At 64.8% G+C, this 55,184-nt stretch carries 47 protein-coding genes and 1 tRNA gene (1 of these 48 cut by a window edge); 20 read left to right on the top strand and 28 right to left on the bottom strand.

The window, feature by feature from the left end; translation table 11 throughout:
- Nucleotides 1-575 precede the first annotated feature (575 nt).
- Nucleotides 576-1,562 carry a D-glycerate dehydrogenase gene (locus B6V73_RS13920; protein WP_088725530.1) on the bottom strand — a complete coding sequence of 329 codons (987 nt, stop codon included), beginning with the start codon at nucleotides 1,560-1,562 and terminating at the stop codon, nucleotides 576-578.
- Between the two features lie 184 nt (nucleotides 1,563-1,746).
- Between B6V73_RS13920 and B6V73_RS13915 the strand changes: the two genes are divergently transcribed.
- The gene (locus B6V73_RS13915; RefSeq protein WP_088725544.1) at nucleotides 1,747-2,388 is read left to right on the top strand and encodes an SH3 domain-containing protein; all 642 of its coding nucleotides are present in this window, start codon (nucleotides 1,747-1,749) and stop codon (nucleotides 2,386-2,388) included.
- Nucleotides 2,389-2,436: 48 nt separating this feature from the next.
- Nucleotides 2,437-3,321 carry a cation diffusion facilitator family transporter gene (locus B6V73_RS13910; RefSeq protein WP_088725529.1) on the top strand — a complete coding sequence of 295 codons (885 nt, stop codon included), beginning with the start codon at nucleotides 2,437-2,439 and terminating at the stop codon, nucleotides 3,319-3,321.
- Between the two features lie 128 nt (nucleotides 3,322-3,449).
- On the opposite strand, the gene B6V73_RS13905 is transcribed toward B6V73_RS13910, so the two are convergent.
- From B6V73_RS13905 to B6V73_RS13880, 6 genes are all read right to left on the bottom strand, one after another.
- On the bottom strand, nucleotides 3,450-5,471 hold the full coding sequence (locus B6V73_RS13905) for a M3 family metallopeptidase (protein WP_088725528.1): 2,022 nt from the start codon (nucleotides 5,469-5,471) through the stop codon (nucleotides 3,450-3,452).
- Nucleotides 5,472-5,508: 37 nt separating this feature from the next.
- Nucleotides 5,509-6,573, bottom strand: coding sequence for a HesA/MoeB/ThiF family protein (locus B6V73_RS13900; RefSeq protein ID WP_088725527.1), 1,065 nt, complete (start codon nucleotides 6,571-6,573; stop codon nucleotides 5,509-5,511).
- A gap of 3 nt (nucleotides 6,574-6,576) precedes the next feature.
- Nucleotides 6,577-7,047 carry a dUTP diphosphatase gene (dut, locus tag B6V73_RS13895; protein ID WP_088725526.1) on the bottom strand — a complete coding sequence of 157 codons (471 nt, stop codon included), beginning with the start codon at nucleotides 7,045-7,047 and terminating at the stop codon, nucleotides 6,577-6,579.
- Nucleotides 7,048-7,174: 127 nt separating this feature from the next.
- On the bottom strand, nucleotides 7,175-8,383 hold the full coding sequence (gene coaBC / locus B6V73_RS13890) for a bifunctional phosphopantothenoylcysteine decarboxylase/phosphopantothenate--cysteine ligase CoaBC (protein WP_088725525.1): 1,209 nt from the start codon (nucleotides 8,381-8,383) through the stop codon (nucleotides 7,175-7,177).
- Between the two features lie 59 nt (nucleotides 8,384-8,442).
- Nucleotides 8,443-9,255, bottom strand: a complete 813-nt coding sequence (locus B6V73_RS13885; RefSeq protein ID WP_088725524.1) for a ChaN family lipoprotein — start codon at nucleotides 9,253-9,255, stop codon at nucleotides 8,443-8,445.
- On the bottom strand, nucleotides 9,252-10,130 hold the full coding sequence (locus B6V73_RS13880; protein WP_075774107.1) for an RNA polymerase factor sigma-32: 879 nt from the start codon (nucleotides 10,128-10,130) through the stop codon (nucleotides 9,252-9,254). The genes B6V73_RS13885 and B6V73_RS13880 overlap by 4 nt, the downstream gene beginning before the upstream one ends.
- A 467-nt stretch (nucleotides 10,131-10,597) precedes the next feature.
- Between B6V73_RS13880 and B6V73_RS13875 the strand changes: the two genes are divergently transcribed.
- A complete protein-coding gene (locus B6V73_RS13875) occupies nucleotides 10,598-12,109 on the top strand; it encodes a YifB family Mg chelatase-like AAA ATPase (RefSeq protein WP_088725523.1) in 1,512 nt (503 codons plus the stop codon).
- Here the strand turns inward: B6V73_RS13875 and B6V73_RS13870 are convergent.
- The 4 genes from B6V73_RS13870 to rsmI form a co-directional block, all read right to left on the bottom strand.
- Nucleotides 12,090-12,998 carry an alpha/beta fold hydrolase gene (locus B6V73_RS13870; protein ID WP_088725522.1) on the bottom strand — a complete coding sequence of 303 codons (909 nt, stop codon included), beginning with the start codon at nucleotides 12,996-12,998 and terminating at the stop codon, nucleotides 12,090-12,092. The genes B6V73_RS13875 and B6V73_RS13870 overlap by 20 nt on opposite strands.
- A gap of 1 nt (nucleotide 12,999) precedes the next feature.
- On the bottom strand, nucleotides 13,000-13,941 hold the full coding sequence (gshB, locus tag B6V73_RS13865) for a glutathione synthase (protein WP_075774104.1): 942 nt from the start codon (nucleotides 13,939-13,941) through the stop codon (nucleotides 13,000-13,002).
- A gap of 72 nt (nucleotides 13,942-14,013) precedes the next feature.
- The gene (locus B6V73_RS13860; protein ID WP_075774103.1) at nucleotides 14,014-14,379 is read right to left on the bottom strand and encodes a YraN family protein; all 366 of its coding nucleotides are present in this window, start codon (nucleotides 14,377-14,379) and stop codon (nucleotides 14,014-14,016) included.
- Complete coding sequence (rsmI, locus tag B6V73_RS13855) at nucleotides 14,376-15,227, bottom strand: 16S rRNA (cytidine(1402)-2'-O)-methyltransferase (protein ID WP_075774331.1); 852 nt, start codon at nucleotides 15,225-15,227, stop codon at nucleotides 14,376-14,378. The genes B6V73_RS13860 and rsmI overlap by 4 nt, the downstream gene beginning before the upstream one ends.
- Nucleotides 15,228-15,415: 188 nt before the next feature.
- Between rsmI and B6V73_RS13850 the strand changes: the two genes are divergently transcribed.
- Genes B6V73_RS13850 through murJ form a run of 3 tightly spaced genes read left to right on the top strand, consistent with a single transcriptional unit; the run spans nucleotide 15,416 to nucleotide 20,967 of the window.
- Complete coding sequence (locus B6V73_RS13850) at nucleotides 15,416-16,591, top strand: penicillin-binding protein activator (protein ID WP_075774102.1); 1,176 nt, start codon at nucleotides 15,416-15,418, stop codon at nucleotides 16,589-16,591.
- A gap of 58 nt (nucleotides 16,592-16,649) precedes the next feature.
- Complete coding sequence (locus tag B6V73_RS13845) at nucleotides 16,650-19,412, top strand: [protein-PII] uridylyltransferase (protein WP_088719629.1); 2,763 nt, start codon at nucleotides 16,650-16,652, stop codon at nucleotides 19,410-19,412.
- A 1-nt stretch (nucleotide 19,413) separates the two neighbouring features.
- Nucleotides 19,414-20,967 carry a murein biosynthesis integral membrane protein MurJ gene (gene murJ / locus B6V73_RS13840; protein WP_088725521.1) on the top strand — a complete coding sequence of 518 codons (1,554 nt, stop codon included), beginning with the start codon at nucleotides 19,414-19,416 and terminating at the stop codon, nucleotides 20,965-20,967.
- A gap of 162 nt (nucleotides 20,968-21,129) precedes the next feature.
- On the opposite strand, the gene B6V73_RS13835 is transcribed toward murJ, so the two are convergent.
- Nucleotides 21,130-21,816, bottom strand: a complete 687-nt coding sequence (locus B6V73_RS13835) for a rhomboid family intramembrane serine protease (RefSeq protein ID WP_088725520.1) — start codon at nucleotides 21,814-21,816, stop codon at nucleotides 21,130-21,132.
- 128 nt (nucleotides 21,817-21,944) lie between these two features.
- Between B6V73_RS13835 and trpS the strand changes: the two genes are divergently transcribed.
- From trpS to B6V73_RS13810, 5 genes are all read left to right on the top strand, one after another.
- Nucleotides 21,945-22,985, top strand: coding sequence for a tryptophan--tRNA ligase (trpS, locus tag B6V73_RS13830; protein WP_088719627.1), 1,041 nt, complete (start codon nucleotides 21,945-21,947; stop codon nucleotides 22,983-22,985).
- Nucleotides 22,986-23,269: 284 nt separating this feature from the next.
- Nucleotides 23,270-23,968 (top strand): type 1 glutamine amidotransferase, encoded by a 699-nt coding sequence (locus tag B6V73_RS13825; protein WP_075774097.1) that lies wholly within the window; start codon nucleotides 23,270-23,272, stop codon nucleotides 23,966-23,968.
- A gap of 12 nt (nucleotides 23,969-23,980) precedes the next feature.
- On the top strand, nucleotides 23,981-25,336 hold the full coding sequence (locus tag B6V73_RS13820; RefSeq protein WP_088719768.1) for a glutamine synthetase family protein: 1,356 nt from the start codon (nucleotides 23,981-23,983) through the stop codon (nucleotides 25,334-25,336).
- A gap of 4 nt (nucleotides 25,337-25,340) precedes the next feature.
- On the top strand, nucleotides 25,341-26,642 hold the full coding sequence (locus B6V73_RS13815; protein WP_088725519.1) for an FAD-binding oxidoreductase: 1,302 nt from the start codon (nucleotides 25,341-25,343) through the stop codon (nucleotides 26,640-26,642).
- A 91-nt stretch (nucleotides 26,643-26,733) separates the two neighbouring features.
- Nucleotides 26,734-27,918, top strand: coding sequence for an aminotransferase class I/II-fold pyridoxal phosphate-dependent enzyme (locus tag B6V73_RS13810; RefSeq protein ID WP_088725518.1), 1,185 nt, complete (start codon nucleotides 26,734-26,736; stop codon nucleotides 27,916-27,918).
- A gap of 72 nt (nucleotides 27,919-27,990) precedes the next feature.
- On the opposite strand, the gene B6V73_RS13805 is transcribed toward B6V73_RS13810, so the two are convergent.
- Nucleotides 27,991-28,410 (bottom strand): CoA-binding protein, encoded by a 420-nt coding sequence (locus B6V73_RS13805; RefSeq protein ID WP_088725517.1) that lies wholly within the window; start codon nucleotides 28,408-28,410, stop codon nucleotides 27,991-27,993.
- 193 nt (nucleotides 28,411-28,603) lie between these two features.
- Nucleotides 28,604-29,377 (bottom strand): 23S rRNA (guanosine(2251)-2'-O)-methyltransferase RlmB, encoded by a 774-nt coding sequence (rlmB, locus tag B6V73_RS13800; RefSeq protein WP_088725516.1) that lies wholly within the window; start codon nucleotides 29,375-29,377, stop codon nucleotides 28,604-28,606.
- Between the two features lie 128 nt (nucleotides 29,378-29,505).
- Here rlmB and B6V73_RS13795 point away from each other — a divergent pair.
- Nucleotides 29,506-29,589: transfer RNA gene (locus B6V73_RS13795), tRNA-Tyr, on the top strand.
- A 78-nt stretch (nucleotides 29,590-29,667) separates the two neighbouring features.
- Here B6V73_RS13795 and B6V73_RS13790 read toward each other — a convergent pair.
- The gene (locus tag B6V73_RS13790; RefSeq protein ID WP_233242987.1) at nucleotides 29,668-29,973 is read right to left on the bottom strand and encodes a hypothetical protein; all 306 of its coding nucleotides are present in this window, start codon (nucleotides 29,971-29,973) and stop codon (nucleotides 29,668-29,670) included.
- Between the two features lie 168 nt (nucleotides 29,974-30,141).
- On the opposite strand from B6V73_RS13790, the gene B6V73_RS13785 reads away from it, so the two are divergent.
- The 4 genes from B6V73_RS13785 (at nucleotide 30,142) to B6V73_RS13770 (ending at nucleotide 38,075) form a co-directional block, all read left to right on the top strand.
- A complete protein-coding gene (locus B6V73_RS13785) occupies nucleotides 30,142-31,146 on the top strand; it encodes a hypothetical protein (protein WP_088725515.1) in 1,005 nt (334 codons plus the stop codon).
- Between the two features lie 101 nt (nucleotides 31,147-31,247).
- Nucleotides 31,248-32,531 (top strand): O-acetylhomoserine aminocarboxypropyltransferase/cysteine synthase family protein, encoded by a 1,284-nt coding sequence (locus tag B6V73_RS13780; RefSeq protein WP_075774091.1) that lies wholly within the window; start codon nucleotides 31,248-31,250, stop codon nucleotides 32,529-32,531.
- 218 nt (nucleotides 32,532-32,749) lie between these two features.
- On the top strand, nucleotides 32,750-36,058 hold the full coding sequence (locus tag B6V73_RS13775) for a hypothetical protein (RefSeq protein WP_088725514.1): 3,309 nt from the start codon (nucleotides 32,750-32,752) through the stop codon (nucleotides 36,056-36,058).
- A 124-nt stretch (nucleotides 36,059-36,182) separates the two neighbouring features.
- Nucleotides 36,183-38,075, top strand: a complete 1,893-nt coding sequence (locus B6V73_RS13770; RefSeq protein WP_088719619.1) for a monovalent cation:proton antiporter-2 (CPA2) family protein — start codon at nucleotides 36,183-36,185, stop codon at nucleotides 38,073-38,075.
- Nucleotides 38,076-38,163: 88 nt separating this feature from the next.
- Here the strand turns inward: B6V73_RS13770 and B6V73_RS13765 are convergent, their stop codons facing one another.
- From B6V73_RS13765 to B6V73_RS13745, 5 genes are all read right to left on the bottom strand, one after another.
- The gene (locus B6V73_RS13765) at nucleotides 38,164-38,673 is read right to left on the bottom strand and encodes a CarD family transcriptional regulator (protein WP_075774088.1); all 510 of its coding nucleotides are present in this window, start codon (nucleotides 38,671-38,673) and stop codon (nucleotides 38,164-38,166) included.
- A 320-nt stretch (nucleotides 38,674-38,993) separates the two neighbouring features.
- Complete coding sequence (gene fdxA, locus B6V73_RS13760) at nucleotides 38,994-39,332, bottom strand: ferredoxin FdxA (protein ID WP_075774087.1); 339 nt, start codon at nucleotides 39,330-39,332, stop codon at nucleotides 38,994-38,996.
- A gap of 101 nt (nucleotides 39,333-39,433) precedes the next feature.
- Entirely contained in the window at nucleotides 39,434-39,724 is a 291-nt protein-coding gene (locus B6V73_RS13755; RefSeq protein WP_075774086.1) for an RNA-binding S4 domain-containing protein, read from the bottom strand.
- 9 nt (nucleotides 39,725-39,733) lie between these two features.
- Nucleotides 39,734-42,574, bottom strand: a complete 2,841-nt coding sequence (locus B6V73_RS13750; RefSeq protein ID WP_088725513.1) for a helicase-related protein — start codon at nucleotides 42,572-42,574, stop codon at nucleotides 39,734-39,736.
- Nucleotides 42,575-42,593: 19 nt separating this feature from the next.
- Nucleotides 42,594-43,097, bottom strand: coding sequence for a tetratricopeptide repeat protein (locus B6V73_RS13745; RefSeq protein ID WP_233242988.1), 504 nt, complete (start codon nucleotides 43,095-43,097; stop codon nucleotides 42,594-42,596).
- A gap of 134 nt (nucleotides 43,098-43,231) precedes the next feature.
- Between B6V73_RS13745 and B6V73_RS13740 the strand changes: the two genes are divergently transcribed.
- On the top strand, nucleotides 43,232-43,519 hold the full coding sequence (locus B6V73_RS13740; RefSeq protein WP_075774083.1) for an SCP2 sterol-binding domain-containing protein: 288 nt from the start codon (nucleotides 43,232-43,234) through the stop codon (nucleotides 43,517-43,519).
- Nucleotides 43,519-44,502, top strand: coding sequence for an alpha/beta hydrolase (locus B6V73_RS13735; protein WP_088719617.1), 984 nt, complete (start codon nucleotides 43,519-43,521; stop codon nucleotides 44,500-44,502). Before B6V73_RS13740 ends, B6V73_RS13735 begins: the two co-directional genes overlap by 1 nt.
- On the opposite strand, the gene B6V73_RS13730 is transcribed toward B6V73_RS13735, so the two are convergent.
- The 4 genes from B6V73_RS13730 to B6V73_RS13715 are packed head-to-tail and all read right to left on the bottom strand — an operon-like array spanning nucleotide 44,483 to nucleotide 48,429.
- The gene (locus tag B6V73_RS13730; RefSeq protein ID WP_075774081.1) at nucleotides 44,483-45,208 is read right to left on the bottom strand and encodes a peptidase; all 726 of its coding nucleotides are present in this window, start codon (nucleotides 45,206-45,208) and stop codon (nucleotides 44,483-44,485) included. The genes B6V73_RS13735 and B6V73_RS13730 overlap by 20 nt on opposite strands.
- A 32-nt stretch (nucleotides 45,209-45,240) precedes the next feature.
- Nucleotides 45,241-46,053, bottom strand: a complete 813-nt coding sequence (locus B6V73_RS13725; protein WP_075774080.1) for a transglutaminase family protein — start codon at nucleotides 46,051-46,053, stop codon at nucleotides 45,241-45,243.
- Nucleotides 46,050-47,012, bottom strand: coding sequence for an alpha-E domain-containing protein (locus B6V73_RS13720; RefSeq protein WP_088725512.1), 963 nt, complete (start codon nucleotides 47,010-47,012; stop codon nucleotides 46,050-46,052). The genes B6V73_RS13725 and B6V73_RS13720 overlap by 4 nt, the downstream gene beginning before the upstream one ends.
- A 4-nt stretch (nucleotides 47,013-47,016) precedes the next feature.
- Nucleotides 47,017-48,429, bottom strand: a complete 1,413-nt coding sequence (locus tag B6V73_RS13715) for a circularly permuted type 2 ATP-grasp protein (protein WP_088725511.1) — start codon at nucleotides 48,427-48,429, stop codon at nucleotides 47,017-47,019.
- Nucleotides 48,430-48,662: 233 nt separating this feature from the next.
- Here B6V73_RS13715 and B6V73_RS13710 point away from each other — a divergent pair, with 233 nt between their 5' ends.
- Nucleotides 48,663-50,483 carry a M3 family oligoendopeptidase gene (locus B6V73_RS13710; RefSeq protein WP_088725510.1) on the top strand — a complete coding sequence of 607 codons (1,821 nt, stop codon included), beginning with the start codon at nucleotides 48,663-48,665 and terminating at the stop codon, nucleotides 50,481-50,483.
- A 175-nt stretch (nucleotides 50,484-50,658) separates the two neighbouring features.
- Here B6V73_RS13710 and B6V73_RS13705 read toward each other — a convergent pair whose 3' ends face one another.
- The 4 genes from B6V73_RS13705 to lgt all read right to left on the bottom strand — a co-directional run bounded on the left by B6V73_RS13705 (nucleotide 50,659) and on the right by lgt (nucleotide 54,867).
- Nucleotides 50,659-51,453, bottom strand: coding sequence for a Hint domain-containing protein (locus B6V73_RS13705; protein WP_088725509.1), 795 nt, complete (start codon nucleotides 51,451-51,453; stop codon nucleotides 50,659-50,661).
- Nucleotides 51,454-52,113: 660 nt separating this feature from the next.
- The gene (gene pgeF, locus B6V73_RS13700) at nucleotides 52,114-52,866 is read right to left on the bottom strand and encodes a peptidoglycan editing factor PgeF (protein ID WP_088725543.1); all 753 of its coding nucleotides are present in this window, start codon (nucleotides 52,864-52,866) and stop codon (nucleotides 52,114-52,116) included.
- Nucleotides 52,867-52,891: 25 nt separating this feature from the next.
- Nucleotides 52,892-53,974 carry an SAM-dependent methyltransferase gene (locus B6V73_RS13695; protein ID WP_088725508.1) on the bottom strand — a complete coding sequence of 361 codons (1,083 nt, stop codon included), beginning with the start codon at nucleotides 53,972-53,974 and terminating at the stop codon, nucleotides 52,892-52,894.
- Nucleotides 53,971-54,867: a prolipoprotein diacylglyceryl transferase gene (lgt, locus tag B6V73_RS13690; protein ID WP_077701393.1), complete on the bottom strand. Its 897-nt coding sequence runs from the start codon at nucleotides 54,865-54,867 to the stop codon at nucleotides 53,971-53,973. Before lgt ends, B6V73_RS13695 begins: the two co-directional genes overlap by 4 nt.
- Before the next feature lie 132 nt (nucleotides 54,868-54,999).
- Here lgt and B6V73_RS13685 point away from each other — a divergent pair, with 132 nt between their 5' ends.
- Nucleotides 55,000-55,184: the 5' portion of an accessory factor UbiK family protein gene (locus tag B6V73_RS13685; protein ID WP_088719767.1), read on the top strand. It continues 64 nt past the right edge of the window; 185 of the gene's 249 nt are visible here — the first part of the coding sequence; it begins with the start codon at nucleotides 55,000-55,002; its stop codon lies beyond the right edge, outside the window.

Here is a 55,184-nt window from a genome sequence, read left to right as displayed (position 1 = left end):
TTCTGTCGACCGTCATGTCTCCACGCCCTCCCAACTCATTGCGGCGAAAGCACCCTTCGAAAGACTGCTCCGCCGTCTATCTTCGACCGGAGTAGAAACCAACGCAGGTAACGCCCCAGACACTTCGACGCCGGACCTTAGAAGGGCCCCATGAAGGCGTTGTAGCGGGAGTGTAATGCGTTCACATTCTGGGTGTGAAATGCTTTCTGCGTGGCCTGTTTGCCTGGCTTGTTCTTCTTGGTGAGGAGAACGGCGCGCGGCTTGAAGTCGATACGGATGCTCGTCCGCGAATTTTGCCGCATTCGAAGGTCAAGCTTGTGGCCGAGGGATATTGGCTGCATTCATGAAATCGGAAGCAGAAAGGTCTGAAATCACTGATTTTTCTTTATTCACGCAGGCGCCGCCGAGAAAAAAGTCTCGGATTTACGACATCTTTTTTAGGAACCTGACGCGGCATTTTCCTTAGAAATAATAAAGACCTGCCGTGAGTATCACGACAGGCCCGATCTTTTGGGCCTCCCACCACGCGGAATGCGTCAGGATCGCACCGGGGCCTTTTCTCTGCCACCTGGGGATCAGATCATCGACGGCACGACGAGATCCGGCGGCCGGTGACCGTCGGCGAAGGTCTTGATATTGACCAGTACCTTCTCGCCCATCTCAACACGTCCTTCGACCGTGGCCGAGCCCATATGGGGCAGCAGCACCACGTTCGGCAGCTCGCGCAGACGCGGATTGACGTCCGCGCCATGCTCGAACACGTCGAGCCCGGCCCCGGCCAGCTCGCCCGCCCGCAACGCCCGTGTCAGCGCGTTTTCGTCGATCACCTCGCCCCGCGACGTATTCACGATCACCGCCTCGCGCTTGAGCATCTTCAGCCGCCGCGCATTGAGCAGGTGGAAGGTAGACGGCGTGTGCGGACAGTTCACCGAGATCACATCCATCCGGCTCACCATCTGGTCGAGGCTGTCCCAATAGGTCGCTTCCAGCTCGTCCTCGATATCCGGGTGAACCTTGGTGCGGTTGTGGTAGTGAATCTGCATCCCGAACGCCTTGGCGCGCCGCGCCACCGCCTGACCGATCCGGCCCATGCCGAGAATGCCCAGCCGCTTTCCACCAATCCGATGGCCCATGAAGGCGGTGGGGGCCCAGCCCTTCCAGTCGCCCGCCTGCATATGCGCGAGCCCCTCGGGAATGCGTCGTGTCACCGCCAGCATCAGCGCGATCGTCATATCCGCCGTATCATCGGTGACGACACCGGGCGTGTTCGACACCAGCACCCCGCGCTGACGCGCCGAGGACACGTCGATATGATCGACCCCGGCGCCGTAATTTGCGATCAGTTTCAGGCGCTCGCCAGCCTGCGAGATCATCGACGCATCGATCCGATCGGTCACGCAAGGCACGAGAACATCGGCGCGCTTCATCGCCTCGACAAGGTCCTCCCGGCTCATCTTGCGATCGTCGTGATTGAGCTCGACCTCGAACAATTCCTTCATCCGGGTCTCGACGACCTCGGGCAGGCGTCGCGTCACGACAACACTCAGGCGCGGTGCAGGCATCTCGGTCCTCTCCTCTCTTCCATCGCGGGGCGGTTGGATGCAAACTGCCCCTCAACGCGGGCAGGCACAAGGCCCGGCAAGAGCAGTAATGGCCGAAATCGACACGCGAGCGCAATTTTATTGCGCACCGGATGTCGCAGACCCGCGGATCAGCCGACGGGCGGGCCGGGATATGAGGCGGATGATGACGGGCAGCAAAATCCTCGCGGCGGTATCCTCAATTGCGATTCTGGTGGGTGCGGTCTGGAGCGTGTCGGGCAATGCCTCCGGCGCGCAATCGAAACCCGACGCGGCACGCTCTCGGACGGCTGCAAGCGGCCAGACCAACAAGCCCCAAGCGAAGCCCGCGGCCGAACCCGATGGCAATGGCCCCGACGTGCAACTGTCGAAACCGCAACATCGCGGCCCCGTCACCCACCTGCCGATCCCGCGCTACGTCTCGCTCAAGGGCTCGAAGGGAAATGTGCGCCGCGGCCCGTCCCTGTCGCACCGGATCGACTGGGTCTTCACCCACCCGGGCATGCCGCTGAAAGTCACCGCAGAATTCGGCCACTGGCGGCGCGTCGAGGATAACGAAGGGCAAGGCGGCTGGATTCACTACACGCTGATCTCGGGCGTCCGGAACGTGATCGTCATGCAGGACATGGTCTCGCTCCATGCCCGTCCCGATCCGAAATCCGCGGTCACTGCCAAGGCGCAGGCCGGAGCGATCGCGCAGCTGGGGGCCTGCACCCACGATTGGTGCGAAATCTCGGGTTCGGGCGCGGATGGCTGGTTACCCAAGACGGAAATCTGGGGCGTCGACCCCGACGAGACCCGTGACTGAGACGCTCTCCTGCGCTAGAGCAACGGCGCAAAGGTAGAGGCGGCGGCGATGGCCTATAGTGAAAACGAACACCGGATGAACACCTCGGCGGGTCTGGCCTCGGTCGGCACCGCCGCGCTGCTCGTCGCGATAAAGGCCTGGGCGCTGTGGCAGACCGGGGCGCTCTCCGTGGGCGCCTCGCTGGCCGATAGCGCGGTGGACCTGCTGATCTCGGGCGCGGGGCTGCTGGCGATCCTCTATGCCGCGAAACCCGCCGATGACGATCACGCTTTCGGGCATAGCTCGGCCGAAGACCTCGCGGCCCTCGGTCAGGCGCTGATCGTGCTGGGCGCAGGCGCCACGATCGGCATCACCGGGATACGGCGGCTGATGGCGCCTTCGCCCCCGCCGCTCGCCGCAGAGGGGCTTGGGATCGCGGTGATGGTCGCCTCTGCGGTGGTCACCTTCGGATTGATCTGGTGGCAGGGCCGCGTGGCAAAGGCGACCGGCAACAAGGTCGTCGCCGCCGACCGGCTGCACTATGTGGGCGACCTGCTGCCGACACTGGGCGCGATCCTCGCGCTCTGGCTCTCGCATGCCTTTGGCTGGGGCGACGTGGACAGCATCGTCGCCCTGATCGCCGCCGCGATCATGCTAGCCGGCGCGGCGAAGATCTTCATTGGCGCATGGCACGCCCTGATGGACCGCGCAGCCCCTGACGACGTGATCGAAGGCATCGTCAAGATCGCCCGCGACTGGCCCGATGTGCGCGGCTTTCACGATCTTAAAACCCGCACCGCCGGCGCGCAGATCTTCGTAAACCTGCATATCGAACTCGACGGGGATCAGACGCTGGAGGAAGCGCACGACATCGGCGCCGCGCTCAAACGCGCCATTGTCGCGGCCTATCCGCAGGCCGACGTCATCATCCACAAGGATGTCTATCGGGGCTGAGCGCGGAGGGGGCGCTGCCCCCACGGCTTGCGCCGCCCCCCGGGATATTTTGGCCAAGAGGAAGGCAGATCGTCTTGCTTCCAACTGCCTCAAATATCCCCGCCGGAGGCTCCGACATCACCACCCGCTCAGGCGGCCGGATCAAGCAGCCCGCGACCCTTCAGCAGAGGCTCGACCCCCGGCATCTTGCCCCGGAACTCGGTATAAAGTTCTTCCGGCGGCCGCGAATTGCCCGCAGACAGAACGAAGCGTTCGAGTTTCGCCGCCGTTTCCGGGTCGAACACGTCGCCCGCTTCCTCGAAGGCCTCGAACGCATCGGCATCCATCACCTCGGACCACATGTAGCTGTAATAGCCCGCCGAATAGCCGTCCCCCGAGAAGACATGCGAGAAATGCGGCGTCGCGTGGCGCATCCGGATCGCGTGGGGCATGCCGATCTCGCGAAGCACCTCGGCTTGTTTCGCCATCGGATCTTCCGGGGCCGCACCCTCGTGGAAAGCCAGATCGACCAGCGCCGAACCGAGATATTCCACCGTCGAGAAGCCCTGGTCGAAAGTGGCAGCACCCTTCAGCTTCTCGCGCAGCTCCGTCGGCATCGGCTCGCCCGTCTTGTAGTGGCGCGCGTGTTTTTCGAGCGTCTCGGGCACGTCGAGCCAATGCTCGTACAGCTGGCTCGGCAGCTCCACGAAATCGCGTGCGACCGAGGTGCCTGATAGGAACTGATAGGTCACGTTGGACAGCATCTGGTGCAGCGCATGGCCGAATTCGTGGAACAGCGTGCGTGCGTCGTCATGCGACAGAAGCGCCGGATCGCCCTTGGCGAAGTTGCACACGTTTACCACGATCGGCACCGGCGCGCCGCCCAGCTTGCGCTGCGAGCGCATCGCCGAGCACCACGCGCCAGACCGCTTCGAACCGCGCGCGAAATAGTCGCCGAGGAACACGGCCAGAACCTTGCCCCCGCGCGACACTTCCCAGCCACGCACGTCCGCATGATAGAACGGCCCGTCGATCTCCTTGAACTTCAGCCCGAAGAGCCGGTTCGCCGTATCGAAGGCCGCACCGATCATCGCGTCGAGCGAGAGATAGGGCTTGATCTGCCCCTCGTCGAAATCATGCTCTGCCACGCGGCGCTTCTCGGCATAGTAGCGCCAGTCCCACGGCTCCAGATCGCCATTGATCCCGTCGGCGTGCATCATCTCGGCCAGCTTCGCGGCATCGGCCTCGGCGGCGGCCTTCGCAGGTGCCCAGACCCGCATCAAAAGATCGCGCACCGCTTCGGGCGTCTTGGCCATCTCGGGCTCCAGCTTGTAGGCGGCGAAGCTCTCGTAACCCAGCAGCTTCGCGCGTTCCTCGCGCAGCTTGAGCACCTCGGCGGCGATCTCGCGATTGTCGGTCTCGCCGCCATTCGCGCCGCGCGCGGCCCAGGCCTCGTAGGCGATCCGGCGAAGCTCGCGATTGGGCGAGAATTGCAGGAAGGGCACGATCAGAGAGCGCGAGAGCGTCAGCACCGGCCCGTCCTGCCCACGCTCCTTGCCCGCCGCGCGGGCGGTATCCACGACGAAATCGGGCAGCCCTTCGAGGTCTTCCTCGGCCAGCGGGCGGAACCAGCCGCTTTCATCGGCCAGCAGGTTCTGACTGAACTGCGTGGTGATCGAGGCGAAGCGCTGCTTGATCTCGCGCATCCGCTCGGCCTCGGCCCCTTCCAGCGCCGCGCCGGAACGGGTGAACATCTGATAATATTGCTCCAGAAGCCGGTCCTGCTCCGGGCCAAGTCCGAGGCTCTCGCGGTCCTGCCAAAGCTGGTCGATCCGCGCAAACAGCGCCTTGTTCATCGTGATCTCGGAGGAAAACGCCGCGAGCTTCGGCGCCAGATCGCGCATCAACTCCTGCCGCGCGGGCGTCGCATCGGCGCCGGCGAGGTTGTAGAACACGCCCGCGACCTTTTCGAGCGCCTCTTCAGCCAGTTCCATCGCCTCGATCGTATTGACGAATGTCGGGGCGTCGGGCGAGTCCGCGATTGCCGCGATATTGGCGCGCGCCTCGGCCAGCGCAGCATCGAAAGCAGGCGCGAAATCGGCATCTGAAATCTCGGTGAAGGGCGGCAGTTCGTAGGGGCCGGTCCAGTCGGCGAGAAGCGGGTTGGTCATGGCGTGTCTCCTTTGCATCGCAAGCTAGGACGCACGCTCAGGATTGACCATCCCCCGCGCCGCGCCCTTCGCCGCAAACCGCGCAATCGGCGCGCCGCTTCACGCCGAACTGACGGCTCTCGCCCCAGAGGGCGTCGTAGATCATCAACCGTCCGCGCGCGGATTGCCCCGCGCCGGTGATCTCCTTGATCGCCTCGGTCGCCATCATCGAGCCCACAACGCCCGGCAACGCGCCGACCACCCCCGCTTCGGCGCAGGTGGGCGCAAGACCCGCCGCCGGTGCCTCGGGGAAAACACAGGCGTAACAGGGCGCACCCTTCGCTGGATCATAGAGCGAGAGCTGCCCTTCCCATTGCGTGATCGCGCCGGAAATCAACGGCGTGCCCGTCGCCACGCAGGCCGCGTTCACCAGATAGCGGGTGTCAAAATTGTCGGTCCCGTCGAGGACGAGGTCATATTCTGCAACCAGCCCTTCGGCATTCGCGGCGCTCAGGCGGCGGTTATAGGGCAGCACCTCGATATGCGGGTTGAGCGCCAGCATCGCTTTCTGTGCGGAGAAGACCTTGGGCATCCCGAGATCGGCGTCGCGGTGGATCACCTGCCGCTGCAGGTTGGAATTCGAGACGACATCGTCATCCACGACACCTATCCGCCCCGCCCCGGCAGCGGCGAGATAGAGCAGCGCGGGCGAGCCCAGCCCCCCGGCGCCGACCACCAGAACCTTAGCCTGTTTGAGCCGCTTCTGCCCCGGCCCGCCGATCTCGCGCAGCATGATGTGGCGCGCGTAGCGGTCCAGTTCCGCCTCGGAAAAGCTGCCCGGTTTGGCGGCTGGCGACTGCGGCTCCTTCGCCTCGGCTCTCGTCCGGATCGCCCCGAGCATCCGGCGATAGATCAGCACCAGCGCGACCACGACACCGAGGCCAATCCACCCCGCAAGCGAACCGCCCAGAACACGCCCGATGGGAGAAAATCCCGGGATCGGCAGATGCGCGACCACCAGCGCCGCCCAGACCAGCACCAGCATCCCGAAGATCGCACGGGCAGACGCTTTCATCACCAGTCCGAGCCCGAGGATCGCCGCCATGAGAGTGAGTCCGAGCATGCCTCAGCCCTTGCCGGTCGAGCCGAAACCGCCTGCGCCGCGTGCGGTGTCACCCAAAGTGTCGGCGACCTCGAAGCGCGCCTGCACCACCGGCGCGACGATCGCCTGCGCGATGCGCGCCCCATGCTCGATCAGATAGGGCTCTTGGCCGAGGTTGATCAGCAGCACCCCCAGCGGCCCGCGATAATCGGCGTCGATCGTCCCGGGCGTGTTGGCCAGGCTGATCCCGTGTTTGTACGCAAGCCCCGAACGCGGACGGATCTGCATCTCGAACCCTTCGGGGATCTCGACTCGCAGCCCTGTCGGAATGATCGCGCGCTGCATCGGGCCGAGCATGACGCCGCGCGCGCGATCCTCGGGCGGGAGATTGGCGCGCAGGTCGGCCCCGGCGGCGCCGTGGGTCTCGTAGCGCGGCAGGGCAATCTCGTGATCGGCCCAGTCTTCGTGCAGAACCTTGATGATCGGTGTGCTCACGTGTCCCTCTCCTGCCCGATGTCGCGCGGGCGTCAATTGCAGATGCCTCCGGCGGGGATATTTGGACCAAGCCGAAAGAGGGGCGCTTCGCTTCGGCTTGGCATAAATATCCCCCGCGGAGCGTCCCCTAACCCGTCGCCGCGCCCAAGGCTGCCGCGATGCGCGCAGCCAACCGCCGCGCAACCTCGTCCTTGCCCGTCCGGTCCCAGCTTTCCGCGCCGGTCTCGTCGATGATCGTCACCGCATTCTCGGTGCCGCCCATAATCCCGGTCGCGGGACTCACGTCATTGGCGACGATCCAGTCACAGCCCTTGCGGGCGCGTTTGTCCGCCGCAAAGCGCGCGACATCGTGGGTCTCGGCGGCGAAGCCAACCACGAGACCCGGGCGGCCCTCGCCCATCTTCGAAACTGTGGCGAGAATGTCCGGGTTCTCGGCAAATTCCAGCGCGGGCGGCGCGCCGGTGCCGTCCTTCTTCATCTTCCGCTCGGCCGCGTTCGCGACGCGCCAATCCGCCACGGCGGCAGCAAAGATCGCGGCCTCGGCAGGCAGCGCGGTCTGCACCGCGTCGAGCATTTCGCGAGCGGTCTCGACCTTGATCACCTTCACGCCCGCAGGGGGCGCAACCGTCGCGGGACCGGTGACGAAGGTGACAGTCGCGCCGAGGTCGCGCAGGGCTGCGGCAATCGCCGTGCCCTGCGCGCCCGAGGAGCGGTTCGCTATATAGCGCACCGGGTCGATCGGCTCATGGGTGGGCCCCGAGGTCACGAGGATATGGCGGCCTTTCAGCGGACCGTCGGACAGCGCCGCACCGATCGCCGCGAGGATCGCCTCGGGCTCGATCATCCGGCCCTCGCCGAATTCGCCACAGGCCATGTTGCCCTCGGTCGGGCCTGCGAAGATCACGCCGTCGGATTTGAGCGTCGCGATATTGCGCTGCGTTGCGGGATGCTCCCACATCCGCACGTTCATCGCGGGCGCGATCAGCACACGCTTGTCCGTCGCGAGCAGCAGGGTCGAGGCGAGGTCATTGGCCAGACCGTGCGCCATCTTCGCCATCAGGTCGGCGGTGGCCGCCACAACGACGACCAGATCGGCGGCGCGCGACAGTTGGATATGACCGATCTCGGCCTCATGCGTCAGATCGAAAAGGTCGGAATGCACGGCCTCGCCCGCAAGCGAGGACAGGGTCAGCGGGGTCACGAACTCGGCGCCGGCCTTGGTCAGGACCGGGCTCACCGAGGCTCCCGCACCCCGCAGCAGTCGGATCACCTCGGGCGCCTTGAAGGCGGCGATGCCGCCGCCGACGATCAACAGGATGCGTTTGCCGGCAAGCATTTGCCTCTCCGTGAAACTCTCTCAGATGGTCTAAGCGCCGGGGCGCATTGGTGCAAGGATCACTTGAACGCCGCGCAGGGATCGGCGCGCTCGGTCGGGGGCGTCACGATCCAGTCGTCATAGGGCTGTGGGCCGGGATCGGCACCCGGTTCGGCCTCGATCTGGCCGATCGCCACGACCTTCGCCTCCGGGTCTGCCTTGCGCAGAAGCGCGGGGACCGCGAGGTCGGTTCTGGCATGGCCCGAGCCGGTGACCACCGCGACCGGGCCGCCGGTTTCCTTCAGCGCCTTCAGAGCGACCCGGGCGAAGGCGGCGTCGCGGAAACGTTGCGCGGCGACCATGCCGGGGAGCAGATCGACCGGAAGCGCGTTACAATGATCTTCCTGCGACTGAGCTTCCAGCTTGGCCTGCAACGCGTCGGGATAGGGTTGATCGAGCCCGTAACGCGCAGCGCCCTCGCCGAACACCTCCGGTAGCGGCTTGGTCATCGCGGCGCGCACTGTCTCGCGCGGCTGCGCGGCGCCATAGACTTTCGCATCGCCCAAAGCCTCGAAAATCGGATAGTAGATCGCGAAATCGGGCCAGCCCGAGTTATTCCAATCCAGCGCCTTTTCCAGCGCCCCCTCTTCCTTCAAAAGCGCCGGCGTGATCTTCGCGGCCTGCTCGGGCGTCAATTGCTCGAACACCACAGCGGCGGGCTTCAGCGCCTTGATCGCCCGCGCCTGATTGAGGTGATGGGTGGGGTTGTCGTGAATCTCGCCCAGAACGACAATATCGCCCGACAGCGTATCGAGCTGGTCGGGCGATATTTCCGCAGCTTGAGCGGAACCTGTCAGCGACAGCAGGCAGATAGCGGCGAGAAACTTCCTCATATGAAGAAGCTTTGCACCTCGCCCTGATGTGTTTCAAGCGATTTGCGCATCTTGCCGAAGGCCTGCGCTTCGAGCTGACGAATGCGCTCTTTCGAAAGACCCAATTCTTCACCGAGGCTTTCCAAAGTGCGCGGCTCGTCGATCAGGCGACGCTCGCGGACGATGTAGGCTTCGCGGTCGGTAAGACGCTCCATCGCCTCGCCCAACCAGACTTTCATCGTCTGGCCGTCATGGGTGTCGGCCACGGTTTCCTCCGGGCTCGCGCCATCGTCTTCCAGTGTGTCGACCCATTCGCGGCCTTCGTCTTCGCTGGACTGCGTCGCGTTGAGCGAGAAGTCGGAGCCGGACAGGCGGCCCTCCATCATCTCGACGTCGGCAAGCGGCACGCCGATCACCTCGGCCACGCGCTGCCGCAGCTGCATCGCGTCGAGCTGCTCGCCCTCTTGCTGCGCCTCGCGGGTCAACTGAGCCTGAACGCGGCGCATGTTGAAGAACAGCGCTTTTTGCGACGAGGTGGACCCGGTGCGCACCATCGACCAGTTCCGCATTACGAATTCCTGGATCGAGGCCTTGATCCACCACACGGCATAGGTCGAGAAGCGAACGCCGCGTTCCGGATCGAACTTGTCGGCGGCCTTCATCAGACCAAGTGACGCTTCCTGAATGAGATCGTTCATCGGGGCGCCGTAGCGGCGAAACTTCGACGCCATCGAAATCGCCAGGCGCATGTAAGCGGTCACAAGTCGATGGAGAGCCTGCTCATCCCGATGATCGCGCCACGCGCGCGCCAGTTCTGCTTCGGTGTCAGCGTCCAGGAACTCTGCCCGCATCGCTTGGCGTGGCAGGGTTTCATCGGTCATACCATCAAGTGCCATTTACAATCTCCCTGGGGTGTCCAGCCCAAACCGGCGCAACCTTGAATTGGGTGGCTGCTTTGCCCACCCAATGCGAATGACATGAATTAGTTCCTCACGGAAATGTTGAATTTTGCTTGAAACTTTGTGCGCGTGGCGCACTTGACGACGTTTTCAAGCGAAAAATGAAAGAAATTCATACCCCTACGGAAGGACCATCACTCCTTCTTGAGCACGACATATCATAAGCCTGCTCACGGACACTTGAGAAACTGTAACGCAACGCGTTGATCTTGTGCGCGAAATTGAAGCGAGCGCTGTGCGGATATGCAGAAAATGCAGGTTCTCGTGGAGATTTCGGCAGCTTTCCCCCAGGCGCCTTTCGCCCCTGAGTCGAGGTTCGGGTGCCGCCTCTCGGCCTCGGCGACCGTTAACCAATCCTAAACCATGATCGCGCTACCCATCGACGAGGAGGCGTGGGAGAACCGATGGTCAGCCAGAGCTACACGGTGGCGTTCGAGGGGGTGGAAGCCCGCCTCGTGGAGGTGCAATGCGCGCTCTCCGAAGGCATGCCCGGCTTCGCGGTCGTGGGTCTGCCCGACAAGGCGGTCTCCGAAGCGCGCGAGCGGGTGCGCGCGGCGCTCGGTGCGCTGGGGATCGCACTGCCGATGCAGAAGATCACCGTGAACCTTTCGCCCGCGGACCTGCCGAAAGAGGGCTCGCATTTCGATCTGCCCATCGCCCTGTCGCTGCTGGGCGCCATTGGCGTGGTGCCCCGCGACCGTATCGAGGCACTGGTCGCGGTGGGAGAACTATCGCTCGACGGACGACTGCTGCCGGTCGCGGGCGCCCTACCCGCCGCGATGGCGGCTGCCGCCGCGGACAAGGGGCTGATCTGCCCGAAAGGCTCCGGCGCAGAGGCCGCCTGGGTCGGCGCGACCGATGTAACGGCGCCGGAGACGCTCGGCGGCGCAATCGACCATCTCAGCGGTCGCCTGCCGCTGGAGCCTGCGCGACCGGGTCTGATCGAAGCGACCGCGCATCCGCGCGACCTGCGTGACGTGAAGGGTCAGGAGCGGGCGAAACGCGCGCTGGAAATCGCCGCTGCCGGACGCCATCACCTGATGATGATCGGCACGCCCGGCTCGGGCAAATCCATGCTGGCCGCGCGGCTGGCCTCTATCCTGCCGGAGATGCGCCCCGAGGAGATGCTGGAAACATCGATGATCCAGTCACTTTCGGGCCTGCTGGCCGAGGGAGGCATCTCGCGCACCCGCCCCTTCCGCGAACCGCACCACACCGCGTCGATGGCGGCGATGATCGGAGGCGGACGCGGCGCACGCCCCGGCGAGGTCAGCCTCGCCCATAACGGCGTCCTGTTCATGGACGAGTTCCCCGAATTCCCCCGCGCCGTGCTGGAGACTCTGCGCCAACCGATCGAAACCGGAGAAGTCGTCGTCTCGCGCGCCAACGCACATACGCGCTACCCCTGCCGCTTCCTGTTGATCGCCGCCGCGAACCCCTGCAAATGCGGCTATCTCGGCGATGCCGAACGCGCATGCCCCCGCGCGCCCGGCTGTGGTGACGACTATCTGGGCCGAATTTCAGGACCGCTGATGGATCGGTTCGATCTGCGCATCGAGGTGCCCCCGGTGCGCTATGCCGATCTCGACCTGCCCGCCACCGGCGACAGCTCCACAGAAGTGGCGGCGCGCGTCGCTGACGCACGCGAGCGGCAGGCCCAACGCTTCGCGGATCACCCGGAAATCCGCGTCAACGCCGAAGTCGAAGGACGGTTGCTCGAAGATATCGCAACGCCGGATACCGAGGGACGCGATCTTCTGGCGCGGATGGCGGAACGGGTCGGGCTCTCGGCGCGCGGCTACCACCGCGTCTTGCGGGTCGCACGCACGATCGCCGATCTCGATCACGCCGATAAGGTGCGCAAGCCACATATCGCGGAGGCGTTGAGCTATCGCCTCAGCGCTGTGGCAGGTTGAGCATCTTGCGCGCCGCGGCGGCCGCGTCTTCCAGCGCCTCGCGCGCCTCGGGAATCCGACCGTCGAAGAAATGCCAGACATGCGGCGTGTCGGGCCAGCTCTGCACGGTGACATCCGTACCGAAATCGCGCAGCCTTTCGGCCACGCGCAGCGAGTCGTCACACAGGATCTCGGCCATCGAATGCTGGATCAGCACCGGTGGCGGATCGGGAAATTCCGCGAAAAGCGGCGAGAAGCGCGGATCGGTCGGGTCATGGCCGCGCAGAACCATTTCGCAGGTGTCGCCAAGACGCTCGACCGGCAGCATTGCATCTTTAGAAGCGTTGAGGCGGAGGCTCTCGCCCGAACAGGTCAAATCCGTCCAGGGGGACAAAGCGATCACCCCGGCAGGCGGCGTGCCGCGCTGGCACAGGGCGCTGAGAAGCGCCAACGCCAAGCCGCCCCCCGCGCTGTCGCCTGCGAGCACGATCGCGCTAGGATCATACCCGGTTTCAACAAGCGCGTCGAAAGCCGCCGTCGCATCCTCGAGCGCGGCGCCCACCGGCGCTTCGGGCGCGAGGCGGTAATCCGGCACGATCACCTCGAGGCCGCTCAGCTTCGCCAAGCGCCCGGTGAGACCGCGATACATCCAAGGGGATCCGGTGACGTAACCGCCGCCGTGAAGATAGAGAATGACGCGCCCGGCCGCGCATTGTCCCGCGCGCAACGACAGTGCGTCACGCCCGGCCAGCCTGATTTGCAGACGACATATCTCTGTGGGCTCGCGCACGATCCAACTGGCTAATCTCTCGGTCCCGCGTCGCATTTGCGCAGGGCCGTGGAACCTGCGCACCATCGGTTTTGCGAAAGCCCGCAGCCAGAGATTGAGTAAAACCAGACGGATCGACATATCAGCTCCGTTTCGCTTCGATCGCCTCCCAGATCCGGGCGGTGATATTCACGCCGTCGAACCGTTCGAGCTCCTGAATCCCGGTGGGCGAAGTCACGTTGATTTCGGTCAGCCAATCGCCGATCACATCGATTCCGACGAAAATCTGACCCTTCTCGCGCAGATGCGGACCGATCCGCGCACAGATTTCTCGATCGCGCGCGGTCAGCTCGACCTTTTCGGGCCGGCCGCCGACATGCATGTTCGACCGCGTCTCACCTTCCGCAGGCACCCGATTGATCGCGCCCACGGGCTCGCCATCGACAAGAATGATCCGCTTGTCGCCCTTCGACACCGCGGGCAGGAATTTCTGCGCGATCAACGGCTCGTTGTTGATGCCGATGAAAAGCTCATGCAGCGACGACAGGTTGCGGTCGTTCGGATCGAGCCGAAACACCCCCGCTCCCCCGTTGCCATAAAGCGGCTTGAGGATGATATCGCCATGCTCGGCCTTGAAGGCCCGGATGGCCTCGAGGTCGCGCGCAATCAATGTCGGCGGCGTCAGGTCGGGGAAGTCGAGAACGAGTAGCTTCTCGGGCGAATTGCGTACCCAGAAAGGATCGTTCACCACAAGCGTCTCGGGATGTATGCGATCCAGCAGATGCGTCGTGGTGATGTAACCCATGTCAAAGGGTGGATCCTGCCGTAGCCAGACGACGTCCCAATCCCCCAGATCGATCTCGGCCTCTTCGCCCAACGAGAAGTGATTGCCCTTCTCGCGGCGCACCGTGAGCGGCCAGCCACGTGCATAAACGCGACCCTCGCGATAAATCAGACGACCCGGCGTGTAATAGAACAGCTCATGTCCACGAGCCTGCGCTTCTTCGGCGATCCGAAACGTGCTGTCAGCCTCGATATTGACCGCTTCGATCGGATCCATCTGGATCGCAACTTTCAAACCCATCCGCGCCCCCTGTTTCAGTGCAATCTTGATGCAATGTGGCGCGCCCGGATGCAACCTCAACCCATCGGCCGGTCACATTCCGAAATAGGCGTTCTCCAGAACCTTGATCTCCCCGATCTCATTGACCAGCGCGAGATCGAACCGAACCTTGCGATTGCAGTTGGCCGGAGCCGGATGGCGCATCAGGTATTCTTCGACCGAAACGCAAATTCGGCGCATCTGACGTTGCGAAAGACGTTCGGCAGCACGGGCATGGCTCCGCGATTTCTTCACTTCGATGAAGATCAGGGTGTCGCCCTCGCGCGCGATCAAATCGATCTCGCCGCCATATTTGCCGCGCCAGCGATGTTCCGACACCGCGCGGCCTTCTCTCTCGTAATGCAGCATCACCTGTTCTTCGGCGGCGAGACCCGAATGATACGACAGCGATCCACTCATTTCTTCTTCTCCATAGCCAGAGCGGCCTGATAGACCTTGCGTCGCGGCAAACCGGTCGCGCCCACGACGGCATCGACCGCATCGCGAAGCGACTCCCGCTCGAGCGCGGCGCTCAACCGGCGCTCCAGTTCCGCATCATCGACTTCGACCGCGTGCGGCCTGTCGACCACCACCACGATCTCTCCCTTGATCGGCGCATCAGCCACGCCTGCCGCAAGCTCTTCCAGCGTGCCCCGGCGCACCTCTTCGAACCGCTTCGTCAGTTCCCGGCACAGCGCCGCTTGCCTCTCCTTTCCCAGACTATGGGCCGCGTCAGCTAACATTTCCCTAATGCGTTTGGGGCTTTCATAAAAAACCAGTGTCGCGGGAATTTCCTTGAACTCGGCGAGCCAATTCCGCCGCGCGCCTTTACTGTTCGGCGCGAACCCGGCGAAGAGGAAGCGATCCGTCGGCAAGCCCGAGAGCGTCAGCGCCGTCAGCACCGCTGAGGGGCCCGGCGCACTGTAGAGCGGCAGCCCGGCCTCGATCACCGCGCGGCCGAGCTGATAGCCGGGGTCGGCGACCAGCGGCGTGCCCGCTTCGGAGGCATAAACCACCGACTTCCCGGCCTCGAGCGCGGCAAGGATTTTCGGCCGCATCGCGGCACCGTTATGGTCATGATATGCGAGCACCTGGCGCCCGTTGAGCGGTACTCCGTGAATCTCCATCAGGTGCCGCAGGCTGCGGGTATCCTCGGCCGCCAGAACATCGGCAGCGCGCAACATATCTAGGGCGCGCAGCGTGATGTCGCGGGCCGCTCCGATCGGCGTGGCGATGAAATGAAGCCCCGGGCTTAACGGCGCAGGCACCCCCTTGGTTCCGCCATTTTGCGCGTTTGCATCAGATACAACACCCTCGCCCATCGCCTGCCTCATCACTTGTGTGGATCGTTTACTTCACGCCTGCTTGTGCGTAGTCTCGATCGCGTCATCCGATCGCGGTTCGCAGGCTTTGCTTCAGTGCCCGGACCGGACGCCAACGCCCAAAAGGACGTATCATGTTTAATCTCATTCGTAACCCCCGCGCCCTCGCTGCGCGAATCGCAGCCCTCCTTGCTCTGGTCTGGCTCGCGGCCTGTCAGCCGGGGCCAATGGGCAATTCCGGCCAGAAGATCGACAGCAGCGCACCGGTCAAGGTCGCGCTTCTCGTCCCGTCGGGGTCGGGAAATGCGGGCGATGAGACTCTCGCACGGGCTCTGCAGAATGCGGCCAATCTCGCGATCCAGGACCTTAAGGGCACCCGCATCGACCTGCAGGTCTACAACACCGCGGGCAATCCGCAGCAGGCCGCCGCGATGGCGACCAAGGCTGCCGACGAGGGCGCGAAGGTCATCCTCGGTCCCGTCTATGCGCAATCGGCGAATGCGGCGGGTCTCGCGGTGGCCTCGCGCAACATCAACGTGCTTGCGTTTTCGAACAATACCAACGTCGCGGGCGGCAATGTCTTCGTGCTCGGCCCGACCTTCCAGAACACCGCCAACCGCCTCGTGAGCTTCGCCGCGCGTCAGGGCAAGCAGCGGATCATGGTCGTGCATGAGCAGACCACGGCAGGCGAAATCGGCGCGCAGGCGATCCAGACGGCGATCGCACGGTCGGGCGCTTCGCTCGCGGGCGTGGCCTCCTACCCGTTCTCGCAGCAGGGCGTGGTCGATGCGACGCCGCAGATCGCAAGCCGCGTGAAGTCCGGCGACGTCGATGCGCTGTTCCTGACCGCCGATACCGCAGGCGCGCTCCCGCTGCTCACGCAGCTGATGGGCGAGCAGGGAGTGACCCCGCAGACCACGCAATATATCGGCCTGACCCGTTGGGATATCCCGCCGGCGACCCTGTCGCTTCCGGGCACCCAAGGTGGATGGTTCGCCGAGCCCGACCCGGCGCTGCAACAGCAGTTCGTGTCGCGCTACACCGCCGCTTACGGGCAAGCGCCCCACCCGATCGCGGGCCTCGCCTATGACGGGGTCGCGGCGATCGGCGCGCTGGTGAAATCGGGCAATCCGAACGCGCTGACCAAGCAGGGCCTGACCCAGCGTTCGGGCTTCGTGGGCGTCAACGGCGTCTTCCGGCTCCTGCCCGACGGCACCAACGAGCGCGCACTCGCCGTAGCTCAGGTCCGCAACGGGCAGGCGGTCGTGATCGATCCGGCGCCGCGCAACTTCGGCGGTTTCGGCTTCTGATCCGGAGCGCCGCTACAGGAAAGGGCCCGCAAAGGGACGAGATCGCGCAGTGACCAGCATGACAGACACCGCCCCGGCATCGACCGGGGCGCCCCTCCTTCTGGATCAGCAGCGTCTGTTCGACGCGCTCGACGCCGCAACCTCCGGTGCAAGCGATCCCAAGGACATCCGGACCGCGACGGTGAACTTCCTCACCGAGGAGCGCCGCGCCGCCACCGCTGCGATCGAGGCTGATTTCGAGAGGCACCCGCGCGCGGCGCGCGACACGGTCGAAGCCTATGCCCAGATGACGGACGGGATCGTCCGGTCGGTGCTGCGCATCGCGACGACGCGTCTGCATCCAAGCGGCATCCGCACCGAGGCAGAGCGTTTCGCGGTGCTCGCCGTGGGCGGCTATGGCCGCGCCGAGATGGCGCCGCATTCCGATGTCGATCTGCTCTTCCTCACCCCTTACAAGGTCACCCCCTGGGCCGAGAGCGTCATCGAGTCGATGCTCTACATGCTCTGGGATCTGAAGCTGAAGGTCGGTCATTCGTCTCGGACGCTCGACGATTGCATCCGGCTCGGGCGCGAGGACATCACGATCCGCACCGCACTTCTGGAGCATCGCTGCGTCGGCGGCGACGATAAGCTGGCCGAGGCGCTGTCGCTGCGCCTTCACCACGACCTTTTCGAGGGGACCGAGGCCGAGTTCATCGAGGCCAAGCTTGAGGAACGCTCGCAACGCCACCGCCGGCAGGGCGGGCAGCGCTACGTGCTCGAACCGAACGTGAAAGAGGGCAAGGGGGGCCTGCGCGACCTGCAGACCCTCTACTGGATCGGCAAATACATCCATCATGTGGGCCGCGCCCGCGAATTGATGGAGATCGGGGCATTTTCGCCCGAGGAATACGAGACCTTCCACGAGGCCGAGAATTACCTCTGGGCGGTGCGTTGTCACCTGCATCTGATCTCCGGCCGCGCTTCGGATCAGCTGACCTTCGACATGCAGGTCGAGGTGGCCGAGCGCATGGGCTATCGCGATCTGGCGGGCCGCCGCGCGGTAGAGGTCTTCATGCAGGATTACTTCCGCCACGCGACCGCCGTGGGCGACGTGACCCGCATCTTCCTGACCAAGCTTGAGGCGCAGCACGTCAAAAGCGCGCCGATGCTGACGCGGATTTTCCGCCGGCGACGCAAGCTGAAGGCCCCCTATTGCGAAGAGAACGGACGCATCAACGTGGCCGACGAGAAGGCCTTCCTCTCCGATCCGGTCAACCTGCTGCGCCTCTTCGAAGAGGGGCTGCGCTCGGGGATGCTGATCCACCCTGACGCGATGCGGCTCGTCTCGGCCAATCTAGACCTGATCGACGACAAGGTGCGCACCAATCGCGAGGCGCAGCGTATTTTCCTCGATCTGCTCCTGAAGCACGGCAACCCGGAACGCGCGCTGCGCCGGATGAACGAGCTGGGCGTGCTGGCCGCCTTCATCCCCGAATTCGAGCCGATTGTCGCGATGATGCAGTTCAACATGTATCACAGCTACACCGTGGATGAGCACACGATACAGGTCGTCTCGACGCTGGCACAGATCGAGCGCAAGGAGCTGGTGGAGGATCTGCCGCTCTCGTCGCATATTCTCGAAGAAGGCATCAATCGCAAGGTTCTCTATGTCGCGCTGCTGGTGCATGACATCGGCAAGGGACGCCCCGAAGATCACTCGATCCTCGGCGCGAAGATCGCCCGCAAGGTAGCGCCGCGGCTGGGGTTGAACCCAGAGGAATGCGACACCGTCGAATGGCTGGTGCGCCATCACCTTCTGATGTCCGACGTGGCGCAGAAACGCGACCTGTCGGACCCGCGCACGATCCGCGATTTCGCCAAGCGCGTGAAGTCGCGCAAGCGACTCGACCTGCTGACGGTGCTGACGGTCTGTGACATTCGCGGCGTCGGCCCGAACGTGTGGAACAACTGGAAAGCGACGCTGCTGCGCAAGCTGCATTCCGAGACCGCGATGGCGTTGGAGCACGGGCTGGAAGCGGTCAATCGCGAGCAGCGTACCGACGAGGCCAAACGTGCCCTGCGCGAAGTACTGGAGGCGCAGGACGACTGGGACAAGACCCGCATCCGCGCCGAGCTCGCCCGCCATTACCCGCCCTACTGGCAGGCGCTCGCCACGGTCAATCACGAGATCTTCGCGCGGCTGCTGCGCGATCTGGGCGATAACGAGATCCGTATCGACCTGCATCCCGATGACGATCACGACGCGACCCGCGTCAGCTTCGCTCTCGCCGATCATCCCGGCATCTTCTCCCGGCTCTCCGGCGCGCTGGCGCTGGTCGGCGCGAACGTGGTCGATGCGCGCACCTATACCTCGAAGGACGGCTACGCGACCGCCGTCTTCTGGGTTCAGGATGCCGAGGGCCATCCCTACGAGGCCTCGAAACTGACCCGCCTGCGCGGGATGATCGAGAAGACGCTGAAAGGCGAGGTCGTCGCCCGCGAGGCGCTCAAGGATCGCGACAAGCTCAAGAAGCGTGAGCGCGAGTTCAAGTTCCCGACCCATATCACCATCGACAACGAGGGATCGGATATCTACACGATCATCGAAGTCGATACCCGCGACCGGCCCGGCCTTCTCTACGACCTGACCCGGGCGCTGGCATCGAACAATATCTCGATCTCCTCGGCGGTGATCGCCACCTATGGCGCGCAGGTCGTGGACAGCTTCTACGTGAAAGACATGTTCGGCCTGAAACTCCATTCCAAATCGCGCCAGGAAGCTCTCGAGAAGAAGCTGATGGACGCGATTGCCTCGGGCGCGAAACGGGCGGGCAACTAATATGAAACCAATCCGGCTGGTGCGCGGCTTCCTCACGGTGGGCGGCTGGACCATGGCGAGCCGCATCCTCGGCTTTGCGCGCGACATGATGATCGCGGCCTATCTCGGTGCAGGCCCGGTGGCGGAGGCCTTCCTCGTGGCCTTCTCGCTACCGAACCTGTTTCGCCGTTTCTTCGCGGAAGGCGCGTTCAACACCGCCTTCATCCCGATCTTCTCGAAGAAGCTGGAGGGCGGCGAGGACGCGCAGGGCTTCGCGCGCGAGGCAATGGGCGGCTTGGCCTCGGTGCTGATCGTGCTGACACTGGTGGCTTCGGCGGCAATGCCGTGGCTGGTGCTGGCGATGGCCTCGGGCTTCGCGGGCGATGAGCGGTTCGCCATCGCCACGAGCTATGGCCGGATCGCCTTCCCCTACATCCTCTTCATCTCGCTCAGCGCGCTTCTGTCGGGCGTGCTGAACGCCGCCGGTCACTTCGCCGCTGCCGCCGCGGCACCCGTGCTGCTGAACGTCACCTTTGTCATCGCGATGCTGATGGCCGATCAGGCCGGCTGGCCGGTGGGCGATGCGCTGGCCTGGGCCGTGCCCGTTGCGGGCGTGGCGCAACTGGCGCTGGTCTGGGCCGCGGCATGGCGGGCGGGCTACAAGATCGTGCCGAAACGCCCGCGCCTCTCTTCCGACATGAAACGCCTCGTTCGGATCGCGATCCCAGCGATGCTCGCGGGCGGCGTGGTGCAGGTGAACCTGCTGGTGGGCCGTCAGGTCGCCTCGCATTTCGACGGCGCGATCGCGTGGCTGAACTATGCCGATCGGCTCTATCAGTTGCCGCTGGGCGTCGTGGGCATCGCGATCGGCGTGGTTCTGCTGCCCGACCTGTCTCGTCGCTTGCGCGGCGGCGACACGGCCGGCAGCCGCTATTCCTTCTCGCGTGCGGGCGAGTTCGCGCTACTCTTCACCGTCGGCCCCGCCGTGGCGCTGCTGGTGGCAGCCCAGCCCATCGTCTCGGTCCTGTTCGAGCGCGGCCAGTTCACCCACGAGGACACGATCGCGACCGCGTGGGCCACCGCGATCTACGGCCTCGGCCTGCCCGCCTTTGTGCTGCAAAAGGTTCTGCAGCCCTTGTATTTCGCCCGCGAGAACACGCGCACGCCGTTCAACTACGCGCTCGTCGCGATGGTGGTGAATGCGGTGTTGGCGATCGGGCTGTCCTTCGTGATCGGCTACCTTGCGGCGGCTGTCGGAACGACGCTCGCCGCCTGGGCGATGGTCGCGCAGCTTTGGCTCGGCGCACGCCCGATGGGGGAAGCCGCGAGCTTCGATCACCGTTTCTACCGCCGCCTGCCCCGCATCGTGATCGCGGCGCTGGTGATGGGCGCTGCGATCTGGGCGGTGACCTGGGCGGTGCCCGGCGCATTCGCCGTGCCGGGCCTACGTGCGCTGGCGCTACTGGGGCTCGTGCTGTTCGGGATGGTCGTCTATTTCGGCACGGCCATCGCGATCGGTGCGATGCATATGGCCGATCTGAAAGGTGCGATGCGGCGCGGTCCGGGCGGGGCGTAAGGGCCGCGCCCGACCCTTGGGTGGCACTTTAATCCGTCTCTCGCTGGGCGCTTTATCTCTCATGCCCGACGGCCGCTAATGCCTGCGCCGACTTCGCCAATGCGCCCTCCCGGTGGGAGGGTCGGGCGCGGCCCGGGGCTAGTCGCCCCTGGCCAGGAAGGCTCACCGACGCCGCAGCCGCTGCAACGTCCGCTGCATTCCGCCGGGCGCCACGAAGAAGCTCAGCACGAAGCCTGCCACGAACCCGACGATATCCGCGATCCAGTCGGGCCGCGCGCCGAAGATCATCGCAAACAGCAGCTGAATGCCCATCAGTGCGCCGATCAACGAGAAGGCCCGGAACTGGTTCGCATTTTCCTGCCCCAGTCGCGTCCACAGAATCCATGTGAACGCCCCGATCAGCCCGTAATCGCCGGGATAGCCGCCATAGAGCCCGATCTGCGTAAAGGGCAGCGCCGCATAGACAAGCGCGCCAAGGATCGTCGCCCCGAAGAAGACGATCGCCACGGCGAGGCCCGAGAACACCTCGCCCACCATCTTGCCCAGCGCCAAGAGGAACACGAGCACGAAGATCGCCTGAGTCACCGAAGCGTTGACGAACGGATAGGTCAGAATTCGCATCATCTGCTCGGGCGGATATTGCCCGGTCTCAACCATCGCGCGCATCACCTGCGGCGAGAAGGCGAATTTCTGCAGCGCGTCGAGCCGCCAGCCCGCCGCCTGCGCCCCGCCGATCAGCCCCGACTGGCCCATCGCGAAGAACAGCTCCGTCGCGATGATCGGCAGCGCCAGAAGCCAGACCACTGGCGGCAGCGGGTTCATCGGGTGTTCGTCATAGCCGTCGCGCATTAATGGTCTCCTGCTCGCGGGCTCAGTTGCGCCCTTTGCGCTTTAGCGATAAGCGAGCGGAGAGCGGATTTCCACCCCGGGAGATCCTCAATGGCGGGCTTCCACCCCCCGCAGATCAGGAGCATCAGATGAGCGAGCAAGCGCAACCCCTCAACGCCAATTTCAAACCGCGGATCTTCTCCGGCATCCAGCCCTCGGGCGGGCTCACGCTGGGCAACTATCTGGGCGCGCTCAAGCGCTTCGCCCAGAAGCAGGACGAAGGAATCGAGACGATCTACTGCCTCGTCGACCTGCACGCGATCACGGTCTGGCAAGAGCCCGAGGCGCTGCGCCGCAACACCCGCGAGGCAGCTGCCGCCTTCATCGCCTCAGGCGTCGACCCGAAACGCTCGATCCTGTTCAACCAATCGCAAGTGTCGGCCCATGCCGAACTGGCCTGGGCGCTGAACTGCGTCGCGCGTCTGGGCTGGATGAACCGGATGACCCAGTTCAAGGACAAGGCGGGCAAGAATGCCGAGAAGGCCTCGCTGGGCCTCTATGCCTATCCCGCCCTGATGGCCGCCGACATCCTGCTATATCACGCGACGATGGTGCCGGTGGGCGAGGATCAGAAGCAGCACGTCGAATTGACCCGCGACATTGCGGCCAAGTTCAACCACGACTACGGGACCGAGTTCTTTCCCTCCCCCGAGCCGCTGATCGAAGGCGCCGCTACCCGGGTGATGTCCCTGCGCGACGGCACCAAGAAGATGTCGAAATCCGACCCCTCGGACGCGAGCCGCATCAACCTGACCGACGATGCCGACACGATCGCCAAGAAGATTCGCAAGGCCGTGACCGACCCCGAGCCCCTGCCCTCCGAGATCGAGGGGCTCAAGGACCGAGCCGAGGCGCGCAACCTCGTGAACATCTACGCCGCGCTGGCCGACATGACGCCGACCCAAGTGCTGGGCGAATATGGCGGCGAGGGCTTCGGCAAGTTCAAACCGGCGCTGGCGGAGCTCGCGGTCGCGAAGCTCGCCCCGATCTCGGACGAGATGACCCGGCTGATGAACGACCCTTCCGAGATCGACAATATCCTGGGCGATGGCGCGAACCGGGCCGACGAGATCGCACAGCCGATCCTGGGCCAGACGCTCGAGATCATGGGAATGATCCGCTCGCGTTAAGCGTCGAGAACGGGGGCTCTGCCTCCGTTGCCGGAGGGCGACAAAACCAAAGGAAGAGGGGGCGCTGCCCCCTCGGGCTATCGCCCTCCCCCCGGGATATTTCGCCCAAGCCGAAACGAATCTTCCTCTTGATGGAAATATCCCGGGGGAGGCGCGCACGCGCCGGGGGCGGAGCCTCCCTTCGCGCCTTCCGGTCGCGATCCGGCGAACCAGCAGCGCCCCCCTTGCCGCCGCTCACGGCCCGCACTACGCTTCGGCAACAAGAGCTTACGAGCGGACCTCCCATGCGTATCGGCATTCTCCAAACCGGCCAATCCCCCGACGTTCTGCGCGACAAGGCGGGCGATTATCCCGACATGTTCGAAGCCCTGCTCGCCGGGCGCGGCCTCGAATTCCAACGCTACGACGTCGAGCATATGCACTTCCCGAAAGACGTGCATGAATGCGACGGCTGGCTGATCACCGGCTCCCGTCACGGCGCCTACGAGGATCATCCCTTCATCAAGCCACTCGAGACGTTCATCCGCGACGCCCATGCCGAGAAGGTGCCGATGGTTGGCATCTGTTTCGGCCACCAAATCATCGCGCAGGCGCTTGGCGGCAAGGTCGAGAAATTCTCCGGCGGCTGGGCCGTAGGCCCGCAGGATTACGATTTCGGCGGCGAGGTGATCGCACTCAACGCGTGGCATCAGGATCAGGTGACCGAGCTGCCGCCGGGTGCGACACCGATCGCGGGCAATGATTTCTGCGCCTATCCAGCGCTTACCTATGGCGACACGATCTTCACCGTTCAGCCCCATCCCGAGTTTCGCGACGAATTCGTGGAAGGGTTGATGGACACACGCGGGCGCGGCGTCGTGCCCGACGAGTTGATGGAGGCGGCCCGCACGCGGCTGGGCCGGCCCAACGGCGCGCCCCGGATCGCCGAGCGCATCGCCGATTTCTTCCTCAAGACAAGGGTGCCCGCGCACCCGGAAAGCTGACCGATGAGCGACATGAAGGACTGGACCGACCGCATCCCGCAAGCCGCACGCGATTACATCGAGGGTCGGCGTCTCGACGAGGTTGAATGCATTGTCGCCGATATAGCAGGGGTCGCGCGCGGCAAGGCGATGCCCGCGTCGAAATTCAAGTTCCAGGATCGCTTCTTCCTGCCGAACTCGATCTTCCTGCAGACGATCACCGGCGAGTGGACTGACAACCCCTCGGGCGCCTTCACCGAGCCGGACATGATCCTGACGCCCGATTTCTCGACCGCGACGGCCGCGCCATGGACGGCTGACTGGACCTTGCAGATCATCCACGACGTCGAGGACCAGCAGGGCAACCCGGTGCCGATCGCCCCACGCAACGTGCTCAAGCGCGTGCTTTCGCTTTACGAGGCCGAGGGCTGGGTACCGGTCGTCGCCCCCGAAATGGAATTCTTCCTCGTTGCACGCAATGTGGATCCGAACCAGCCGATCATCCCGCCGATGGGGCGGTCTGGTCGTCGCGCGGCCGCCAAGCAGGCCTATTCGATGTCGGCGGTCGATGAATACGGCAAGGTCATCGACGATATCTACGACTTCGCCGAGCTTCAGGGTTTCGAGATCGACGGCATCTTGCAGGAAGGCGGTGCCGGGCAGATCGAGATCAACCTCGCCCATGGCGACCCGGTCGAACTCGCCGACCAGATCTTCTACTTCAAGCGGCTGATCCGCGAGGCCGCCCTGCGTCAGGATTGCTTTGCCACCTTCATGGCGAAGCCGATCGAGGGCGAGCCGGGCTCGGCCATGCATATCCACCAATCGGTGATCGACACCAAGACCGGCGAGAACATCTTCTCGGACGAGAGGGGCGGCGAGACGGAGGCCTTCCTGCATTGCATCGCGGGGCTTCAGACGCACCTGCCCGCGGTGATCGCGCTGCTGGCGCCCTACGTGAACAGCTATCGCCGCTACGTCCCGGATTTCGCGGCCCCGATCAATCTTGAATGGGGCCGTGACAACCGCACGACGGGCCTGCGCGTGCCGATCTCCGGCCCAGCGGCGCGGCGGATCGAAAACCGTCTCGCGGGAATGGACTGCAACCCCTATCTCGGGCTCGCGGCCTCGCTCGCTTGCGCTTATCTGGGCCTCAAGGAAAAGCAGATGCCGAAGCCCGAATGCCTGGGCGACGCCTATATGTCGGCCGAAGACGTGCCGGTGAATCTGGGCGATGCGCTCGATCTGTTCTCGGAAAGCGCCCCGATCCGCGACGTGCTGGGGCCGGAATTCTGCGCCGTCTACGAGGCCGTGAAGCGCAACGAATACAAGGAGTTCCTACAGGTGATCTCGCCGTGGGAGCGCGAGCACCTGTTGATGAACGTGTGATGCGATGAACCTGCTCTTCGCCAATGACCGCAAGGGCGAGCACGCGCCGAGCTATTACGCGGCGACCGCGCTGACCGACCGGCGCTGGCCCGAGTTGAAGGGCCGCCACCGGGCGGATGTCTGCGTGGTGGGCGGCGGCTTAACCGGCCTCTCGGCGGCGCTGCATCTGGCGGAAAAGGGCTATTCGGTGCGGCTGCTCGAGGCCCATCGCGTAGGCTTCGGGGCGTCGGGACGCAATGGCGGGCAGGTGGGCTCGGGCCAGCGGCTGGAGCAGGACGATCTGGAGAAAGCCCACGGCCCCGAAATGGCGCGCAGGCTTTGGGATATCGGAGAGGACGCGAAAGCGCTGATCCGCGACCTGATCGCACGATACGAGATGGACGTGACCTTCCACCCCGGCATCGCCCATGCCTGCCGGACGCAATCCGAGGTCGCGCATTCCCACCACATGGCGGAGAAACTGGCCCGCGATTACGGCTACGATCAGGTGGAGCCGCTCTCCCGCGAGGCGCTGCACGCAATTCTGCCGTCGGAGGCCTATCTTGGCGGCGATATCGACCGGGGCGCAGGGCACCTGCATCCGCTGAACTTCGCCCAGGCCCTGGCGCTCGCTTGCGACAAGGCCGGCGTGGAAATCCACGAGGGTTCGCTCGTCCATCATATCCGTCCCGGCGCGCCGGTGCGCGTGCAGACCGAGCATGGCCATATCGATGCCGATCATCTGATCTTCGCGGCCAATGGCTATCTTGGAAACCTCGCCCCGCGCGTGGCTTCGCATGTGATGCCGATCAACAATTTCATCGTCGCGACAGAGCCGCTGGGCCCGCGCGTGGCCCAAGTGCTGCGCGAGAATATCGCCGTGGCGGACACGAAATTCGTGGTGAATTACTGGCGGCTCTCTGACGATAACCGCCTGCTCTTCGGCGGCGGCGAGAGCTACGGCTACAGGTTCCCCGATATCGTGCAGACCGTGCGCAAGCCGATGCTGGAGGTCTACCCCTCCCTTGCCGATGTAAAGATCGACTACGCTTGGGGCGGCACGCTCGCCATCACCCGCACCCGGATGCCCTATTTCGCACGGCCTTTGAAAAACGCGCTCTCGGCCAGCGGCTTTTCCGGCCATGGCGTCGCGATGGGCACGATGGCGGGCAAGATCATGGCCGAGGCAGTCGCGGGCCAAGCCGAACGCTTCGACCTGATGGCCAGCCTCGACGTGCCGGGCTTCCCGGGCGGATCGCTCCTGCGCAGCCCGCTTCTGGTCGCCGCGATGACGTGGTTCTCGATGCGCGACAAACTGGGGATTTGAGCCGGTCTCGGTTTCGTCATGAAAAGGTCACTGGAGAATTTGCCCCCTGCAGTGTAAGTATTTCTGAAAGTCAGTTTCAGGATATCTTGCCATGCCGCGTGACGGACAGACCGCCCCGAATTGCTACGACGCCGAGGCCATTCCCGAGGCCGCCCGGGCCGAAATCGATCGCCTTCTTACCAGCGGGGACCTGTTCCGCTACACCGCGGAAGACGCGCCGGTCGCCAAGCTGGAAGCCGAGTTCGCGGAATTCATGGGCGTCAAATACGCCGTGGCGGTGTCATCCTGCTCGCAAGCCCTCTTCCTGTCGATGAAGGCGCTCGACCTGCCGCGCGGCGCGCGCGTGCTGGTCCCGGCCTTCACCTTCGCTGCCGTCCCTTCCGCCATCGTCCACGCCGATTGCGTCCCGGTTCTGGTCGAAGTCGGCTCCAATTTCCGCATCGACCTCGACGATTTCCGGGCCAAATTCGACGACAGCATCGACGCGGTGCTAATCTCTCACATGCGCGGCCACACCTCCGATATGGACGTGATCATGGAACTGGCAGCCGAGAAGGACGTGCCGGTGATCGAGGACGCGGCGCACTCGCTCGGAACGCTCTGGAACGGCAAGAAGATCGGTACCATCGGCAAGATCGGCTGCCTCTCCTTCCAGTCCTACAAGCTGATCAACGCGGGCGAAGGCGGCATCCTGCTGACCGACGATCCGGAGCTCGCCGCCCGCGCGGTCATCATGTCGGGCGCCTATGAGCATAATTGGAAGAAGCATCCCGGCCTGCAGAACAGCTTCCATCACTGGCAGAACAAGCTGCCGCTATACAATTGCCGGATGCAGAACCTCTCCGCCGCCGTCATCCGCCCGCAGATCGCGGAAGTGGAGCGCCGCGTGAACGATGGTCGCGCCAACCACGACTATGTCGCGGAGCGGCTGAACACGAGCGACTGGCTCGACGTGCCGCCGCCCCTCGGCCCCGAAACCCGCGCCCCGGATTCGCTGCAGTTCAACCTCGCGGGCGATTGGTCGGATGACGAAGCTCGCAAGATGCAATCGGAAGCGAAAGCGCGCGGCGTCAGCGTGCAGGTCTTCGGCCTCAGCCAAGACAATGCGCGCGCCTTCTGGAACTGGCAGTTCCTCGGAGATGTGCCGGAGCTTCCGAAAACCCGAGAGATGCTGATGCGCGCTTGCGATACGCGCTTGCCCGCGCGGCTCAAGCAGCCCGATCTCGATTACATCGCCGATGCGATTCTCGAGGCCGTCAAAGCCGTGAAGGGCTGATCCGGTCTTCTCCTTGATCGAAATATCCCGGGGGCAAGGCCGTCAGGCCGAGGGGGCAGAGCCCCCCTCGCCTTACGCGACCATCACGCGCGGATAATCGATCTTCGGGCAACGATTCATCACGACTTTCACCCCCTGCCCTCGGGCTTTCTCGGCGGCAGCGTCATGCGACACGCCAAGCTGCATCCAGATCGTCTTGAGATGGGGCAGATGCGCCAGCGCCTCGTCCACGACCTCCGGCACCGCCTCGGAACGGCGGAACACGTCGACCATATCCACCGCGATCTCGTCGGGGATCGCGACGAGATCGGCATAGACCGTCTCGCCCAGCAGCTGCTGCCCCGCGAGCCCAGGATTGACCGGGATCACACGATACCCCTTGGATTGCAGAAACCGCGCCACTTCGTAAGAGGGGCGCTCCGGCTTGTGGGACATGCCGACCACGGCGATGATCTTGGTACTTTCCAGAATGTCGCGAATCTCGTCTTGCATCTGAAACCTCTCCTTTGTCGCAGCCCTCTAAGAAAAATGCGCCCAAGCCTTGAAGGCTGGGCGCAACAGTGGCGGAACGAGGGACAGTGAACTAGAGACGCAGCGGTTCCGAAGCTGCGCCTCAGACATCGAGATAGGAACGCATCCCGCCGCTTTTAAGGTCCAGGCCCTCATGATCGCGATTTTGTGACCATTACCGACTTGCAGATGCATAAAGAGACACCGCGGCGGCATTCGACACGTTGAGCGAACCGAATTCGCCCGCGAAGGGGATTCGCACCAGACGGTCGCAGGTCTCGCGGGTCTTCTCGCGCAGGCCCGGTCCCTCGGCGCCCAAAACGAGCGCCACCGGCTCCATTCCCGCCTCGGACAGCCCGTCTTCGAGCGACATCTTCGCCTCGCCCGCAAGCCCGATCAGCCGGAAGCCCATCTGGCGAAGCTCCTCCATCGCGTCGGAGAGGTTCTTCACCCGCAGATAGGGCTGACGCTCGAGCGCGCCGGAGGCGGTTTTCGCGAGTGCGCCGGTCTCGGGCGCGGAATGGCGATGCGGCGCGATCACGGCGGCCGCGCCGAACACCTCGGCCGAGCGCAGGATGGCGCCGACGTTATGCGGATCGGTGACGCGGTCGAGCAGCACCACACGGCGCGCCCCGAAGCAGACATCCTTCAGCGCGCCCCAATCGAGCGGCTTCACCTCGAGCGCCGCGCCCTGATGGACGGAGTCGGTCGTGATCGGCACGAACTTGTCGAACTTGCGGACATCGACGATCTCGGGCTCCATGCCCGACGCCTTGATCGCCTCGGCCAGTTTGTCGGCGGCGTTCTTCGAACAGACCAACCGCAGACGCTCGCGCATCGGGTTCTGCAGCGCATCGCGCACCGCATGCAGGCCGAAGAGCCACACGGTCTCGGCGGCCGCAGCGCGCTTGGCGCGTTCCTTATCGATCACCCAGGCTGGCTTTTTCATCGCGGGTCTCCTTTGGCCCCTACCTGCGCGGAATGACCTCGTTTGGCAAGCTCTGATCCGGAGCGCGATTTTTCGGCAAACTCTCTCTTGACGCCCCCCGCCCCCTTTTGTATCTCCCGCCCAGCGTCGGGTGACGTGCTGCAAGGTGCGGCAGCGGACTGTAACTCCGCCGGGGCGACCCACGCCTGGTTCGATTCCAGGGTCACCCACCACTTCCCCTTTCAGGAACTGGTGACACGCGGCTCCCACCGGGGGCCGCTGTGTTGAATAACGCCCATTCATTGCGCCATTTATTGCAGCACCGCCTTGCGGCTGAACCGTGCTTCTTCCGAACTGCCATCGTCATAGATCAGCTTCACCCGTACCTCGGAGACCGAGCCCTGCGGTTGGCTGACATAGACATTGTCGCCCGAGATCGCGTTGGGCTGGGCTGCGCCCTCGTGGCATTTCTCCATCTTGAACGATTTGGTGGGCGGCGCACCATTGAAACCGTAGCGAATCTCGCTCAGCCCGCAGCGCCACGCCAGAAGATGGGTGAAGTAGACCAGATCCTTGCCACCGTATTCCCGGATCGCGACCCAGGAGTCGCGGGTCATGCCGAGAATCGGGCGCACTTCGGCAGCGGTGGTAAAATTCTGCGCGTTCGCGGGGCCGCTCAATGCGACACCACACAGCGCCAACGCGGCTAACTTGCTTATCCGTATCACCTTTTACCCCTGAACTTTCTCGCTATACTGCGCTCAAATCCTCCGACAGGCGGCAGTATGGCGGCGAACGACCGGACTTCACAACCCTACAACATCTTCTGTGTTGCACAGGCGGGACGGCTGGAATTCGAAGCGATTCTGTTCGTATTGAGTTTCCGCGCCGCCAATCCGGACTTCGCTGGGCGCTTGCTGATCGCCGAGCCGCAACCCGGTCCGCGCTGGTCCGAGGAGACGCGGATCTCCGGTCCGGTCCGGGCGCTGCTCGAAGAGGTCGGCGCCGAGATCGTGCCCTTCGAGTCGAAGGTCTTCGGCCAGTCCTACCCCCATGGCAACAAGATCGAGGCGCTCGCCGCCCTGCCCGCGGGGATGCCCTTCGTATTCTTCGACACCGATACGGTTTTTACCGGGCCGCTGTCGCAGGTCGGTTTCGACTTCGACCGTCCATCAGCCTCGATGCGCCGCACCGGCACCTGGCCCGAGCCGCCGCTTTACGGTCCGGGCTATACCGGCATCTGGAAGTCGCTCTACGACAAATTCGGGCTGGACGGGTTCGAGGAGACGCTCGATCTGAGCCAGCCGGACGAATACTGGCGGCGCTACATGTATTTCAACGCAGGCTGGTTCTTCGGTCCCGACCCGGCGGAGTTCGGCGACCGTTTCCTGCGCTACGCCCGCGACATCCGCGACGAGACGCCGGATGAGCTGGCCTGCCAATCGCTCGATCCGTGGCTCGATCAGGTTGCGCTGCCGCTGGTGATCCATTCCTTCGGCGGCGGGCGCCCGGGACCCGAGCTCGATGGGCTCGACGGCGATGTCAGCTGTCATTACCGCGCGCTGCCGTTGATGTACGCGCGCGAGAGCGACACCGTGATCGCGACCGTCGAAGAGCTGACGTCCCCGAACAGGGTCAAGAAAGTGCTGAAGGCTTACGAGCCTGCCAAGAAGCTGATTTATCAGGGTAAGGGCCGGAAGCTGCGCGGGATCATCGCGGAGGAAGGCATGCCACGGCATGAGAAGGCGCTGCGTAACCGGATCAAGCGCGCGAAGCTCTGGATGCGCTGAGCCGCGCGGTCCTTCTCTGGCCTCTTATCACCGAAAACGAATGTGTTTGTCGGCCTCTCCCGGTGCCGCTAACGTCTCGGCAAGAAAAGAGGAGCCCCGATATGTCCGACTACGCATTCGACACCCTGCAAATCCACGCCGCAGCCGATCCCGATCCCGCGACGGGCGCGGTTCAGGTGCCGATCTACCAGACCACATCCTACGCCTTCAAAGACGCCGACCACGCGGCGCGCCTGTTCAATCTCGAGGAAGTCGGCTTCATCTATTCGCGCCTGACCAACCCGACGGTGATGAAGCTGGCCGAACGTGTCGCGGCGCTTGAAGGCGCGGCAGGCGGCGTGACCTGTTCCTCGGGTCATGCGGCGCAGATCATGGCGCTCTTCCCGCTGATGGGGCCGGGGCTGAACATCGTGGCCTCGACGCGGCTCTATGGCGGCTCGATCACCCAGTTCAGCCACACGATCAAGCGCTTCGGCTGGTCCTGCACCTTCGTCGATTTCGACGATCTAGACGCGTTGGAAGCGGCTGTGGACGAGAACACCCGCGCGATCTTCTGCGAGTCGATCTCGAATCCGGGCGGCTACATCACCGACCTTCCGGCGGTGGCGAAACTGGCCGACAAGGTCGGCCTGCCGCTGATCGTCGACAACACGCTGGCCACCCCCTACCTGTGCCGCCCGATCGAGCATGGCGCGACCCTCGTCGTCCACTCGCTGACGAAATACATGACCGGCAACGGCACCGTCACCGGCGGCTGCGTCGTCGATAGCGGCAAGTTCGACTGGTCCGCCTCGGGCAAGTTCCCGTCGCTGAGCGAACCCGAGCCTGCCTATCACGGGCTGAAATTCCACGAGGCGCTGGGGCCCATGGCCTTCACCTTCCACTCGATCGCCGTGGGGCTGCGTGATCTCGGCATGACGATGAACCCGCAAGGCGCGCATTACACGCTGATGGGGATCGAGACGCTGAGCCTCCGGATGGACAAGCACAACGCCAACGCCAAAGCGATTGCCGAATGGCTCGAGAAGGACCCGCGCATCGACTACGTCACCTATGCGGGGCTGGAGAGCTCGCCGTGGCATGAGCGTATGAAGACCGTCTCGCCGAAGGGCGCGGGCGGGCTGTTCACCGTCGCGGTCAAAGGCGGCTACGACGCCTGCGTGAAGCTGGTGAACAATCTCAAGCTGTTCAGCCACGTCGCCAACCTTGGCGATGCGCGCTCGCTGATCATCCACTCGGCTTCAACCACGCACCGCCAGCTGACCGAAGCGCAGCAGATCGCCGCAGGGGCCGCGCCGAACGTGGTGCGCCTGTCGATCGGGATCGAGAATGCGGACGACCTTATCGCCGATCTCGATCAGGCGCTGAGCGCCGCAACCAGCTGATAACACAGATGGCGCGCCGCGATGTCGGCGCGCCATCCATGACCGCGGATTGCATTTCCGACATTTCTTGCGTCGCTCCCCGCGTCTGCGCCGTTGAAACGGTGGAAAACCGGCAAATGCCCGCTCCGTCCCCGTCGCGGCGCTTTTCAGAAGATCGAATCTCCTTTACCAAGATGTGAACACTTGGACCGGACCGCCCCGAGGCGCGCGCAGCACCCATGAAACCCGATTTTGCATTGATCCTCTCGCATGATGGCATCGCTCTGGTGCACCGCGCGAAAGAGGGCTGGACGCTTCTGGGCGAGGCCGCGCTCGAAGGGGAGGACCCGATGGCCGAGGTCGCGGTCCTGCGCGACAAGGCCCGGGCGCAGGCTCCGCGCGGCTTCACTTCGAAGCTCGTGCTGCCGGATACGCAGATTCTCTATACCGCGATCTACGCGCCCGGTCCCAGCCCGGCGCAGCGCAAGAAACAGATCGAAGCGGCGCTGGAAGGCATGACGCCCTACCCCGTCAGCGAGCTGGTCTATGATTTCGCGGGCCCCGGCCAGACCGTGCAGGTCGCCGTGATCGCACGCGAGACATTGAAGGAAGCCGAGAGCTTCGCGCAGGAGAACGGCTTCAACCCGGTCAGCTTCGTGGCCGCCCCCGAACCCGGTGACTTCCCCGGCGAGCCGCAATTCGGCCTGACCTCGTCGGTCGCGCAGTACATTCCCGAAGGTGCGCATGTCGAGCCCGACAAATCCGCGCTGATCGTGGCTGTCGATCTGTCCGAGGAGGCAAGCGAGACGCCGGCGGAGGCCGTTCCGTCAGAAGCCCCGGAGACGGAGGCCACCGAGGTGGAAACCGCCGCTGCGCAGAGCGAGATGGCGGAGCTCTCCGACGACAGCGCAGTCTCGGAAACCGAACTGGCAGAATTGAGCGCGCTGGATCAGCCGGCGAGAGCGGAGGCCACGGCGGAAGAGGCTGATCTCACGCTGCCGGACGAGCCGGGCGAATTCTCCGAGTTGCTCGATGCGACGGGCGCCGAGCCCGACGCGCAGCAAGGCGCGCCGAGCGAGGACACACCCGCTGCGGTAAGCCCCGCCGCCAAGGCCGCCGAAGCGGTGGCGGCTGGCGAAGTCGCACCCGAGGAAACCGAGGCTGCGGATGCGGTCGAATTTGCCGAGGGCGAGCCGGATGGCGCGCTCTCCGACGACGCGGAGGCAGACAGTGCCGAGGAAACCTCGGACGCAGCCCTCGCCGCTGCTGGCCTTGCGGCCGCACCGGCCTTGCCGACCGCCGCGGAGGCCGATGCCAAACCTGAGGATGTGGCGCACGACGCGGAGAGCGACCAATCCGAGACTCTCGAAAGCGACGAGGACGACGACGATCTGCCGAAATCCGACGCCAGCGTTATCGCCGCCGCCTTCGCTTCGCGCCGCGACCACGCGGCGACGGTGACCGTGAACGACACGCCACCGCGGCTCGGCGGGGCCACGCGGCTCAGCCCGATGCCCGATCGCAGCAAGATCGCATCGGGCGACGCCAAGATCACCGCGCCCACGCTCGATTTCGACGAGCCCGATCCGCGTTTCACGCCGAAAGAACCGCAGAAAACCGGGGCGAAAGCGGGCAAGGCTACAGACCCCTCGGCGCGCACGGGGATCGGCGGGACGACCGCGCTCGGCGCGAAATCCGCGACCTCGTTGCTGCGCGAGGAGGCGAAGGAAGGGCCGGATGCGAGCACCGCCACCCCGGCGCCGATCGTCGAGCGTACGAGCGACAAGACTGTTTTCGGCGGCACCAAGCGGCCGACGACGGGCGGCAAGCCGCGCCATCTCGGGCTGATGCTCACCGGCGCGCTGGTGCTGGTACTGGCGATCATCGCGCTCTGGACCACACTGCTCGACGATCCCGCACCGGTTGATGCGCCGGTGGACGCCATCGCCGAAGCGCCCGCCCCGGCCGCGGGTGACGCGCCAGAGCAGACCGCCCTTGCCCCGGCCACTCCTGACGTGGCGGCCCCCGAGGCAACGCAATCCGACGCTCAGGCTCAGGCCAACCAATCCGCTCCTCAAGACGAGCAAGTCGCGGCGCTCGCCCCGGCTGATGCGCAACCCGCCCCGTCGGAACAAAGCGACGCGGTCACCACGGCCGCGCCCGCCACCGCCGCGCCAGCGCAGGATCAGGCGCCCACGCAGAGCGGCGCCGACGCACAGCCCTCTGACACGCAGCCTGCCGATACGGCTGCGGCAGAGCCGCTCGCCGACGCACAGGCGACCGCTTCGGACATCACGGCGTCCGACACGGGCGACACCGCCCCCGACACCATGCCCAATTCGCAGGCAGAGACTCCGGACGCCACGGCTGAGACGCAAACGGACGTTGCGGCAAACGACGCGACCGCCAGCGAAACCGCACAAAGCGACGCGACCGAAGCTCCCGCAACCGAGGCGCAGATCGCGTCGCCTGCGACGCCGCCCGCAGAGCTTCCGGCCTTCACCGCGACGCCGCTCGCCCCGCCGAGCGCCGATACGCTGCAGAGCGACACGCAGCCCCCAGACACCCCGCCTGTCACGCCGACGGAGGACGGAGTGGAAATGCCGGGCGGCTTCACGCTTTACGCGGGCGCGCCCGCCGTCACTCCAGGCCCCCGCCCCGAAGCCGTCGCGCAGGCCTATGCCGCGACCCAGCCGATCACGCCGGAAGGCACGCTCGGCGCGATCCCGTCGCTGTCGGGATTCCGTCCCGCGGACAAGCCCGCCGACCTCACCGGCGCAACCGCAGCGCCAAATGAGACCGATCCCGCCACGCAGGCTGATCCGAACGATCAAGGCGCGCTCGACCCGGCACTTCAGCCCAATCCCGAACTCCAGACGACGCGCCCGACGGCTCGCCCCGACGCGGTGACCAAGCTCGCCACAACGCAGGCGCCCGCCTCGGAATCCGCAGCGGTCGCGAACCCTGAACTCGCGGCACTGCGGCCACCGCGCCGTCCGGCATCGATCCAGGAGTCGGTCGCCGCCGCCGTGCAGGCGCAAGATGAAGCCGTCGCCGAGAACGCCGATCCCTTCGCCGGCGCGACCGCTCTGGCGGTGGCGCGCTCCGCCGTCCCGCCGACGAAACCGCGTAACTTCTCGCGTTCCGTCGAGAACGCCCTGGCCGCTGCGATCGCCGCCGAGCCCGCGCAAACCGTCGCCGCCGCCGCCGCGCGCGCCCCGGTCGCCACGCCCGTGCCCGACCCGCGGCCCGCCGATCTCGACGAACCGGAACCCACTGCCGCGCCGACGCGCCTGCCGACCTCTGCCTCCGTCGCCAGACAAGCGACCGAGAAGAACGTCATCAACCTGCGCAAGATCAACCTGATCGGGCTTTACGGCTCCTCGTCGAACCGCCGCGCCCTTGTGCGGCTCTCGAACGGGCGCTTCGTCAAAGTGGGGGTGGGCGACCGGCTGGATGGCGGGCGGGTGACGCAGATCGGCTCCAATGCGCTGACCTATAAGAAAGGGTCGCGCAGCCTGACGCTGAAGCTGCTGCAAGAGGGCTAAACGCGCGCGGCGTAATCATTCGCGACCTTGAACCCTTGCGCACGGTCTGCGCTGGATTACGCTGGGACGTAGACGCGTCGCGCCCCTCCCCCTCCCGCGCACCGCCCAAGGAAACAAGCCGCCGATGGAAAGCTTTCTCTTTCAAGCCACGTTGTACCTGCTCGCGATGGTGATCGCAGTGCCGCTGGCCACCCGTGCCGGCCTTGGCTCTGTGCTGGGCTACCTGATCGCGGGCATCCTGATCGGCCCGGTCACTGGGCTCTCCGGCGCCGAGATGACCGACCTGCAGCATTTCGCCGAGTTCGGCGTGGTGATGATGCTGTTCCTGATCGGACTGGAGCTGGAGCCGCGTGCGCTATGGGCGATGCGCGACAAGCTGGTAGGGCTCGGCGGGTTGCAGGTGCTCGTCACGATGATCCTCGTCACCGCGATCGTGATGGCGATGGGCGAGGATTTCCGCGTCTCGCTCGCGATCGGGATGACGCTGTCACTGTCCTCGACGGCGATCGTGTTGCAGACTCTCAACGAGAAGCGACTGATGCAGACGGCGGGCGGGCGGTCCTCCTTCGCGGTGCTGCTGACGCAGGATATCGCGGTAATCCCGATGCTGGCGCTGATGCCGCTTCTGGCCCTGCCCGGCGCGCGGGCGGTGGCGAAGGCTGGGCACGGCGATCACGTCGTGGCGCGCGTGATCGACTCGTTGCCCGCCTGGGGCGTCACGGTGATCACGCTGGCCGCGGTCGCCTTCACCGTGCTGATCGGGCATTACCTCGTGCGCCCGCTGTTCCGGTTCGTGCAAGGCGCAAGGCTGCGCGAGGTGAACACGGCGATGGCGCTGCTGATCGTGGTGGGCATCGCGAGCCTGATGAACCTCGTGGGCCTCTCGCCCGCGCTCGGGACTTTCCTCGCCGGGGTCGTGCTGGCCGACAGCGAGTTCAAACACGAGATGGAATCCGATATCGAGCCCTTCAAGGGCCTGCTGATGGGCCTGTTCTTCATCACCGTGGGCGCGGGCATCAATTTCGACGTCATCACCGCGCAGCCCGCGAATATCTTCGCGCTGGTCTTCCTGCTGGTCGCGCTGAAATCGGCGGTGCTTTACGGGCTGTCGGTGCTGTTCAAGATCCGCGGGCCGGACCGTTCGCTGTTCACGCTGAGTCTCGCGCAGGCTGGCGAATTCGGCTTCGTGCTGGTCTCCTTCGCGGTCGGCCAACGGATTTTGCCGAATGCCTTGGCCGAGAAGCTTCTGGTGGTGATCGCACTGTCGATGCTCATCACGCCCTTGCTGTTCATCCTGCACGAGCAGATCGGCCTCAGGCTGCGCAAGCCGCCGGGCCCCGACCCGGACGCGATCGACGAGCAGCAGCCGATCATCATCGCAGGCGTGGGCCGTTTCGGGCAGGTGGTGAACCGTCTGGTGACGATGTCCGGCATGCGCACGACCGTTCTGGACGCCGATCTCAAGACGATCCAGCTGATGCGAACCTTCGGCTTCAAGGGCTATTTCGGGGATCCGACGCGCCCCGACCTGCTCGCCGCGGCCGGCATCAATCAGGCGCGGGTGCTGGTCGCAGCGCTCGACGGGCGCGAACAGACCACGAAGCTCGTGGCCTATGCGCGCCGCATCCGGCCCGACCTTCACATTGTCGCCCGCGCGCGCGACCGGACGCATGTGTTCGATCTGTATCGAGCCGGCGCGAATGACATCGTGCGCGAGATGTTCGACAGCTCCCTGCGCGCCGGGCGGTATGTGCTCGAGAACGCAGGACTGTCGGCCTTCGAAGCCTCGGAGCTGGAGAAACTGTTCTTCAAGCTCGACCGGGCCGCCGTGCGCGACCTGGCGCAGGTCTGGAAGCCGGGCGTGCCGGTCGAACAGAACGCCGAGTACATCGCGCGCACGAAGGAGCTCAACGCAGAGCTGGAAGCCGCAATGATGGAGCAGTTCCGCCGCCGCGGCGAGCGCGACGAAAGCGATCGCGAGGCCCCGGGCAACGAAAAGACCGGGCCGGAAGCGTAATCGCGGGCAACGGCTCCCCTGCCCTTCGCCCATGAAAAAACGCGAGGCTCGCAAGCCTCGCGTTGGAAAAGTTCCGCGTGTGTCGCGATCAGGCGGCGCGGCCGACCAGAACCTCGTCGACGGTTTTCGCGGCACGCTCTTCGTCGGTGCCCGAAACGGCGGCCACTTCGCGGGTCAGACGCTCGAGCGCGGCTTCATAAAGCTGGCGCTCCGAGTAGGACTGCTCGCGCTGATCGTCGCTGCGGTGCAGGTCGCGCACCACTTCAGCGATCGCGAGCAGGTCGCCCGAATTGATTTTCTGTTCGTATTCCTGCGCACGGCGCGACCACATCGCCCGCTTGACCTTGGCCTTACCCTTGAGGGTCTCGAGCGCCTTGGTCACCATGTCGGGCGAAGACAGGCTGCGCATCCCGACTTCGGTCGCCTTGTGCGTCGGCACGCGGAGGGTCATCTTGTCCTTCTCGAAGGAGATCACGAAAAGCTCGAGCTTGAGCCCGGCGATTTCCTGTTCTTCGATGGACATGATCTTCCCTACGCCATGCGCCGGGTAGACGACGAAATCGTTGGGGCGGAATTCGGTCTTCTTGGTTTTGGTCATGCGGTTCGTTTCCTTGCAGCCGGTCACGAACCCCGGTATCCAGCGAGCATACGACGCCCACGGGGCTCTCTAGCTCCGCGTTCGTCAGTCAGTCACGAGATCTCTTTTGCGGGCGAGCGGGCGACGCAAAAGGTGGGGTCGAACTCATTTGTGACAGTAATATAGCAAGAATCGCATGAATTTCAAAGCGCGTAACTGTCGCGCATATGTAATATGATGCGTTTTCAAAGAGTTACGCAGGGGATTTTGACAAAATGCCGCAGCGTAAACCACCCCAATTCCCAGAGAATCGGGGAAAATTGGTCAGAATCACCGACCCGTCAGTCGCCTTCGCCAGGCGCCTCGGAGAAATACTTCTCCAGCTTGCCACTCTCGCCGTCGTATTTCTCGGCTTCCGGCATCGGATCTTTCTTCTGGGTGATCACCGGCCAGAGCTCGGAATACTTCCGGTTTAGTTCGACCCAGGATTCCATTCCCGGCTCGGTATCCGGACGGATCGCATCGGCGGGGCATTCGGGCTCGCAGACGCCACAATCGATGCATTCGTCGGGATGGATCACCAACGTGTTCTCCCCCTCGTAGAAGCAATCCACCGGGCAGACCTCGACGCAGTCGGTATATTTGCAGTTGATGCAGTTATCGATGACGACGTAGGTCATTGGTGAAACCCCGATTGAACAGCTTCCTGCCCCGTCCTAGCGGGGGATGAACCCTCTTTCAAGAGAGAGGCCCGGCTTTTCGCTGCGGCATTGCGCACAGCCTACCCCTCCGGTTCGAGCAAGGTGTAAAGCGTCTGAGCCTCGACCGCGGGGCCGCGCCGTGTGCCACATTCCAGTACCCGCAGCACACAGATTCGCGCATCTTCGCCCTTGCCGAGCCGCAAGGTCAGCACATCGCCCGGGCCGATCGCCCGACCGGGCTTGTCGATGCGCTGACCGTTGACGCGCGCCTTGCCACCCTGCACCAGCTCCTGCGCGAGGCCGCGGGACTTGCAGAACCGCGCCTGCCAGAGCCATTTGTCGATGCGGATGCGCTCGGGCGCGTCAGCCATGGCGGGACGTTACTTCTTGTCCTTGAGGGCTGCCAGAACCGCGAAGGGGTTGTCCGGATCAACCGGCTTGTCCTTCTTCGGCGGACGAGCCTCGAAGTTGCGCGCGCCTTGCGGCTTGCCACCCTTCTTGCCTTTGCCGTCGCGCTTGCCATGCGGCTTGCCGCCGCCCTTGCGCTCGCCACGTTCGCCACCGGGCTTGCCACCCTGCCCCTGATCGCGACGCGGCGGACGGTTGCCGCGCGGACGCGGTGCCCAGGTGAAGGTGTAGAAGACCTCGACCTCGTCGCTGGTCACGTCATCGGCTGCCACCATGTCGCCGCCGGCCTCGGCCGCAGCCTCCGCCTCGGGATGGGTTTCGGCAGGCTGCTCGCCGCCGCCGGCCTCGGCTTTCGCCTCGTCGGCCTGCTCGGTCTTGAGGGCCTCGGCACCGGCTTGCTCTTCGGCCTTCTCGAGATCGGCGGCTTTCACCTTCGCGCGCTCGCCTTTCTCGGCCTTGTAGCCCAGACCGCCCATCAGATCGGCGAATTGATCCAGCGTCATGCCGGTAATCGAGAGCATGTCCGGATTGGCTTCGAACCCGCCGCGGCTATCCTGCGTGCGCAGCAGATCGGCGAGACGTTCGAGCATGTCGATGCGGATCGCCCGCGCGCCGGAGGGGCGGTAGCCCGACAGGCGATAGGTCTCGGCATCGAACGCATCGATATTCGGTATCGTCACGAGGCCCGGAGGCGGGCTTTCGGGGAATTCATCCGCGCCCGACCAGAGCGAGGCCAGCACGAGGCGCAGACGCGTCGGCGCGGGCTTGAGAAGCGCGGGCATGAAGATCGTGTATTGGCCGAAGCGCACACCGTGCTTGCGCAGAGAACCGCGCGCGTCCTGATCGAGATCCTTCACCTCGCCGGCGACCTGCTCGCGCGGGATGATACCCAGCGATTCCACCATGCGGAACGCGAAGCCACGGGCGAGACCCGTCAGCTCTTCGTCGCGGCTCATCGCCAGAAGCGGCTCGAACAGGGCGGCAACCTTGCGGTCGATGAAATGCTGTAGACGGCGCGTAACCTTCTCGGCCACATCCGCGCCTGCCTCGTCGTCGACGAAAGCCTGCACGGTCGGCTTCAGGACATCGGGCCCCTTCACCAGCTTGCCGACAGCGGTGTCGCCCCACATCAGGCCGCCCTGCTCGGTAAAATCCATCTCCGTATCGGGCGCATTGTAGAAGCGGTCCGCGCGCAGATTGAACTCGGGCGCGAGCGCCTCATACGCCGCGCGGGCAAGCATCTTCGCCTCGTCTGGCGAGCCGGTCTCGTCCTGCTTGAACCGGAATCCTTCCAGACGGCCCGCGAATTCGCCTTCCACCGTCACTTCGCCCTTGTCGTTCACCTCGGCCACGAGGGTCTCCTTCTGCTTGAGCCGGCGCATCAACACAGAGGTGCGCCGGTCCACAAATCTTTGCGTCAGCGCGCCATGAAGCGCGTCCGACAGGCGGTCTTCTACAGCGCGGGTCGCCTCGCGCCAATGGCTTTCATCATCGACCCACCCTTTGCGTTGCGCAACATAGGTCCATGTGCGGATGAAGGCGAGACGACGCGAGAGCGTGTCGATATCGCCGCCCGTCCTGTCGATACGCTCGATCTGGCGCGCGAGCCAGTCCGAGGGCACGCCCTTGCCCGATTGCAGGAACTCGAAGATGCGCGCCAGAAGCGTTGCATGTTCGGCCTCAGAAATCGAACGAAAATCGGGGATTCGGCAGACATCCCAGAGAAGCTGCACGTCCTTTGGACTGGTGACGCGGTCGCGGATCGCCGGATCCTCGGCCAGCACCTTGAGCGCGCGCGCATCGTCGGCCTCGCGTCCCTTGGTCAGCCATTCGCCGCCATCGCGTTCGGCGGGCCGCGCGTCGAGCGATTGGATCAGCCGGTCCACGGTACCGAATTCGAGCCGCGCGTTGCGCCATTGCAGCCTCTGCAGCGGCGCGAAACGGTGGTTTTCGACCGCCTCGATCACCTCGGGCTGCAGCGGCCGCGCCTCGCCGGTCACCCCGAACGTGCCATCGGTGGTGTGGCGCCCGGCGCGACCTGCGATCTGCGCAAGTTCATGCGGGAAAAGCGGGCGCATCCGCCGCCCGTCGAATTTCGACGTGGCCGAAAACGCGACATGGTCGATATCGAGGTTGAGCCCCATCCCGATCGCATCGGTGGCGACCAGATAGTCGACGTCGCCATTTTGATACATCGCGACCTGCGCGTTGCGGGTGCGGGGCGAGAGCGCCCCCATCACCACCGCGCAGCCGCCCTTCTGGCGGCGGATCAGCTCCGCGATCGCATAGGTGTTCTCGACCGAAAACCCCACGATGGCCGAGCGCGGCTTCATCCGGGAGATTTTCTTCGAACCGGAATAGGTCAGCTCGGAAAACCGCTCGCGCTTGGTGAACTGCACCTTTGGCACCAGCGCCGCGATCGCCCCGCGCATCGTCTCGGAGCCGAGGAACAGCGTCTCGTGCAGCCCGCGCGCATGCAGCAGCCGATCGGTGAAGACATGGCCCCGCTCGGGATCGCCACATAGCTGGATTTCGTCGATGGCGAGGAAATCCGCGCCGATCCCCGTCGGCATCGCCTCGACCGTGCAGACCCAATATTGCGTCCGCTCGGGCACGATACGTTCTTCGCCGGTGACCAGCGCCACGACCGAGGGGCCGCGCTGCGCGACGATCCGGTCATAGACTTCGCGCGCCAAGAGCCGCAGCGGCAGTCCGATGACGCCGGTCCGATGCGCCAGCATCCTCTCGATTGCGTAATGGGTTTTGCCGGTATTGGTCGGCCCCAGAACGGCCGTGATCCGCCCGCCTTGCATCGCAGCTCCGTTCCAGCTCTCAGAGAGCCGTGCCCTGATGCGCCTCGTCGAGGCGCGCAATGGCGTCTTTCACATCCTGTTGATGCGGATTCAAGGCAAAAGACTTCTTATAGGCCTCAAGCGCGCGCTTGTCGTCGCCCATCTCCTCGAGGATCGCCCCCAGACCTGCAAGCGCGCCCCAATGTCGCGGCTCCAGCTTCAGGGTACGCGCGATATCCGCCGCCGAGGGGCCATAGAGCCCGGCCATGAAATAGGCAGTCGCCCGCCCGTTCCAGCCAGCGGCGAAATCGGGCGCGTGATCGGTGAGCGCCGTGAAATGCTCGATCGCGGCCTCGGTATCGCCGGCGTCCAGCGCCTCTTCGCCGCGCTTCAGGAGCAGGTCCATCGCCGCGGATCCCGACCGCGACCACGCCCTGCGGATGTCCGCCTCGGCGCGCGACCAGCCCGGATCGTTGGGATCGGCCAACTCTTTGAAATACGGGTCCAGACCTGCGGTTTCGGCGCTGGCGGGGAATGCCGCCATTGTTCCCAGCATCGCCGAAAAGCAAAATGCCGTGACGACACATTTGTATCTGTCAAATCGCTGCCACATAAATCATGACTGTAATGCAATTGCCGGAGAATGCGAGAGCCCGGCCATCAAAATTGGAGGACGCGATGAGCGAGGTTATCGACAAGGCCGTTGAGGCGCTGCGGGCGAAACTGCCCGATGGGTTTTCTTCGACTGCAAAATTCGTGATCGAAGGCGAAGGCTCGATCATTGCCGACGAGAACGGCGTGCGTGAAGGCGACGACGACGCGGAAGTCGTTCTGACCGCCGATCGCGAGACCTTCGAAGGCATGCTCAACGGCGACGTGAACCCGACCGCGGCCTTCATGTCCGGCAAACTTTCGGTCGACGGCTCGATGGGCCTCGCCATGCAGCTGGGTGCGGCTCTGGCCTGATGGAACGCGCCCCGATTTTCGAAGAGATCGCGCGCGGCCCCGAGGGCGGCGCTGCCTATTGGCTGACGGCGGAAGATGGGGTGCGGATACGCTTCGCACATTGGCCAGCACCGCCCCAACCACGCGGCACGGTCTTTCTGGGATGCGGGCGCACCGAATATGTCGAAAAATACGGCCCTGCGGCCGCGGAATTCGCGGCCCGGGGCTATGCCATGCTCGCCATCGACTGGCGCGGGCAAGGCCTGGCCGACCGGCTTTTGCCCGACGCACCCGAGAAAGGCCATGTCGGCGGCTTGCAGGATTACCAGTGGGATCTGCATGCGGTGATCGACGCTGCGGACAAGCTCGGTCTGCCGCAACCCTATTACATCGTGGGCCATTCGATGGGCGGCGCAATCGCGCTGCGCGCGGTGATGCATGAACACCATCGCTTCAACGCGGTGGCTTTCTCCGCGCCGATGTGGGGGATCGCCACCTCGCCGCTGCTGCACCCGTTCCGCATCGTGCTGGCAAACCTTCTGGGCGACGGCTTCCTCGCGAACAACTATCCGCCCGGCATGAACGGCACCACCTATGTCTACCGCGACAGTTTCGAGGCGAACCGCCTGACCCGCGATCCCGGGATGTGGGCCTGGCTGCTCGAGCAGGCCGCGAAGCGCCCCGAACTGACGCTGGCCGGCCCGACGATCCACTGGGTCGCCGAGAGCCTGCTGGAATGCGAGGCGCTGGCAGCCCTGCCCTCCCCCGACCTGCCCTGCTATTGCGGCCTGGGCGGGGCGGAGAAGATCGTGCACACGCCCTCGGTCCATGACCGGATGGGGCGTTGGCCAAAAGGCACGCTGGACGTGATCCCCGACGCCGAGCACGAATTGATGATGGAAATCCCCGCAACGCGGAAACGCTTCTACGACGGCTGCACCGCGCTGTTCGACGCGGCGGGCGGGCTGGACGCCCGCGACCCGGTCAAAGCTGAATCTGCGTGAAGCTGTCGCGCAGCGCGTTCGACCAGGCTTCCGACATTTCCGCGAAATCATTGTCGCCCGCCTCGATGCGGCGCTGGCTGGAGATCCGGCACTCGTCCTTCTTGATCACCGCCAGATCGAGCGGCATCCCCACCGAGAGGTTCGAGCGCAGCGTCGAATCCATCGAAAGGAGTACCGCCTTCTGCGCATCGATCAGGTTTGTGTCCGGACGGACCACGCGATCGAGGATCGGCTTGCCGTATTTATGCTCGCCGATCTGCAGGAAGGGCGTGTCCTCGGTGGCTTCGATGAAGTTGCCCTCCGGGTAGATCAGGAACATCCGCATCTCACCGCCCGCGCGCTGGCCCGCGACGATCATCGAGGCCGAGGTCGAAACCCGCTCGGCATCCATCCGGCTGGTGATGTCCTTGCGCACGCCCGCCATCGTGTTGCCGATGATCTCGGCCACTTTCAGCATCGTCGGCGCTTCCATGATCGAGCTGTCGCCCGTCGCGTCGCTCGCATCCGCTGCCTCGCGCAACCGCGCCAGCGTCGTTTGCGTGACCGAGAGCGAGCCCGCGGTCATGATCGCGATCACCCGTTCGCCCGGCTCTTCGAAGGTGAACATCTTGCGATAGGTCGCGATGTTGTCGAGCCCGCCATTCGTCCGCGTGTCCGACAGCAGCACCATCCCCTCGTTCAGCAAGAGGCCTACGCAATAGGTCATGTTCGTTCCCTGATCCCTGACAAGCGCGCAATCTATTGCTGGACTTGGTCCAAGGCAACTGTGACGTGCAGTCGCTCCTCGCCCGAGCCTTGGGTGATGCCACGGATCGGCGCGGCTTCGCGCGCATCGAGCCCGGAGCCGAGGCGGATATAGCGCTCGTCCGGGCAGCATTTGTTCGCCGGGTCGAAGCCGATCCAGCCGATGCCCGCGATCCATATTTCGGCCCAGGCATGGGCGGCCTCGTGCGGGGTGCCATCATCGGCCGCGAACAGGTAGCCCGAAACATAGCGCGCGGGCAGATCGGCACAGCGGGCTACCGCGACCAACGCATGGGCATGGTCCTGACAGACCCCCTCGCCCTGCGCCAGCGCCTCGGCGGCTGTGGTGTGCGAATGGGTGGCGCCCGGCTTGTAGGCGATCGCTTCGGAGATCGCGGCACTGAGGCGATGCGCCCGATCGAGATTTTCCGTGGCCCCTGCAACGGCCTCTTCGGCCAGCGCCGCCAGACTGTCGTCGATCCATGTCGCGACGGTCTCGCGCAAGTACGCCATCGGATGCACCAGCTCGCGGTGACCGCGCAGCACGCCCGAGGTATCGAAAGTTTCGACCTGCCCCGTCACGGTGATCGCGACCTCGTCGACCGGTGGGCGGATCGACCAGCCCTCGATACGGTCACCGGCGCCGTCGCGGAACGACCCGCCCCGGAGACCGCCTTCGACCGAGACGTCCCATTCGATGACGCGCTGGCCCTCGAAGCGTGAGGGGAACATGCGCAGCGACTGCACCGCGGCCCCCATCGGCGCGTCGTAATCATAGGTGGTGACATGGTTGACGGTGAGGATCATCGCGCATCTCCCGACAGGTAGGTTTGCTGAACGAGCGCGGTAAGCTGCCCGATCTCGCCGATGAAGCGGGTGAGGAACTCGTGCAGGCCTTCCTCGATAATTTCGGCGACTTGAGTCTGGTTCAGCTCGGTCATCAGCGCCTTGGCCCGCATCTGCGGCAGGCCGGTGCCCGGCTCGACCTCGTAGAAGCTTTCGAGATTGTCGAGGTGGTGCATCGCCTTGCGCGTCGCCGATATCAGCGAGCGCGGGCTGGCCGGGTTGAGGATCAGGAAATGCATGATCTTCGACGCCGTCAGCTCGCCGCCATAGGCCCAGTGGAAAGCGCGATAGGATTGCAGCGCGCGCAGCAGCACCTGCCACTGGTAATTGTCGAGGCCAGAGCCCACCATCTCCACCGAGGGCAGCAGCACGAAATATTTCACGTCGATCAGACGCGCGGTGTTGTCGGCCCGCTCCAGCGCATAACCGAGGTTCATGAAGAAGAACCCGTCATTGCGCAGCATCGTGCCGTCCATCGCCCCACGCAGCAGCGCCGATTGGCGGGCCACCCATTCGCACAGCTCTGTAATCTCCCATTCAGAGCGCGGCTGACGCTCGATCTGGCGGATCTCTTGGAACGCGGTGTTGAGCGTATCCCAGACCTGACCGGTGATCGCCGTACGCACGATGCGCGCGTTCTCCCGTGCACGCTCGAGGCAGGATATCACCGAGGACGGGTTGTCGCGATCAAAGAACAGGTAGCTCTCGATGTTGCGCTGCACCGGATCGCCGTATTTCTCGGAGAAGCCATCGGCAGTGCCCGAGGCTTGCAGCAGGCTCTCCCATTCGGAACGGTAGCCATGACCGGTCGACGGCGTCAGCGCGATCCGCGCGCCGACCTCCAGAAGCCGTGCCATCGTCTCTGCGCGCTCCATGTAGCGCGCGACCCAGAACAGGTTTTCAGCGGTTCTACTCAGCATCCGATCACTCCGCCAAAACCCAGGTGTCTTTCACGCCCCCGCCCTGCGACGAGTTCACGACAAGAGACCCTTCAGTCAGCGCGACGCGGGTCAGCCCGCCGGGGACAAGCTCGATCTTCTCGCCGACGAGACAATAGGGCCGCAGATCGACATGGCGCGGGGCCACGCCCTCTTCCACGAAAGTCGGCGTGGTCGACAGCGCGAGCGTCGGCTGGGCGATGTAGTTCTCGGGATTGTCCTCGACCTTGTGGCGGAAATTCTCGATCTGCTCCTTCGTCGATTTCGGCCCGACGAGCATGCCGTAACCGCCGGAACCGTGAACCTCTTTCACCACCAGCTCGTCGAGATGTTCGAGCACGTATTTGCAATCGTCGGCCTTGGCGCATTGCCACGTCGGCACGTTTTCCAGAAGTGGTTCTTCGCCAAGATAGAAGCGCACCATTTCCGGCACGAAGGTGTAGATCGCCTTGTCGTCGGCGACGCCCGCGCCCGGAGCCGAGCAGATCGTCACACCGCCCGAGCGGTAGACATCCATCAAGCCGGGAATGCCCAGCATCGAATCCGGGCGGAAGCAGAGCGGATCGAGGAAAGCGTCGTCGATCCGGCGATAGATCACGTCGAGCTTCTTCGGGCCTTCCGTCGTGCGCATCCAACAAAAGCCGCCCTCGCAGAACAGGTCCGGCCCCTCCACCAGCTCGACGCCCATCAGGTCGGCGAGGAAGGAATGCTCGTAATAGGCCGAGTTGAAATGGCCCGGCGTGAGGATCGCGACCGTCGGCTCGCCCTCGCATTTCGCCGGTGCGACCGAGGCCAGCGTGCGGCGCAGCGCGTCCGAATATCCATCCACCGGTTCGATCCGGTTCTCGCGGAACAGCTGCGGGAACATCCGCATCATGATCTCGCGGTTCTCCAGCATATATGAGACGCCCGAGGGCGTGCGGCAGTTGTCCTCGAGCACGTAGAACTGATCCGGCCCCGTGCGCACCAGATCGACGCCGACGATATGGCTGTAGATGCCGCGCGGCGGGATGAAGCCCGAAACCGCGCGCTCGAACGCATCGTTCTGATAGACCAGCCGCGCCGGGATACGCCCCGCCCGCACGATCTCGCCACGCCCGTAGACATCGAGCAGGAAGGCGTTCAACGCCCGGGTGCGCTGCTTGATCCCGCGCTCCAACTTACGCCATTCAGCCTGCGTGAAGACGCGTGGAAACATGTCGAAGGGAATCAGGCGGTCCGGGTCGCCGCCCTCGCCGTAGACCGCGAAGGTGATCCCGATCCGGCGAAACAGCGCCTCCGCTTCGGCCTGTTTCATCGCGCGCAGCTCGGAGGGCATTTCGCGCATCCAGCCATCGAGCCCGCTATAGGGCTGACGCACTTTGCCGCCGTCGAACATCTCGTTGAAATACTCTGTCATCGCGCCGGATATGCCCCCCTAGTCTTTTATTTAAGTCTAGGCCGTGTGCCTCGCGAGTAAAAGGCGATGCCCAAAGTTAAGCAACGCAGCGCGCCCGGGGGTCGCTCATTTCGCGGCATCTGCCGAAAAATTGTGCAACACCCAGCGAGCCCGCGCCCTTGTCACGACGGCGCCCCTGCCCCTATCTGGAAAACAAACAAACATACATGAGCCAGACATACATGAGGATGCCCATGACGCTGACACACCGCCGCCCCGTCTTCGATGCGAATGCCAATGCAGGGGCGTTCGGCGATCTGCCCGAATGGGATCTCAGCGATCTCTACCCCGCCCCCGACGCACCGGAACTGAGCAAGGACATGGCGTGGCTGGAAAAAGCCTGCGCCGAGTTCGCCGCCGATTACGAAGGCAAGCTGGCCGATCTCGACGCGGCGGGCATGGCAGAGTGCATCAAGCGCTACGAGGAAATCGACGAGAAAGCGGGCCGCGTGATGTCCTATGTCGGCCTGCGCTATTACCAGAACACGACCGACCCGGCACGGGTGAAGCTGCTGTCCGATGCGCAGGACAAGATCACCACCTACACCACGCCGCTCGTCTTCTTCAGCCTTGAGTTCAACCGCATCCCGGACGCGACCTACGAGGCCGTCTTCGCCGATGAGCGCGTCGCCCGCTACAAGCCGGTGTTTGACCGCATGCGCGCGATGAAACCCTACCAGCTCTCCGACGAGCTGGAGAAATTCCTCCACGACCAATCGGTCGTCGGCGCTGCCGCGTGGAACCGCCTCTTCGACGAGACCACCGCGGCGCTGGAATTCGAGGTGCAGGGCGAGAAACTGTCGCTCGAGGCCACCACGACGCTCCTCTCCGACCACAATCGCGAAAAACGCGAAGCGGCGGCGAAGGAGCTGGCGAACGTGTTCGGCGAGAACATCCGCACCTTCTCGCGCATCCACAACACGCTGGCCAAGGAAAAGGAAATCGAGGACCGCTGGCGCAAGATGCCGACGCCGCAGACCGGTCGCCACCTGTCGAACGACGTTGAGCCGGAAGTGGTGCAGGCGCTGCGCGACGCCGTGGTCGCGGCCTACCCGCGTCTGTCGCATCGCTACTACAAGCTGAAGGCGAAATGGCTCGGCCTCGAGAAGCTGCAGATCTGGGACCGCAACGCGCCGCTGCCGACCGAAGCCCCGCGCGACATCATGTGGGACGAGGCGAAGGACACCGTGCTCGACGCCTATTCCGGCTTCGATCCGCGCATGGCCGATATCGCGCAGCCCTTCTTCGAGAAAGGCTGGATCGATGCGGGCGTGAAACCGGGCAAAGCGCCGGGCGCCTTCGCGCATCCGACCGTGACCACCGTCCACCCTTACGTGATGCTCAACTACCTCGGCAAACCGCGCGACGTGATGACGCTGGCGCATGAGCTGGGCCACGGCGTTCACCAGGTGCTGGCCGCGAAACAGGGCGAGATGCTGGCCAACACGCCGCTGACGCTGGCCGAGACGGCCTCCGTCTTCGGCGAGATGCTGACCTTCCGCAAACTCCTCGCTGCGGCGAAGACCCGCGAAGAGCGCAAGACGCTTCTGGCCGGCAAGGTCGAGGACATGATCAACACGGTCGTCCGCCAGATCGCCTTCTATGATTTCGAGTGCAAGCTGCATGCAGCCCGCGCCGAAGGGGAGTTGACGCCTGAGGACATCAACGCGCTATGGATGTCTGTGCAGGGCGAAAGCCTCGGCCCGGCATTCGAGTTCATGGACGGCTACGAGACCTTCTGGTCCTACATCCCGCACTTCGTCCACTCGCCCTTCTACGTCTACGCCTATGCGTTCGGCGACGGGCTGGTGAACGCGCTCTACGCCGCCTACGAGGCCGCGCCCGAGGGCTTCCAGGACAAGTATTTCGCGATGCTGGAAGCGGGCGGCTCCATGCACCACAAAGAACTGCTCGCGCCCTTCGGCCTCGACGCCTCCGACCCGGCTTTCTGGGACAAGGGCCTGTCGATGATCGAAGGCTTCATCGACGAGCTGGAGGCGATGGAGGAGGCCTGAACTTCTCCTTGATTGAAATATCCCGGGGGGCGCGCAAGCGCGGGGGCAGAGCCCCCTCCCCGGCCCGCAACAAAAAACGCCGCGCGAGGTTCTCAACGCGCGGCGTTTTCCGTGACCGGCTCCCCACGAGCGCCGTCAACTCCGACCGGAGCCTTTACCCCTTGCAGGCCCTCGCTCAGATCAGCATGTCTTCCACCTCGAACCGGGTCAGCCGCGGTGCGGCGAGCGGGCCGAACTCGCGCAGCCTGTCCATCTGCGGAAACAGCGCGAGGAACAGTTCCGCCATCCGAGGATCGATCATCCGCTCGAAGCCTTCGCCTGGGTGGAAGCTCTCGACCTCCATGCCGCCAACCTTGAGCGAGCCGTGATGCTCCAGCACCAGGTGATAGGCGGAGACCGGCGAGATCGGCGCGACCTCGATCACGCTCACCCCGTCGACGAAAGCCGCAATCGGCGCATAGGCCGCCTCGATCCCCAGACGCGCGCGCAGCCGCGCGTCGCGCAGGCAAATCCGCGCATGGGGGCCCAACACCAGATCCTGCGACGGACGACCATGCCCAAATGCCTCGGCGGTGACGCGGATCATCCCCGCGGCCTTGTCCTTCGCGGCGGGGAACATCGTCATCGACCCTTTCCAGGTGACGGTCTCAACCCGCTCGTCGGCGGTCAGGACGCGCATCCCGGGCACCACATCCTCAATCGAGACGGGGCCCTCCTCGGTCGCGATCACAGCGCCGCGCGCCAAGGCAGAGAACGCCTCCTCGAACAACGGAATCGCCGGGGCGACGCGGGAGGTTTCCTCGATGAACCCCTCTGCCTCCAGCCACCACGCGGCATAACGGCGCGTCATCGCGGAGGCGCGCAGGGCGCGTTTCGGCGCATTCGGGCTCGCACGCAAAGGGCGCGGCAGAGGCGGTTCGGAACTGTCGGGACGGAGCGCGGCCGCTGCCGTCCGGTGGGGTAGATTCATGCGATAGGCCTTTCGGTCTTCTCACGGCTGCATCGGCCCCCACCGGTTGCAGAGAGACGCTCACAACATGGCCAAAACCGGTGACCCCGTCAAATTTTTGATGCGATTGTCTCACGATCCCCGAGCAGTCGAGACCTGCCCTAACGGCAGGTTTCCCGGGCGCGCACAAACCGCCACAGTCTCACCACATTCGAAGCGAATCACCCGCCTCCAGAGGCACTGGAAGCGGGTGATGAAAATGGCCGGGCGTGGCAGCGCCCGGCCAAGTCTCGCATTGCGATCCGCATGACCAATTGCGATCGCGTTGCGAGAAGGGAGATCATTGTGCGGCGCCGACCCTCCGCGGCGCGGCCGCCGCCGTGCGACGCGTCTGTGCGCGGCGCGCATTGCGCGCCCACGGCATCGGCGTGTCGCATTTACGTGCGGAGTCCAGCGCGGTTTTCATCCAGCGGCGGGTCGGTTGTTGCTTGTTCACGTTGTTGTCCCCTCGTCTCAGGATCGTCTTCGATCCGGTTCAGGACTGTTGTGACCGCGCAATGGGGCCAGCATGGGGCGAGAGTGGGAATTTTTCGCGCAAGGAAACGAACGAATGCGGCAAGGCCGATTGTTTCAGAGTCATCTCATGTGCGGGCGGCGCGCTGCCCGCGCCCCCCAGATCGATCAGAGGCGGATCGCCGAGAGCAGGCGCCCGTAATCGGCCTCCCCCGCATGGGTCGCGCGGCGGTAGGAATAGAAGCGCTCGGGCTCCTGGTAGGTGCAGCGACGCATCCATTCCGCCTCGCCGACGCCCGCCTCGCGCAGCCGGTGAAGCGAGAAGCTCGGCAGGTCGAAATGCGGCTTGCCTGAGGGTCCGGGCGAGAAGAACCGGCTGTAATCCATGTCTTCCATCAGGAACTGCTCCATGAAGTCCTCGCCGACCTCGTAGGAATGGACCGAGATGCACGGCCCGATCACCGCGGTGATGTCCTCGCGATGCGCGCCCAGACGCTCCATCGCGTCGAGCGTGTTCTCCAGCACCCCCTCCATCGCGCCGCGCCAGCCTGCATGGGCCGCGCCGATAACGCCCGCTTTCGGGTCCGAGAACAGCACCGGCTGGCAGTCGGCGGTCAGGATCGAGATTGCGATGCCCGGCACCTTGGTCACCGCCGCATCGGCGCGCGGCGGCGGATCGGTGATCTCTTCGATCACTGCGACATCGGGCGAATGCACCTGATTGACGCCCTGCAGCGCGTTCAGCTCAACCCCCAACGCGTCTGCGGCACGGGCCCGATTGGTTCGCACCGCCTCGCTTTGGTCCGACGAACCGGGGCCGCAGTTGAGCCCGGCGAAAATGCCCGAGGACGCCCCGCCCTTGCGGGTGAAGAAGCCGTGCTTCACCGCCCCCAGGGCGGGTGAGGTCAGAATTTCGAGCATCGTCGACATCGTGCCCCCCAATGGCTCAGTCGGTGTTTGGGTCGAAGCCCGGCGGCAGCGGCGCATTCGGCGCCACCAGTGCGAGAGCTTGGAACAGGTGACCCATTTCCTCGGGATGGGTCAAGCGGCGATGCGCGGCGATATGGGTCTCGCGCGCGGCCCCGGATAACGCCTGCGCGAGGCGCTGCGCCCGCGCCGTGATGCCCAGCCGCTCCAGCAGAAGGCCCTGCGCGGTCATCGCCGACACCTTGGCCCCGACCCTGTGCGCCGCCTGCGCCAGAGGTTCGAAATCGACATGGGCGGTCAGGTCCGCCTCACCCGGTGTCGCGAAGGGATCGACGGGTTCATGCGCCTTGAGGGCCTGAAACGTGTCGCCCTTGGAATGCCAGTTGCCATAGTCGATCAGCAACGCCGCGCCGCCTTGGCGCGCGATCCGCGCTGCGAGCCTTTCAGTGAAACTCACCGCAGCGGCACAGGTCTCGACCACATTGCCCGGCACGGTGTCAGCCATGCGCGGCTCCAGAGCCTCGAATCGCGTGGGCGGGGCGAGGCCGGGGGTCAGCGCGCCCTCGTCGGACAATCCGATCTGCCGCTCGGCCCAGCCCTGCTCGACCCGTTGGAACTGCCGGATCGGCAGCGCGTCGAGAAACTCGTTCGCTACGAGGAACAGGGGGGAGTCTGGCAGGTCGTCGATGGTCTCATGCCACACCACCTGATGCGGCGCGAGCTTCTGCTTCTGAATCTCGCGCAGGGTCGGCGAGGCTTCGATCAGATGCACCTCTGCCGCGTCCGCCATCCCGCGCACCGCCTTCATCGCGCGCAGCATATCGGCCATCAGCGTGCCGCGCCCCGGCCCAGCCTCGGCCAAGATGAACGGCGCAGGCCGCCCTTGATCGAGCCATGCTTGCGCCAGACACAGGCCCAGCATCTCGCCGAACATCTGGGAAATCTCCGGCGCGGTGATGAAATCGCCCGCGCGCCCGAACGGATCGCGGGTCGCGTAATAGCCATGTTCGGGATGCAGCAGGCAGATGCTCATATAGCGGTCGAGCCGCATAGGCCCCTCCGCCGCGATCTGCGCGGCAAGGATGTCGCCCAGCGGGGTCACGATGCTTTCGGCGCGCGCAGTGCGCGGATCACGAAATACAACCCCACCGCGATCATCGGCAGCGACAGCACCTGCCCCATCGTCAGCCCCCAACCGTCCGTGAAGCGGATCACGTGGCCATAGGGATTGCCGAGGGTCACGAACTGCGGATCGCCCTGCCGGAACAGCTCCACGAAGGCGCGCGCGGCTCCGTAGCCCATCAGGAAGACGCCGAGGCTCAGCCCGGGACGCTTAAGCGAACGACCGAACTTCACCAGCCCCCAGAGGATCAGTCCCAGCAGCAGCCCTTCGAGCCCCGCCTCGTAGAGCTGCGAGGGATGGCGCGCGCAAGACCCGTCCACCTGCCCCGCGATCCCGAGGCAGGTCTGCGCCAGTTCACCGGGGAAGATCACGCCCCACGGCACGTCCGTCGGACGCCCCCAAAGCTCCGGCTTGATGAAGTTGGCGATCCGTCCGAGAAACAGCCCGATCGGCGCCACCAACGCCATCGCGTCGGCGAGTTGCAGCTTCGGCACGTGGTGACGGCGCGCGAACCACCAGCCTGCGACCAGTGTGCCCAGGAAACCGCCATGGAAAGACATGCCGCCCTGCCAGACTTTCACGATGTCGAGCGGATGCGCCAGATACCATGCAGGCTCGTAGAACAGGATGAAACCGAGCCGCCCGCCCAGCACCACACCCACGATCACCGCCGTCAGCAGGTCCTCGACCTTGCCCGGCGCCATCGGCGCACTGTTCGTCGGCCAGAGCGTATCGCGCTTCATCAGCGCCACGATGATCCGCCATCCCGCGATCAGCCCCGCGATATAGGCCAGCGCATACCAGCGGATCGGCAGGCCCAGACCGGGGATCGTAAGGGCGACCGGATCGAATTGCGGGAAGGGAATGGCCAGAGGCAGCAAGGCGGTCTCCTGTCAGAAATCGCCGCGAGAAAGCCCTGCGCGGGCCGGGAAGTCAACCTTGCCAGCGGCACCGACGCGGCCCATATAGTCAGGGAAGCAGAAATTGACCGCAAGGGGATGCCGATGCAGCCGCCCAACAAGATGTTCGACGAGATGTCCAAGCTGATGACCAACGCGATGGGCGTGGCCCAAGGCGCGAAGGACGAGGCCGAGACGGCGATGAAAAGCTGGATGGACCGGTGGCTCGCCGACCGCGACCTCGTGACCCGCGAGGAGTTCGACGCGGTCCGCACGATGGCGCAGAAAGC

The sequence above is a fragment of the Thioclava sp. JM3 genome, assembly GCF_002213185.1.
Classification (GTDB): Bacteria; Pseudomonadota; Alphaproteobacteria; order Rhodobacterales; family Rhodobacteraceae; genus Thioclava; species Thioclava nitratireducens.
Note: the sequence above shows the minus strand (reverse complement) of the source record. Positions and strands in the feature narration are given on the sequence as shown.

Bases quoted from the DNA above. Each gene is read 5' to 3' on its own strand.
- B6V73_RS13860 (WP_075774103.1), bottom strand. From the start codon at position 14,379: ATGAGTGGATCGCTGTCGTATCATTCGGGTCTCGCCGCCGAAGAACAG.
- B6V73_RS13775 (WP_088725514.1), top strand. From the start codon at position 32,750: ATGAAACCCGATTTTGCATTGATCCTCTCGCATGATGGCATCGCTCTG.
- B6V73_RS13845 (WP_088719629.1), top strand. From the start codon at position 16,650: ATGACAGACACCGCCCCGGCATCGACCGGGGCGCCCCTCCTTCTGGAT.
- B6V73_RS13850 (WP_075774102.1), top strand. From the start codon at position 15,416: ATGTTTAATCTCATTCGTAACCCCCGCGCCCTCGCTGCGCGAATCGCA.
- rlmB (WP_088725516.1), bottom strand. From the start codon at position 29,377: ATGAAAAAGCCAGCCTGGGTGATCGATAAGGAACGCGCCAAGCGCGCT.
- B6V73_RS13825 (WP_075774097.1), top strand. From the start codon at position 23,270: ATGCGTATCGGCATTCTCCAAACCGGCCAATCCCCCGACGTTCTGCGC.
- B6V73_RS13750 (WP_088725513.1), bottom strand. From the start codon at position 42,574: ATGCAAGGCGGGCGGATCACGGCCGTTCTGGGGCCGACCAATACCGGC.
- B6V73_RS13720 (WP_088725512.1), bottom strand. From the start codon at position 47,012: ATGCTGAGTAGAACCGCTGAAAACCTGTTCTGGGTCGCGCGCTACATG.
- B6V73_RS13870 (WP_088725522.1), bottom strand. From the start codon at position 12,998: ATGTCGATCCGTCTGGTTTTACTCAATCTCTGGCTGCGGGCTTTCGCA.
- B6V73_RS13710 (WP_088725510.1), top strand. From the start codon at position 48,663: ATGACGCTGACACACCGCCGCCCCGTCTTCGATGCGAATGCCAATGCA.
- B6V73_RS13910 (WP_088725529.1), top strand. From the start codon at position 2,437: ATGGCCTATAGTGAAAACGAACACCGGATGAACACCTCGGCGGGTCTG.
- B6V73_RS13785 (WP_088725515.1), top strand. From the start codon at position 30,142: ATGGCGGCGAACGACCGGACTTCACAACCCTACAACATCTTCTGTGTT.
- B6V73_RS13790 (WP_233242987.1), bottom strand. From the start codon at position 29,973: ATGACCCGCGACTCCTGGGTCGCGATCCGGGAATACGGTGGCAAGGAT.
- B6V73_RS13875 (WP_088725523.1), top strand. From the start codon at position 10,598: ATGGTCAGCCAGAGCTACACGGTGGCGTTCGAGGGGGTGGAAGCCCGC.
- pgeF (WP_088725543.1), bottom strand. From the start codon at position 52,866: ATGCTCGAAATTCTGACCTCACCCGCCCTGGGGGCGGTGAAGCACGGC.
- B6V73_RS13725 (WP_075774080.1), bottom strand. From the start codon at position 46,053: ATGATCCTCACCGTCAACCATGTCACCACCTATGATTACGACGCGCCG.
- B6V73_RS13835 (WP_088725520.1), bottom strand. From the start codon at position 21,816: ATGCGCGACGGCTATGACGAACACCCGATGAACCCGCTGCCGCCAGTG.
- B6V73_RS13915 (WP_088725544.1), top strand. From the start codon at position 1,747: ATGACGGGCAGCAAAATCCTCGCGGCGGTATCCTCAATTGCGATTCTG.
- B6V73_RS13740 (WP_075774083.1), top strand. From the start codon at position 43,232: ATGAGCGAGGTTATCGACAAGGCCGTTGAGGCGCTGCGGGCGAAACTG.
- B6V73_RS13765 (WP_075774088.1), bottom strand. From the start codon at position 38,673: ATGACCAAAACCAAGAAGACCGAATTCCGCCCCAACGATTTCGTCGTC.
- B6V73_RS13880 (WP_075774107.1), bottom strand. From the start codon at position 10,130: ATGGCACTTGATGGTATGACCGATGAAACCCTGCCACGCCAAGCGATG.
- B6V73_RS13805 (WP_088725517.1), bottom strand. From the start codon at position 28,410: ATGCAAGACGAGATTCGCGACATTCTGGAAAGTACCAAGATCATCGCC.
- B6V73_RS13820 (WP_088719768.1), top strand. From the start codon at position 23,981: ATGAAGGACTGGACCGACCGCATCCCGCAAGCCGCACGCGATTACATC.
- B6V73_RS13905 (WP_088725528.1), bottom strand. From the start codon at position 5,471: ATGACCAACCCGCTTCTCGCCGACTGGACCGGCCCCTACGAACTGCCG.
- fdxA (WP_075774087.1), bottom strand. From the start codon at position 39,332: ATGACCTACGTCGTCATCGATAACTGCATCAACTGCAAATATACCGAC.
- B6V73_RS13815 (WP_088725519.1), top strand. From the start codon at position 25,341: ATGAACCTGCTCTTCGCCAATGACCGCAAGGGCGAGCACGCGCCGAGC.
- B6V73_RS13885 (WP_088725524.1), bottom strand. From the start codon at position 9,255: ATGAGGAAGTTTCTCGCCGCTATCTGCCTGCTGTCGCTGACAGGTTCC.
- trpS (WP_088719627.1), top strand. From the start codon at position 21,945: ATGAGCGAGCAAGCGCAACCCCTCAACGCCAATTTCAAACCGCGGATC.
- B6V73_RS13780 (WP_075774091.1), top strand. From the start codon at position 31,248: ATGTCCGACTACGCATTCGACACCCTGCAAATCCACGCCGCAGCCGAT.
- B6V73_RS13735 (WP_088719617.1), top strand. From the start codon at position 43,519: ATGGAACGCGCCCCGATTTTCGAAGAGATCGCGCGCGGCCCCGAGGGC.
- coaBC (WP_088725525.1), bottom strand. From the start codon at position 8,383: ATGCTTGCCGGCAAACGCATCCTGTTGATCGTCGGCGGCGGCATCGCC.
- B6V73_RS13730 (WP_075774081.1), bottom strand. From the start codon at position 45,208: ATGACCTATTGCGTAGGCCTCTTGCTGAACGAGGGGATGGTGCTGCTG.
- murJ (WP_088725521.1), top strand. From the start codon at position 19,414: ATGAAACCAATCCGGCTGGTGCGCGGCTTCCTCACGGTGGGCGGCTGG.
- B6V73_RS13770 (WP_088719619.1), top strand. From the start codon at position 36,183: ATGGAAAGCTTTCTCTTTCAAGCCACGTTGTACCTGCTCGCGATGGTG.
- B6V73_RS13715 (WP_088725511.1), bottom strand. From the start codon at position 48,429: ATGACAGAGTATTTCAACGAGATGTTCGACGGCGGCAAAGTGCGTCAG.
- B6V73_RS13900 (WP_088725527.1), bottom strand. From the start codon at position 6,573: ATGCTCGGACTCACTCTCATGGCGGCGATCCTCGGGCTCGGACTGGTG.
- B6V73_RS13745 (WP_233242988.1), bottom strand. From the start codon at position 43,097: ATGGCGGCATTCCCCGCCAGCGCCGAAACCGCAGGTCTGGACCCGTAT.
- B6V73_RS13705 (WP_088725509.1), bottom strand. From the start codon at position 51,453: ATGAATCTACCCCACCGGACGGCAGCGGCCGCGCTCCGTCCCGACAGT.
- B6V73_RS13920 (WP_088725530.1), bottom strand. From the start codon at position 1,562: ATGCCTGCACCGCGCCTGAGTGTTGTCGTGACGCGACGCCTGCCCGAG.
- gshB (WP_075774104.1), bottom strand. From the start codon at position 13,941: ATGGGTTTGAAAGTTGCGATCCAGATGGATCCGATCGAAGCGGTCAAT.
- B6V73_RS13755 (WP_075774086.1), bottom strand. From the start codon at position 39,724: ATGGCTGACGCGCCCGAGCGCATCCGCATCGACAAATGGCTCTGGCAG.
- B6V73_RS13810 (WP_088725518.1), top strand. From the start codon at position 26,734: ATGCCGCGTGACGGACAGACCGCCCCGAATTGCTACGACGCCGAGGCC.